The following is a 54092-nucleotide window of genomic DNA, read 5'->3' as shown; positions in this document are numbered from 1 at the left end:
ATCCGCCAGCACCCCGAAAGAGACGCGCATTCTACAGCATCCACGAAGTCCGTCAAGCGCTGAGACGAACTTTGGCAAATTTTCTTTTCCCCACCTGAATGATATGAGTGCCTCCGGCCGCCATCCTGCATTTCGGATCCTCGATGCGCTCACCGTCGATCTTGATTCCGCCCTGCTTGATCAGCCGGAGCGCCTCGGACGTCGATGCGGTGAGCGCCAGGTCATGAATGAGGTTCGCTATGGGATAGCCGCCGTCCGGGACGGAGACGGCCCGTTCGACCAGATCGTCGGGCACCGCATTATCGCGATGACGGGCTTCGAAATTTTCGAGGGCCTTTCGCGCGGCCGATGCGCCGTGGAAACGCTCGACGATTTCCTGAGCCAGCTTGACTTTGATATCGCGCGGATTCGCGCCCTCGGAGCATTCCCGCCGCCAGCGCGCGACGTCGGCCATGGGCGCAAAACTGAGGAGTTCGTAATAGCGCCACATGAGGTCATCCGATATCGACATGAGCTTTCCGAACATGTCGTCCGGCTGATCTGCGATGCCGATGTAATTGCCGAGGGACTTCGACATCTTCTGAACTCCGTCAAGTCCTTCGAGGATCGGCATGGTCATGACCACCTGTGGCGTCTGGCCGTAGATTTCCTGCAGATGACGCCCGACCAGCAGATTGAACTTCTGGTCCGTCCCGCCGAGTTCGACGTCGGCCTTGAGGGCGACGGAGTCGTAGCCCTGGATCAACGGGTACAGGAACTCGTGGATGGAGATCGGCTGTCCGCCGGCATAGCGCTTGGCGAAATCGTCCCGCTCGAGCATCCGGGCGACCGTGTGCTTCGCAGCCAGTTGGATGAGATCGGCGGAAGTCATCGCGTTCATCCAACTGGAATTGAACATGACCAGCGTTCGTTCCGGACACAATACCTTGAAGATCTGCTCTTCATAGGTCTTGGCATTTTCGATCACCTCATCCCGGGTCAGGGGCTTGCGCGTGACATTCTTTCCCGTCGGGTCGCCGATCATGCCGGTGAAGTCGCCGATGAGAAAGATCGTTTCATGTCCCAGCTCCTGAAACTGCTTGAGCTTGTTCAGCAGCACGGTATGCCCGAGATGCAGGTCCGGCGCGGTGGGGTCGAAGCCGGCCTTTATCCGCAGAGGTTTGCCGCTTTCGATGCGCTTTTGCAGATCTTCCTGACGCAGCACCTCATGGGTACCGCGCAGCAATTGGGTCATTACGTCATTCATGAAACGTCTTCGAAGGTCGCTCTGGTTGGTTCGGCGCCGCCGGCTTCAGCATGGAGCCATGGCCGGTGCAAGACTCGCGAAAAGCGGGCTAGGATAAGGGAAAATGCGGCCCTGCGGGAGGGAAACCCGAACCGCCGAGGGGATCCGGCCCGGCGAAAATCCAGACGTCGCCGGGAGCCGGGATGGGAGAAACGCCGTCAGACCGAAAACGACGAACCGCAGCCGCAGGTCGTCGTTGCGTTGGGATTCCGGATCACGAACTGGGAACCCGAAACGTTTTCGGTGTAGTCGATCTCGGCGCCCTGGAGGTATTGAAGGCTCATTGGATCGACCAGCACACTGACTCCGTTCTTTTCGACGACCGTATCGTCTTCGTTGACGACTTCGTCGAACGTGAAGCCGTACTGAAACCCCGAACATCCGCCGCCCGTCACATAAACGCGCAACTTGAGGTTTTGATCGCCCTCTTCGGCCAGAAGCTCGCTCACCCGATTGGCCGCGCTGTCGGTAAACTGGATGGTCTCTGCGCTCATATCGCACCGCACTCTATCAAAATCAAAACGATAGAGTATTCCTAGCGTGGCCGTCAAGAATTAAATCCGCCCGAATCCGGATTCGGTCCATTCGCACAGACGTAAGGAAGCGCCGGCTAACCCGCACCTAACTCGACGACTTCGAGCTTAACTAGCGTGAGCCCCGCCCCGATGAAGCCCAACTCTCTAGCGGCGCGTTTGGAAAGATCGAGAAGCCTGCCATGGCGGCGCGCCGATCGGTCGTTGACGCGAACCAGCACACTGCGCTGGTTTCTGAGATTCGTTACCCTCAGGAGGGTGCCGAAAGGAAAGGAATTGTGCACCGCCGTCAGTGCGTCGCGGTTGTAACGTTCACCGCTTGCGGTCCGCCGCCCGTGAAACCGGTCACTGTAGTAGGACGCCAATCCTACGCTGCGGTCTCTTTTTTCGTGCTTCTCATGAAGCGGTTTGGCTTGAACGAAATGGCAGCTGGCCGCCAGCACGAGCGATAAAACGCCCTGCGTTATCTTGCCGTTCACTTGCACCAGTCAACCTCCTGCAAGAGCTTCGTTGGGATATTGCGGCCTCATGATAAACAAGACTCACAGTTCAGAGCAACTTGCAACGCAATCCCTTATGACATCGCAGCGAACGGGATGCGCCGTGCGTGACCCGGCGGGCAACGGGCATAGGACGAAGGATATGGCATAATTCCTGACGCACGCAGCAAATATCACCATTCATGGGGAACCCACAGCATCCGACGTTCGACGACCGCACGCTCTGCGCGCTCGGCGTCAACGTGATCAACACCGAGGCTGCCGCGATCAGCGCCCTGGCCGACCGCATCGACTCGAACTTCGCCGCCGGTTGCCGGCTGATTCTCGCTTGCCGTGGCCGCGTGGTCGTCACAGGCATGGGCAAGTCCGGCCATATCGGTGGGAAAATAGCGTCGACGCTCGCCAGCACCGGCACTCCGGCGTTCTTCGTCAATCCCGGAGAGGCCTGCCACGGCGATCTGGGCATGATCACCCGCAACGATGTCGTGCTGGCGCTGTCCAATTCCGGCGAAACGGCAGAGCTTCTGACCATATTGCCGCTGATAAAACGGCTGGGGATTCCGCTGATCGCCTTGACGGGCAACAGCCTTTCCACGCTCGCCCGCCAGTCCAGCATCCACCTCGACACCGGCGTCCGAGAGGAAGCCTGTCCGCTGGGGCTGGCGCCGACCTCGAGCACCACGGCCACGCTGGCCATGGGCGACGCCTTGGCCGTGGCGCTGCTCGAGGCGCGTGGCTTCACGCGGGAGGATTTCGCGTTTTCCCATCCCGGCGGCAGCCTCGGCAGACGCCTCTTGACCTTCGTCCGCGACATCATGCATACGGGCGGCGACACGCCTTTCGTCGGCCTCGAGGCCCGCGTGCGGGATGCGCTGCTGGAAATGACGGCGAAGAAGCTCGGCATGACGGCGGTCGTCGACGGCGCCGGCACGGTTCAAGGCGTATTCACGGACGGCGATCTGCGCCGCCTGCTGGAAAGGGCGCAGGATATCCATGCGACCCCGATCGCCGCCGTGATGACCCGGCCTTGCGTGACCGTCGAAAGCAGCCTGCTCGCCGCCGAAGCCGTCCGGATCATGGAACAGAAACGGATCAACGCCCTGCCGGTCGTGGAAAACGGGCGACTGGTCGGGGCGATCAACATGCACGATCTCCTGCGGGCGGGGGTGTTGTGAGCGATTCGCGCGAACGCCGATGCCCTGCCCGGCACCGCCCATGAAACGCCCATTCGAAGCAAGCCAGGACGTCCTGGCCCGCGCGGCGGCCATCCGCCTTGCGATTTTCGACGTCGACGGCGTGCTGACCGACGGCACCTTGTTCTTCGATCTCCAGGGGAGCGAATACAAGGCCTTCCACACTCGGGACGGCCTCGGCATCAAGCTGCTGCGGGAAAGCGGTGTCGAGGTCGCGGTGATTTCCGGCCGCAAATCCGAGATCGTACGGCGCCGCATGGAGAGCCTAGGTGTCAGGTACTGTTTTCAGGGCTTCGACGACAAGCTCGAAGCCTTCGGCCGGCTCCGGGCGGAACTGGGACTGTCCGATACTCAGGTCGCGCACGTGGGTGACGACTTGCCGGATGTCCCCCTCTTCAGGCGCGCGGGCCTTGCCGTGGCAACGGCGGACGCCCATCCGCTGGCCGCCGAACAGGCGCATTGGTTGACCGCCCGGACCGGTGGCGCCGGCGCCGCCCGTGAAGTCTGCGACCTGATCATGCATGCCCAAGGCACGCTCGACGGGGCGATGGCGAGGTTCCTCTGATTACCCTGACGCGCCAGCAGATCGTCGCGGTCGCCATGCTCGCCCTGGCGGCACTGGGCAGCACATGGTATGCGCAGCGGATCAAGCCCAAGGAAGATGGCGGTGCGAATGCCGAACACGGCACCGTCGACTACTTCTCCCTCAACATCCGGCGGACCTCCCTGGACGAGGGCGGCAAGGCGAAGAATTTGCTGGTGGCGCCGGTACTCACGCACTACATCGACGATGACCGCACCGACTTGACGGCGCCGGTGTACACGATGTTTTCGAAAGAGGACAATCCTCCCTGGGTCGTTTCTTCCGAACATGGCACCATCCGTCCGGATGGGACCATCGCCCTGGAAGGCGCGGTGCTCATCCAGCGGGACACGGACCGGAATGGCCGGGCGATCCGGGTGGTGACGAGCAACGCCGTGGTCGATCCCAGCCGGGACTACGCCGAGACCGCCGACCATGTCGAAGTCTTCAGCGATCCGGACTTCCTCTCCGGCAACGGCGCCCAGGTTCATTTCGGCGATCAACTCAAAATCACCATCCTCTCCAATGTTCGCAGAAAACATGAAATGCCCTAGAACGAGAACGCTGGCCGTCCTCTCGTGCCTCTGGCCGGGCTTGACGTTCGGGCTTTCCAGCGACGCCAAGCAACCGATCTACATCGAGGCCGACACCGCCACTTACGACGAGGCCACCGGGCAAACCGTGTACATCGGCCACGTGCGCTCGACCCAGGGCAGCCTGGTCGTGGACTCGGACAAGATGATCGTCTACCAGAAGGGCGGAAAAACCGAAAAGGTCGTCGCCTGGGCGAACCCGGTCCGGCTGAAGCAGACGCCGGACGGCGGAAAAGAGGACATCCACGGCACCGGCCAACGCGCCGAATATTTTCCTGAAACCGGCATTCTCATCCTTTACGACAAGGCCGTGGTCTGGCAGGGCGGCGACTCCACCGAGAGCGACCGGATCGAATACGACAGCCGCAAAAATTTCGTGAAGGCGGGCGATCCACAGTCGAACAAGTCGCGCGTGCGCGTCAAGCTGGCGCCGAAGGCCGAAGGCGGGAGCCCGAAGTAAGCCGATGACCACACTGAGCGCGGAAAACCTCGGCAAGCGCTATTACCGGCGCACCGTCGTCGATGGCGTCAATCTGTCGATCGATACCGGAGAAATCGTCGGTCTGCTCGGCCCGAACGGCGCCGGCAAGACGACCAGCTTCTACATGATCGTCGGACTGATACGGCCGGACCACGGAACCATTTCGATCGACCGGCGTCCCATCACCCACATGCCGATGCATGCGAGAGCGAAGCTGGGCCTGGGATACCTTCCCCAGGAGCCGTCGATTTTTCGCAAGCTGACGGTCGCCGACAACCTGCGGGCGGTACTGGAATTCCGCCCGGATCTGACGCGCGGGCAGCAGGAATTGATCATCGAAGAATTGCTGGAGGAATTCAGTATTTCCCACCTGAGGGACCAGCGCGCCGCAGGCCTCTCCGGCGGCGAACGGCGGCGGGTGGAGATCGCCCGCGCCCTCGCGTGCGAACCCCGCTTCATGCTTCTCGACGAGCCTTTTGCCGGTGTCGACCCGATCAGCATCATAGACATCCGCAACATCATCGAACACCTGAAAAGCCGCGGCATCGGAATCCTGATCACGGAACACAACGTTCGCGAAACCTTGGGGATCTGCGACCGCGCCTACATCCTGGCCGCGGGAAGGGTCATCGCCGAAGGAAATGCGACTGAAATCGTGAACAATCGCGAGGTCCGGCAGGTCTATTTAGGAGACAATTTTTCTCTTTGAGCGAAACGGCTTTATCGTTGCGGCTGCATTGCGTTAATATGCAAGCAATTATCGCACCACGTTGGAAGACAGCACGTTAGACCGATCATGAAGCAATCACTGCAACTTCGGCTGGGGCAGCAACTGGCCATGACCCCCCAGCTGCAACAGGCCATCAAGCTGTTGCAGATGTCCACGCTCGAATTGCAGCAGGAAATCCAGCAGGCGCTGGATTCCAACATGATGCTGGAAGTCACCGACGAGGAAGAGCACGTCCGCGACGCGGCGGCCGACGAGACTCCTGTCACCCAGACCGAACCCAGCTACGGCGAACTCCCGGACCTCGACACCCAGACCACCATCCCCGACGAGCTGCCAGTCGACTCGTCCTGGGAGGACGTCTTCGACGGCGTGCACAGCTACGCGCCGAGCAACGCGGCAGAGCCGGAAAACGAGGATTTCCTGGGGCAGCGCGGCAAGGGACAGAGCCTCCAGGAATACCTGCGCTGGCAGATGGAGCTCACGCCCTTCACCGAGCGGGATCACGCCATCGCAACCGCCATCATCGATGCGGTGGACGACGACGGCTACCTGGACGCCAATGCGGAAGAAATCGCCCAGGGGCTGAGTTCGCAACTCGAAAATCTCGAACAGGACGAAGTCCAAGCGGTTCTGCACCGCATCCAGAACTTCGATCCGCCCGGCATCGCGGCGGAAAACCCGGCCGACTGCCTGCGCATCCAATTGCAGCAGATGCCCGAGAACACCCCCTACCGTACCCAGGCCCTCGAACTGGTCTGCCGTCACGTCGATCTGCTCGCGAAGAAGGACCTGGTCCGGCTCAAGAAAGCGCTGGAGCTGGACGACGACGAACTGGCCGAGGTGATCCGCCTGGTCCGGTCCCTGGACCCGAAACCCGGCCGCTCGGTGGAACCCGACGACTACCAGTACATCATCCCGGACGTCTTCGTCTATCGGCAGGGGGCCGAGTGGGCCGTCGCGCTCAATCCCGAAATCGCCCCCAAGCTGCGCGTCAATCCCTATTACAGCGGCCTGATCCGACGGGCGGACAGCAGTTCGGACAACGTCACCATGCGGAATCACCTGCAGGAAGCGCGCTGGTTCATCAAGAGCCTGCAGAGCCGCAACGAAACCCTGCTCAAAGTGGCGCGCGCCATCGTGGACCGCCAACGCGAGTTCCTGGATGTCGGCGAGACCGCAATGAAACCCCTGGTGCTGCGCGACATCGCCGAGGAAGTCTCCATGCACGAGTCCACGATCTCGCGGGTCACCACCCAGAAGTACATGCACACGCCCAACGGCATCTACGAATTCAAGTATTTCTTTTCGAGCCACGTTTCCACGGATTCCGGCGGAGAATGCTCGGCCACCGCGATCAAGGCGTTCCTCAGGGAAATCGTGAGCAAGGAAGAGGCGACCCGGCCCTTGAGCGACCATGCCATCGCCGGCATGCTGAAAGACAAGGGCATCAACGTCGCGCGGCGGACCATCGCCAAATACCGCGAAGCGATGGGCATTCCGCCGTCCAACGAAAGAAAGCAGTTGTTCTAAGCGCTACGCAGTTCCGACACAGGGAGAATCTCATGCAGCTCAGCATCAGCGGACACCACATCGACGTCACCGACGCCCTGAAAAACTACACCACCGGGAAGTTCCAGAAACTGGAACGCCATTTCGACCAACTGTTCGATGTCCACGTCATCCTGTCGGTGGAAAAACTGCTGCAGAAGGCCGAAGCCACGGTGCAGGTGACGGGTGCGAACCTGTTTGCCGAGGACGCCCAGGAAGACCTCTACGCCGCCATCGACGGCCTCGTCGACAAGCTGGACCGCCAAATCCTCAAGCACAAGGAAAAACTCAACGACCACGGCCGCCCGTAACCGGACCGTCACCGCCCGGTGATACCGTTTGCGGAGAATCAGCACAATAAGGCGCCGGAAAGTCTCCAGATGCGGCTCATCATCGTCAGCGGTTTCTCTGGCTCGGGCAAGAGTATCGCCCTGGACACGCTCGAGGATTGTGGCTACTACTGCATCGACAACCTGCCCGCTCCCCTGATCGAGCCGTTCCTCCAGCAGGCCATCGCCTCCCGGTCGAGCGCGTTCGATAAGATCGCCATCGGCATCGACGCCCGCAACCAGAGCGCGAATCTCACCGGCTTTCCGGACATCCTGGACAGGGCCCGCCGGCTGGGGGTCGACTGCCGGCTCCTGTTTCTCCAGGCCGAGCCGGAAACCCTGCTCAAGCGTTTCAGCGAAACCCGCCGCAAGCATCCGCTCACCGACGCATCGGTGCCACTGGCCGAGGCCATCGATCTGGAGAGGCGCCTGCTGGAACCGGTGCTGAGCCGGGCCGACCTGAACATCGACACCACCTATACCACCATCCACCAACTGCGCGAACTGGTCCGCCAACGCGTCGGCACCCCCAGCGGCGGCCTGATGTCGCTCTGCCTCCAGTCCTTCGGCTTCAAGCACGGCGTGCCGATGGACACCGATTTCGTGTTCGACGCCCGCTGCCTGCCCAATCCGCACTGGACGGCCAGCCTGAGGCCGAAGACGGGCAAGGATCCGGAAGTCGTCGCATTTCTGGCGGAAAGCGCGGACGTCCACGACTACCTGAACCACCTCACGGCGTTCCTGGAACGCTGGATACCCTGCTTCCTGGCGGAAAACCGCAGTTATCTCAACGTGGCGATCGGCTGCACCGGCGGCCAGCACCGCTCCGTCTATCTCGTCGAAGCACTGGCCAAACGGCTGAACAGCGACCGCTACAACCTGCTGGTCCGGCATCGGGAACTCCCCGAGCCGGTCGATGAGGGCCACGGCACGCGGTGAGCGCGTCCTCGGATCTCAGGAACTCTCCCACAATATCCGCGCAAGTAGCCAGAAATCCGGCCATGTGAGACGATCCGGCTGCTCGCCGTCGGACTCCCATCGGGCGGCGTCTTCTTCGATGAATTTCAGAAATGGAAGGAAGGAGCCGAGATCCCATGAAGGTCTTTTGCGTACACCCCAGCCCTCTCATGTACACCAAGGTCTTCCTGCGCCTGGAACCGCTGGGCCTGGAGCTGGTGGCTGAATCCTTGAGGCGCGCCGGCCACGACATCCGGCTGATGGACCTGCAGGTGGAGTCCCACGCGGATTTCCTGCGCGAACTGGACGCCTGGCGCCCGGACGTCGTCTGTTTTTCCCTCAACTATCTCGCCAACGTTCCGGAAGTCGTCGACCTGGCCAAGACTGCCAAAACCCGGCTGCCGGAGTGCTTCACCTTCGTCGGCGGCCACAGCGCCTCCTTCGTCGCCAAAGACTTGCTGGAACACGGCGAAGGCCTGCTCGACTGCGTCCTGCGGGGTGAGGGCGAAACAGGCGCGCCCAGGCTGATGGAGGCCGTCGCCCGTGGCGGCAATATCGACGAGGTGCCGGGCGCGGTCAGCCTGAAGGGAGAAGGCCCGCCGCCCGCCTTCACCGAAAGTCTGGACGAGCATCTCCCGGCCCGCGACCTGCTGAAGCACCGCCGCAAATATTTCCTCGGCACCCTGGACCCTTGCGCCTCCATCGAGTTCAGCCGGGGCTGCCCCTGGGACTGCAGCTTCTGCAGCGCCTGGACCTTCTACGGGCGCAGCTACCGCGTGATGAGCACCGAGCGCATCATGGAAGATCTGCGGCGCATCGAGGAGCCCGGCATCTTCATCGTCGACGACGTCGCCTTCATCCAGGCCCAGCACGGCATGGAAATCGGCGAAGCGATCGCCCGCGAGGGCATCAGGAAGCAGTACTACCTGGAGACCCGGGGTGACGTCCTGCTGCGCAACAAGGAAGTATTCAAGCTTTGGAAGAGACTGGGCATGGAATACATGTTCCTGGGCGTCGAAGCGATCGATGCCGAAGGGCTGCAGAAATTCCGCAAGCGCGTCAGCCTCGGCAAGAACTTCGAGGCCCTGGAATTCGCCCGCTCCTTGGGGATCACGGTCGCCATCAATCTCATCGCCGACCCCGACTGGGACAAAAAGCGTTTCGAGGTTATCCGCCAGTGGTGCATGGAAATCTCGGAGATCGTCAACATCAGCGTCAACACGCCCTACCCCGGCACGGAAAGCTGGCACACCGAATCGCGCCAGCTCACCACCCGCGATTACCGACTGTTCGACATCCAGCACGCCGTCCTCCCCACCAGGCTTCCGCTGCGCGAGTTCTACGGCGAACTGGTGAAGACCCAGCAGGTGCTCTACAAGAAACACATGGGCTGGGCCGCGGCGCGCGATACCCTGAAAATCCTCGGCGGCCATTTGCTGCGCGGGCAGACCAACTTCCTCCGGAGCCTGTGGAAATTCAACAGCGTCTTCAACCCGGAATTGCAGTTGGCGGACCACCGCCAGCCGGTGAAATACCAGATGGCCCTCCCACCCGCCCCGTCGGACCGGAAAATCGAGGCAAAGACCCTCTACGTCCACCGCGGCCAGGGCCGCAGAAGCCGCGCCCTGGACGACGCCACGGAAAAATTCGTGGACGAGGGACGGATGGGGGCGACGGCGGCCGGTTGACAAGGCCCATTGCGGGATACGCCGATCAGCCCACTGCTCGACCGCAAGCTCCGTCAGTATCAACTCGCCCAAGGGCGCCGCATGCCCGAGCGCATCCTCATCCACGACTGGCGAGATAGGGATCATTGGCGGAAACGTTGTTGCCGGAAGGCTCGATGACGACGGCATGACGCACGGGGAGGCAACACCGTTTTCGACGTTGGGAGGCCCCAGGCGCATCGGCCTAAGTGTAATCGGTTCGAAGTTACCGAGCGATCATGCCGCGCCCTTGAGGAGCGTTCGGTGTAGGATGAATCCCGGCCCGGTCCTGGCGACCGGCTTCGGCATTTCCTCGTCGACGGCCCTTGGAGAATCCATGAAAGCCCTGATCGCGGTTTGCACAGCTTTGATGCTTCCCGGCTGCGGGGTCGTGCTGCCGGCGAAGCACAATACCGGTGATCTCGATAAGCTCAAATCCGGCATGACGGAACAACAAGTCGACCAGGTGCTCGATTCCCATTATGTCACTCTGCACGAAGGAGAAACGGCGGAAGGCGGGAACTGCGTATTCCGGCCCAACGTGACCGCCGATTCCGTTTGATCGTGACCGCCCATGCCGGGTGAACGTGACCGGCGATTCCGTTTGATCGTGACCGATTTTGGCCTTCCGGCCGGAATCGGTGGTCACGATGCCGGAAATCGCGGTCACGTTCCCGGAATCACCTCAGCCGCGCTGGAATTTCTCAACCCCAACAGGCATAGAGCCGCCCTTTTACTTTCGAAGGGGGCGACATGCCGGCAAAGAGGAGTTCCATGCGACACATCACCGAGATTCTGCGCCTCAAGCACGAGGCGAAGCTCAGCCACGAGAAGATCGCCCGGGCGCTGGGCGTCTCCAAGGGCGTGGTCAGCAAGTACGTGAGCCTCGCCCAGGCGAAGGGCGTTGCTTGGCCGCTGCCCGGGGCGATGGACGAGGCGGCCCTGGAGCGGTTGCTGTTCCCCGCCCCCACGGCCCCGGCGCGCTTCGTGGAGCCGGACCTGCCGCGCCTTCACCACGAGCTCAAGCGCAAGGGGGTGACCCTGCAGCTGCTGTGGGCCGAGTACGTGGCGACCCACGGCGAGGCCGCTTACCGTTACAGCCAGTTCTGCCACCGTTACCGGCTCTGGCAGGGCCAGCAGCGGCGCAGCATGCGCCAGGTTCACCACGCCGGCGAGAAGCTCTTTCTCGACTACTGCGGCCCCACCGTTCCGGTGATCGACCCCGCCACCGGCGAGCTGCGCCAGGCGCAGGTGTTCGTCGCCGTGCTCGGCGCCTCCAGCTACACCTACGCCGAGGCCACCTGGACCCAGGCGCTGCCGGACTGGATCGCCTCCCATCAGCGCGCCCTGCGCTACTTCGGCGGCACCCCCGCGCTGTGGGTGCCGGACAACCTGCGCGCGGCGGTGAGCCAGCCCTGCCGCTACGCCCCCGAGCCCAACGCCACCTACGCCGAGCTGGCCCGCCACTACGGCGCCGCCATCCTGCCGGCGCGCCCTTACCAGCCGAAGGACAAGGCCAAGGTGGAGGTGGCCGTGCAAGTCGTGGAACGGTGGATTCTGGCCCGGCTGCGCCATCGCACCTTCCACTCCCTGGCGGCCCTCAACCAGGCCATACACGAGCTGCTGGAGTCACTCAACGGCCGCCCCTTCCAGCGCCAGCCCGACAGCCGCCGCGACCTGTTCGAGTCCCTCGACCGGCCGGCCCTCAAACCCCTGCCGCTGGTGCCTTACGAGTACGCCGAGTGGAAACAGGTCAAGCCCGGCATCGACTACCACGTCGAGTTCGGCGGTCGCCTCTACAGCGTGCCCCATGCGCTGGTCGGCCAGGTGCTGGAGCTGCGCGCCACCGCCACCAGCATCGAGGTGCTGCACCGGGGACACCGCGTCGCCGCGCACCCGCGCCAGGGCGCCGGCCGCTTCTCCACCCTCCCCGAGCACATGCCCAAGTCCCACCGCGAGCACCGCCAGTGGTCACCGGGGCGCTTCATGAACTGGGCCAAAGACATCGGCGTAGCGACGCTGCACGTGGTCGAACACCAGCTCAACAACCGGCCCCATCCCGAGCACGGCTACCGCGCCTGCCTGGGCCTGCTCAATCTCGCTCGGCGCTACAGCCGAGCGCGGCTGGAGGCGGCCTGTGCGCGGGCCTTGGCCATCCAATCACCGTCCTATCGCTCCGTCAGCTCCATCCTCGACAAGGGGCTCGACCGCCAGCCGCATGAGGCCCATGACGAGACCGCCGCGGCGCTGCCGGCCCACGGCAACGTGCGCGGTCCCGACTACTACAACTGAAACCCGTTACAACAGGAGACAAAACCATGCTCACCCAGCAAACCCTGGACAAGCTCCACACCCTGCGCCTCACCGGCATGCGCGAGGCCTTCGAACAACAGCTCGAACAGCCCGCCACCCACGATCTCTCCTTCGACGAGCGCTTCGCGCTGCTCGTCGACCGGGAGCTGCTCTACCGCGACAACCGCCGCCTCAGCCGTTTGCTCAAGGACGCCAAGCTGCGCCTTGCCGCCTGCATCGAGGATATCGACTATCGCCACCCCCGCGGCCTGCATCGTCCCCCAATGGCCGCGCTCGCCGAAGGCTCTTGGCTGCGCGCCCATCACAATCTCTGCCTCACCGGCCCCACCGGCACCGGCAAGACCTATCTCGCCTGCGCCCTCGGCAATCAGGCCTGCCGCCAGGGACTAGCCGTCCGTTACCTGCGCCTGCCTCGGCTGCTCGAACAGCTCGCCGTCGCCCGCGGCGACGGCTCCTATTCCCGGCTCATGAACCAGCTCGCCCGCACCGACCTGCTCATCCTCGACGACTGGGGCATCCAGCCGCTCACCGCCTCTCAGCGCAACGACCTCATGGAGTTGATCGAAGACCGCCACGGCCTGCGCTCCACCCTCATCGCCAGCCAGCTGCCGGTCGAGCACTGGCACGACTACCTCGGCGAGCCCACCCTCGCCGATGCCATCCTCGACCGCCTCCTGCACAACGCCCACCGGCTACCCCTGACCGGCGAGTCGATGCGCAAAACCACCGCCGGCTTGACCCAACGTGACCGGTCCAAGTAAAAAACCAACCTCCAGCGCGGCATGAGATCCCCGGCGGTCACGATCACCGGAATCAACGGTCACGTTCGCCGGAATGCGCAGGAACACCGTGGTTCGCTTATACGACCTTTACGGCAGAAATACAGCCATTTGGAACCTGCTGCTGGGCATTCCGACCTTCACCGTCACCTGGTGGCTCGTACCGGACACCCAGGCTTACGAACTGGTCTTCGTCGATCATAAACTGAAACGATGGGCTCTCGACGAGCCTGAGTGAGGAGCGGACTTTGAGGAGGTTTCCATGCCGAACGAACCGACTTTGAAGGAGCACACGAAGAAGGTTTTCAAAGAGACGGTCGACATCTACCGCAAGGATCTGATCGCTCTCTTGAACAACCCTCTGCCCATCGCCATCGCCGTGGCGGTGATCGTCTTGTTCCTGCTCGCGATCGGATCGTGAGAACCACCCCGCCGATCGGGGGGATGCGTCCGGATTCGGTGAGGAGTTCTCCCTGCCGTTCCGGCTGGACTTTGTGACCGGCGACAGGCTTCACCCTTCACCGCGACGCCCCGTACGCCGAGTTACTTGCATGTTGCTAGCCGCACGGCTATAGTAATTTTCATCATGCAACGAACCAGCTTCAAGAACATGGAATGCCCGGCTGCGCGTGCCCTGGAATGTGTCGGCGAATGGTGGAGCATGCTGATCCTGCGCGATGCTTTCCAGGGGCTTACCCGATTCGACGAATTCCAGGCCAGCCTCGGGATCGCCCCCAACATCCTGGCGCGGCGGTTGAAACATCTGACCATGAACGGTTTGCTGGAACGCCGCATGTACAACCCGCGTCCGCCCCGATACGAATACCTTCTGACGGCCAAAGGCCGCGATTTCTTCCCTGTACTGGCGGCGATGCTCGCCTGGGGCAACAAGCACCTGACGCCCGAAGGGATATCGGTCCAACTGGCGGACCGCCGTTCCGGCGAACTCGTTGAACCGGCTTTGGTGGACGGCCGCACCCTGGCGCCGATCACCCCGGAAAACGTGATGCTGCAGCCGGGACCCGCGGCGAGCGCACAGGTTCGTCTTCGCGCCCGCGTATCGCGGGCCCGATTGGCGAACACCGCTCTGCCTGACCGGAACTCGGAAAAGCCGGCATGAGCATGCGCCGCGTCGTCGTCACGGGCATGGGGATGGTCTCCCCCCTGGGCTGCGGAGTCGAGCAGGTGTGGTCGCGCCTGATCGCCGGGCATTCCGGACTGCGCGCGCTGCCCGAAGAGCTGGTGGCCGATGTTCCGGCAAAGGTGGGCGGTGTCGTACCGATCAGGGTGGAAGACCCGGCAGCCGGTTTCGATGCCGATCAGGTGGCCTCGCCCAAGGACCAGCGCAAGATGGACCGATTCATCCTGTTCGCGCTGGCCGCGGCCGAGGAAGCGATTGCCCAGTCGGGCTGGAAGCCGACGGACGCGAGATCGCGCGAACGTACCGCCACGGTCATCGCCTCCGGCATCGGCGGCTTTCCGGCGATCACGCAGGCCGTCCGCACGACGGACCGCCGCGGCGTGCAGCGCCTTTCCCCGTTCACCATCCCATCCTTTCTCGTCAACATGGCGGCCGGACATGTCTCCATCCGCTACGGCTATCAAGGCCCCATCGGCGCTCCGGTGACGGCCTGCGCGGCGGGTGTCCAGGCCATCGGCGACGCTGCCCGGCTGATCCGCGAAGGCGAAGCCGATGTGGCTGTCTGCGGCGGTACGGAGGCCTGCATCGATCGGGTGAGCCTGGGCGGGTTTGCAGCCGCGCGGGCCTTGTCGTCGCGCTTCAATGACGAACCGGAACGCGCCTCCCGCCCTTTCGACGGCGCACGCGACGGCTTCGTGATGGGAGAAGGCGCGGGGCTGCTGGTCATCGAAGCGCTGGAGCACGCCCAGGCACGGGGCGCCCTGCCCCTCGCCGAACTGGTCGGATACGGCACCAGCGCGGACGCCTATCACCTCACCTCCGGCCCGGAGGATGGCGCCGGCGCCCGGCGAGCCATGCAGGCCGCCTTGCGGCAGGCCGGCCTCATACCGGCGGACATCCGGCACCTGAACGCCCATGCCACCTCCACCCCCGTGGGGGACCGCTGCGAGTTGGAGGCCATCAAATCGCTGTTCGGCCGGAACCCAAGCGTCGCGGTCAGCTCGACCAAATCGGCGACCGGCCACCTGCTGGGTGCAGCGGGCGGCGTCGAGGCCATCTTTACCGTACTGGCGCTGCGCGACCAAATCGTGCCGGCGACGCTCAACCTGGAACATCCCGACCCTGCCGGCGAAGGCGTGGATATCGTGAGCGGTGCGGCCAGGCCCTTGGCTCTCGAGCATGCGATGTCCAACGGCTTCGGTTTCGGCGGCGTGAACGCCAGCATCGTTCTGCGGCGCTGGCAGGTGTGACATGTCCGGTCCCTGGCAACAAGAGCCGGCGACGGAGTTGACGCAGACGTTGGCATACTGCCGAACGGGTCGAACCAGGAGGCTCCAAGGATCGATTGGCCGCGATCATATCTCGGCCTCGAATGATTTCCTTTTGCTCAGCACACCCTTTCGTCACTTCAGAGGTCCCAATTCTTATCGTTACCGGAGGTTGTATGTCAGTCATGCTTAAAGGCAGCTGCCTTTGCGGCGCGGTGAAATATGAAGTCAGTGGTGATCCTCAACGCTTCTATCATTGCCATTGTTCCCGATGCCGAAAGTCTTCCGGAACAGGGCATGCGACCAATCTATTCATAGCGAATGCGGATTTGCTTTTTACGGACGGCAAATCCTTGCTGAAGCAATTCAAAGTTCCCGAAGCCAAGCGGTTCACCCGGCAGTTTTGTAGTCACTGCGGAAGTCAGGTAGCCCGATACGTTCCGGAAATTGACGGCGTTGTCATACCAGCCGGCTCACTGGACGACGAAATCCCGATCAAACCGCAGGCGCGGATCTTCTGGGACTCGAGAGCCGATTGGTCTTGCGACGGGGATACGTTACCGCGTCATGCCGAATATCCGGACTGATGGAATTTTTCTGGGTATTGGTGCGACGAACCGCAATGGCTTCGATGATTCGGCCCAACCAAGGTTGCCACAATGACTGACCTGCTTCCGCCCTGGCCTCTGTTTTCCGCTTTCTTGTTCGCAAGCCTCGCGCTCGCGGTTACCCCGGGTCCCGGGGTGCTCTATGTCGTGACTCGCAGCCTGGTCCAAGGCCGCGACTGTGGGCTGGTTTCGGTTGCCGGCGTCGCGTTCGGGAACCTCGGCAATGCACTCGCCGCTTCAATCGGTCTTGCCGCCCTGTTCGCGGTGTCTTCCCTTGCCTTCTCGGTGGTCAAGTCTGCGGGCGCGCTCTACCTCATCTACCTCGGCATCCGAATGTTCCGTTCCTCTTCGGTAGAAAGCCCCGCTGTGAAGCCTGAAGTTGCGCCGTTGGGTCACGTCTTCCGGGAAGGTTTCGTCGTCGCACTGCTCAATCCCAAGACCACGGTATTCTTCGCGGCTTTTCTGCCACAGTTTCTGGACCCAAGTGCGCCGCCCATGCTTCAAAGTATGGTGCTGGGTTCCCTCTTCGTCGCAATTGCCGCGGTTACGGACAGCGCCTATGCGTTGGCCGCGGGGATGGTCGCGCCCACACTCCGCGGCAACACTGCTCGTCGCGTGGGTCTACGTGTCGGTGGCGGCCTGTTCGTCAGCCTCGGAATTTTTACGGCGCTCTCGGGGGCTCGCGGAACCCGATAGACTGGGGCCCCGCCGGCATAGCTGGGGACCGGCGCGCTGCGCGTCTCTGCGGCATCTGAATCCGATCATTAACCCCCAGTGCCCGATGAGCGAACGTTCAGCGGAAAAGGGGGGCGACCTAAACGTCTCGGAGTCAACGACTCCTCCGCGGACGTGGGAAGGCGAGCTTCCCGGCGTTTCCGGGCTATGATGTCGGCAGTCCGTCAATCGCAGCACGCACACCTCATGACTCGCTTCGTCGCCGCGCTGGATCAAGGCACGACCAGCACACGTTGTATCCTCTTCGACCGCTGGGCACGCATCTGCGGCCGGGCCGAGATGGAGCACCGACAGTTCTATCCGCAACCCGGCTGGGTCGAGCACGATGCCGCGGAAATCTGGCGCAACGCGCAGGCGGTCCTGGCCGGGGCGCTCGCCGATGCGGGCGCGGCGGTCGAGGAAGTCGCCGCGCTCGGGATCACCAATCAGCGCGAAACGGTCGTGCTGTGGGAGCGCCAGACGGGCCGCCCGATCGCGCCGGCGATCGTTTGGCAAGATACGCGCACCGACGGCATCTGCCGCGAGTTGGCGCGGGACGGCGGGATCGACCGGTTGCGCGACCGGACCGGCCTGCCGCTGGCGACTTATTTCTCGGGACCGAAGCTGAAATGGCTGCTGGACCGGGTCCCGGATGCCCGCGCACGGGCCAGCCGCGGTGAATTGCTGTGCGGCACGATCGATACCTGGCTGATCTGGAACCTGACCGGCGGACCGGCGGGCGGCCGCCATGTCACCGACCCCAGCAATGCCTCCCGGACCCTGTTGATGAATCTGGCGACGCTGGACTGGGACGCGGAGCTGCTCGAACTATTGGACATACCGCGGAATCTGCTGGCCACGATCCGCCCGTCGAGCGAACGCTACGGCGAAACCCGCGGCGGGATCGAAGGCCTGCCGGTGGCGGGAAACCTCGGAGACCAGCAGGCGGCATTGTTCGGGCATGCTTGTTTCGAACCGGGAGAAGCGAAGAATACCTACGGAACGGGTTGCTTCCTGCTGCTGAACACCGGCCCAAAGCCGGTGCCGTCGCGGCATGGGCTGCTCACCACGGTCGCCTGGCGGCTCGGGGAAGCGGCACCGGTGTATGCGCTGGAAGGGTCCGTAGCGGTCGCCGGAGCGCTCGTCCAGTGGCTGCGCGACAAGCTTGGCCTGATCGATAAAGCCGCGGACATCGAAGCCCTGGCCCGCCAGGTGGAGGACCACGGCGGCATTTACATCGTGCCGGCCTTCTCGGGGCTGTTTGCGCCGTACTGGCGGGCCGACGCCCGCGGCGCCATCGTCGGTTTGACCGCCTACGCGGGGAAGGCCCATTTCGCGCGAGCGGCCCTGGAGGCGACGGCCTATCAGACCCGCGACGTGCTGGAAGCCATGGCTGCCGATGCGGGCATCAGGTTCGCGGGCCTCAAGGTCGACGGCGGCATGGCCGTCAATGAAACCCTGATGCAGTTCCAGGCCGACATCCTCGGCATTCCCGTCCTGCGGCCGCGGCAGGGCCATCAGGAGGTCACCGCCCTCGGCGCCGCCTTCGCGGCAGGGCTGGCCGTGGGGTTCTGGAGCGATTGCGACGATCTGCGATCGCTGCGCCAGGATGAAACCATTTTTCGGCCCCGGATGAATCCTGCCGCATGCGAAGCGCTTTACAAGGGCTGGAAGAAGGCGGTACAGAGGACCTTGGATTGGGTGGACGAATCGCCATTCCAACAATAGACGGTCCGGGGTGCGACGAGACAAGCGCGGGAACCGGACACCGCGAAGTACTAAACTTGCCCGGGTATCCGTTTGCTTGTTTGAAAGCCGGAACTGAACCCGTCTCTAGCCCGGATATTTCAAGAAAGTGGGCGAATCTCGCTTAACCAATTGATATAATTGGAGTTGCGCCAATAACGCTTCGTACGAAGCCTAAACGAGACCGCCCAATGAGTGATTCTATCCCGACCCAGCTCCGTTTTCCCACCGTCGCCGGCTTCACCGTCCGTGCCGACTTCGAAGGCGGCGCGGTGTCCAGCGACTTCGGCGCCCTCCTCCTGCAGGGCGTGGATCGGCAGACCGGATTGATCGCCCGTCTGGCCTCGGCCATTCAGGATCGCCGGCACCCTTCCTACATCGCCCACAGCTTGGCCGACCTCCTGCGTCAGCGCATCTTCCAGACCGCCTGCGGCTATGCCGACGGCAACGACGCCAACAGCCTGCGCCACGATCCCGTGTTCAAGCTGGCGGCCGAGCGGGCGCCGTTGGATGCCGACAACGCCCTGGCTTCCGGCCCCACCTTCTCGCGCTTGGAGAACGGAGTCTCCCGCAAGGACATCTACCGCCTGGCCCGCGCCTTCGTCGATGCCTTCATCGCCAGCTACACCACCCCGCCCGCGGTCATCGTCTTGGACATGGACCACTCCGAAGACCGCACCCACGGGCAGCAGGAACTGGCCTTCTACAATCACCACTACGGCAGCCACTGCTATCTGCCGCTGTTCTTGTTCGAGGGCCTCTCCGGCAAGTTCATCACCGCCGTGCTGCGGCCCGGCAAACGCCCCACCGGGCGCGAGAACGCCGCCATCCTCCAGCGGGTCGTGCGCCGCCTGCGCCAGGCCTGGCCGGATACCCACCTCGTCCTGCGCGGGGATGGCCATTTCGCCAACCCGGAGTTGATGGCCCTGTGCGAAGCCGATGCACGGATGGATTTCCTCTTCGGCCTGGCCGGCAACCAGGTGCTGACGCCCAAGGCCGAGCCGCTGCTTGCCAAGACGCGCGCCTTGCATGCGCAACGCTGTGATTTCGCTCGCCGCGCCGAACAGCCCGAGCCGGCGGCGACCCGTTTGTATGACGAGGTGGCCTACCAGGCCGGTTCCTGGCCCAAGGCCTATCGGGTGGTGCTCAAGGCCGAGGTCATGGGCCTGGGGGACAACCCGCGCTTCGTCGTGACCTCGCTCGCCGACCCGACGCCGGAGGCGCTGTACCGGGATCTGTACTGCGCACGCGGCCAGGACGAGAACTTCATCAAGGCGGTGAAGAACGATCTGGCCAGTGATCGCACCGCCGACCATGCCTTCCTCGCCAACCACCTGCGCCTGTTCTATGCCTGTGCCGCCTACAGCCTGATCCACAGCCTGCGGGAGCACACCCTGTGCCACACCGAACTGGCCAAGGCGCAGCCCATGACCCTCATCCTGAAGCTGTTCAAGCTGGCGGTGCGGGTGGTGCAGTACAAGGACCGGATCAAGTTGCACTTGCCGAGCGCCTGTCCGGTGAAGGCGCTGTTGCACCGGGTCACCGAGATACTCTATCTCGTCCGACCACCGGCCATGGCCTGAAGCGCGCCGTCACCCTCAACCGAGGAGGATCCGGCAGGACTCGGAGGGTTGATTGCGTCCAGTGTCTGGATTCCGGCCACCACCCCCGCGAAAAGAGGCAGGTCGAGGGGCTGCCCATGCCTCATGGGGGGCGTAGGTCAGTTCGGTGGACTGAAAAAATAGGCAGCTGGCCAAGCTATCGGGCGCAGGGGGCATTTTTATGAAACATCCGGGCTAGGAGAATCCCATGTTGAACCTTGCCCTGGCCATGCTGTTCTTCGTCTGCATCCACTTCGTCAGTTCCGGCACCCGCCTGCGCGACCGGCTCGTCGCCTACCGGGGCGAAAAAGCCTTCCGCGCCGCATTTTCGGTGCTGTCGTTGCTTGCGCTCGTGTGGGTCGTTTTCGCGTACCGCCAAGCGCCCTATGTCGAAACCTGGGGCCAACTCGCCGGATTCAAGCCGGCCGCCGCAATCCTGATGCTGGTGTCCTTCATCTTCGTGGTCGCCGGGCTCACCACCGCGAATCCCACGGCGGTCTCCGGCGAAAGCGCGCTGAACGATGCCGATGCCGCCAAGGGCATTCTCCGGATCACCCGCCATCCGTTCCTGTGGGGACTCTCTCTGTGGGCGCTGGTCCATGTGATCGCCAACGGCGACGTGGCCGCCCTGTTGCTGTTCGGTTCGCTGCTGGTGCTGTGCCTGTTCGGCACGCGATCGATCGATGCCAAGCGCCGGCGAGCCTATGGCGACCGCTGGGAGCGCTTTGCCGCGGCCACTTCCAATATCCCTTTCATGGCCATCAAGGAAGGCCGCAATCGACTCGATATCGGCGAGATCGGATGGCAGCGGCTGGCCATAGCGGTAGCCTTGTATCTCGCCATGCTCCACTTCCACGCGAAGATTTTCGGCGTTTCACCGTTATTCTGAGCCGGCGGGCAAACACGAGGCGGGCCGGCTTGGCCCTTGCCTGTGGGGTTCGGGTCCACGTAATCTTGATACGCCGGGCGGTACCCGCCGGCCGGCTCGAACCTATACCACAGCACGAGGTGTCATCATGGATACCTGCTCTCTTACAGCGAAACAATGCACCCCTTGCCAGGGCGGCATTCCCCCGTTGACCGCGGAGGAAGCCGAAAAGCTCCTTGTCCATGTCCCCCAGTGGGAGCTCAAGGATGCCGCGACGAAGCTGAAAAGGACGTTCCGGTTCAAGAATTTCATGGAAGCGCTGGACTTCGCCCGGAAGGTCGGCGAATTATGCGAGGCGGAGGGCCATCACCCGGACATCGGGATCGGGTGGGGCTACTGCAGGGTGGAGTTCCAGACCCACAAGATCAACGGGCTCCACGAGAACGACTTCATCATGGCCGCCAAGGTCGACGAGCTGTCGGGGGAAACCTAGAGGGCCGCCCATCCGCGCGCTACCGGCCGAACCCGGCTCACCCGAAATCATGGGAGGTCCGCCATGCAAATCCTTGTCACCGGAGGAACGGGCTTCATCGGCAAAAGCTTGTGCCGTCATCTGTTGGAGCGCGGCCACCGATTGGCCGTTCTCAGCCGGCAGGCACCCGACGCTGTCCGGCGCTTGTGCGGCGAGGCGGTGACGCCGGTCGCCAGCATCGACTCGCTTTCCCCACAGGCCGGCTTCGACGCCGTAGTCAACCTGGCCGGCGAACCCATCGCCGACAAACGCTGGACCGAAGCGCGCAAACGCCTGTTGTGGGAAAGCCGGGTCGGGCTGACCTCGGAACTGGTCGATTACATCGCGCGGGCCGAGACGAAGCCCCAAGTCCTGGTCAACGGTTCGGCGGTCGGCTATTACGGCAACCGGGGCGATACCCTGCTCGATGAGGAATCCGAGGGCGGTGACGACTTCAGCCACCGCCTGTGTGCGGCCTGGGAGGAGGCGGCATCCCAGGCCGCCGGACATGGAGTTCGGGTCTGCGTGCTGCGGACTGGGCTCGTCATCGGCCGCCATGGCGGCTTTCTCCAGCGGATGCTGCCCCTGTTCGGGCTGGGACTCGGCGGCCGCATCGGGGACGGCCGCCAATGGATGAGCTGGATCCACATCGACGATCATGTCGCCGTCACCGAATACCTGATTGGGAATACACGCCTGGAGGGCGCGTTCAACGCCACCGCGCCCAATCCGGTCACCAACCGCGAGTTCACCGAATGCCTGGCGCGCACCCTCAACCGGCCGGCGCCGCTGCCGGTGCCGGCGTTCACGCTCCGGCTGGCCTTGGGCGAAATGGCGGAGTTGCTGCTCGGCGGACAGCGGGTGATTCCGAAGCGCCTGCAGCAGGAGCCGTTCCGCTTCCGCTACGAGCACCTCGAAGACGCGCTGCGCCACGCCCTCGGGCGTTAGGCCCCCCCCCATGCCGGCAGACCACTTCGACCTGGTGACCCGGTGGTACCTCGACGCTCCGGCGGAAAAAGTCTGGGAACCTGTCTGGTAAAAGTTTAAGCACATTTAGCAAGAGTCAGCTTGAGCATGGCGATGCGAATCATGTTTTCGGCAGTGGCGGTGAGGATTTCGACATCCTTGGCGAGTCGGCGGAACGACCCGAGCCAAGCGAAGGTGCGCTCGACCACCCAGCGCTTGGGCAGGACTGCGAAGCCATCTTTGATCTTCTCGGAAATATGCAGCGTCAACCCCAAGGTCTCGTCGACAAACCGAACGGCGGTGCCGCGATACCCGGCGTCGCCGGAAAAGGCCTGTAGACCGGGATGCTTTTCCGCGGCTCGACGCAGCACCTCGCAAGCCCCCACCGTATCGTGAAGGTTGGCGGCATGAACCTGGACGTGCAACAGATTGCCCAAGACATCGACCACGATATGGCGTTTGCGGCCTTTCACTTTTTTGCCGCCGTCGATGCCACGCTCTTCGCTGTCGTACTGGGTTTTGACGCTTTGCGAATCAATGATGCCGTAGCGGGGACAGGGCGCTCTGCCGTTTTTTTTCGCCGTTGCCGATTCAAGTCGTCCAGCGCGCGTTCCCAAACGCCGTTTTTGTTCCAGCGGCTGAAATGGTCGTACACCGTTTTCCACGGAGGAAAGTCGTTGGGCAACTGCCGCCACTGGGCACCCGTTTTCACCAAGTACAGAATGGCATCGACGATGCGTTTTCGCGAATGCTTACACCCGCTGCCTCGCCGATCATTGGGCTGAAAGTAGCGCTCTATCCGCGCCCATTCGTGCTCTTTCAAATCACTCGGATAACTCAATGGCTTCGCTCGTCAGGTCCAGGGACCATTGACTTTACTACGTTTTGTTTTTCAAGACAGGTTCTCAGCGGTGGAGCGTTAGCGGAGTCCGCTGGAGTGCTTCGTTAGGCGAGTTGATACCTCTGCCACTTCCAGCAAATAGCGAAGTGCTTTATTCACTGCTTCGTCATTTGGAAAAGCCTGTGCAATATCAGGCTCTAGAAGTACGACATTGGATTCTTCCCTGATTCGGTTCGCATATTTGCCACGTACAATCTCACCAAAATCCGACCTTTTATATTCAGGTCGAAGTTCATCTGTTGTTTCCGATTTAGCCTTCTTCATAAATTTGCCTCTCAGCATTTGTTGCCGGCCGTGCCGATATGATGCGAATCGCATTTCCCCTTTCGGAATGGGATACCGCAAGCAAGCGTCCTCGAGAAGAAATACCGAAGGTTAATACCGCTCCTCGCCTTCTGAGTGATCGGGATCATGAGCGGTAGCGGAAAACGAATCGCGTAATGCACTGGATGCCTCTTCAAATGTGACGCCATGTTTGCGTTTGTTTGCTGCTGCTTTCTTTGGATCCCACTCAAAGTGCATGTCGAACAGCTCTTGTTGCAATCATTCGGAGGGGGAACCGCTACCGCGTTCCGCCTACACGGGTTCACCGCCGGATCCTCGTATAGCACGTTGAGTAGCGTTGAGTAGCGTTGAGGGTCATAGCAAGCGTTGAGCAAGCGTTGAGGGTCAGGTCTTTTCTTTTGCCATCCGCTGCTTTTTCAAGATGCGGCTCACCCGGGAGTAGTGTAAACCGAAATGGTCTCCGATCTCCTTCAGGCTGTACCCACCGCTGGCATAGGCACAGAGAATCGCCTCGTCTCGTTCATGCGCTGCGGCAATCTGTGGTTGTCCATCAAACAATAGGCATGCGCTGCCCAATTGAAATCCCGGACGACCTCCGACAGCACGCCCAGAAATAAACCTCTGTCCGCCTCACTCAGGAAAATAGCCTCCCGCCCGTCGCCACGGGAGGTTACGTGGTATAGGCCACCGGCAAACTCAATGCGTAGAGGTCTGGACATGGCGAAAGGCTGCCGTGGGTATTGTCAAAAGACAAGACTTGACCCCGGTTTCCCGGTTTCCTGACCCCGGTTTCCCCTTGACCCCGGTTTCCCAGGCGGTCACGATCACCGGAATCAACGGTCACGTTCGCCGGAATGCGCAGCGCGGAGACAGGCGGCGAAGCCGGCTGTTGGAGCGTCCCTCTCGAAGCGCATGTTAGGCAATAATTGCTCGTTTCTCACCGAGCAACTCTGCAACAAATGCCGATCTAGATGCAGCGCTATTTTCTTTTCCATGAATTGCGCACCATTGCCTTAATTCATCTACCAAGATAATAACCTTGACTGGGTTCATCCCAGTTTCACGCAGGTCCTCTAACGCTTTATTTGCCATGCTTTCCCATTCTGGGTATGTCGCCTCGAATCTTTCAGGGTCTATGGCTTCGGATTTAATTTTGATCCATTCTTCTTCGGTGTACCAACACACTCCCAGCTTTGGTGGTTGACGCAACGCCTTCTTCATCCGAAGACGATCTAGGAGTCTGTCGGACTATGGATTTACTCGGGTCGGGATTCTTGGAATCGAGAATTTTTCGGGGGCATTGGCGGGGTAGTCACCAGCGTTTCGCGTCGATAACTAGACCAAGATGTGCCCCGCCTCCCCCATGGCGGCGCTATTGGTGTGTAACGCTTGGTTTTTACGTGAAGCCTGTCACGCTGCCGCCAACACGTGCATCCGCCTCAGATTGAACGCCATCGCCACCAGCTTCCATTCTCCGGCCACTGCCTCCAAGCCGCGCAGAGAGAACTGGCGGAATCCCAAGACCTGTTTGATGATGCCGAACACCGGCTCCACCGTGGATTTGCGCTTGGCGTAGCGGGCCTTCCCTGCCTTCGTTTTGAGTTTCCAGGCCATCTTCTCCACGGGATCGGTGGTTTCCGGTTCCGGGGCATCCGGAGCCAGGCGTTCCGCCAGCGGCACGTGATGGCTGTCCCGTCCCATCGCGATCAGCGGTTCGATCTGCTGTTCGCAGCAGGCGTGCACGTTGCCGGCGCTGAAGTAGCCCGTGTCGGCCAGCAGGGCTTCGGGCTTCCCCCAGGCTTCCGGCAGCTTCTCGATCTCGGCCAGCATCGGTTCGACCTGCTGCTTGTCGTTGGTCTGCTGACTGACGGTGGTGGCGACGATCAACATCGTCTCCACATCCACCGCAGCCTGGCTGTTATAGCCCTGGAGGAAACCCGCGTGGCTCGGCATGATGCGGGATTCCTCGTCGGTCAGATTGATCTGGTCGCTGGCCTTCGGCCCGGTTTCCGGCGGCTTCGGCTCCTGCCCACGTGGCTTCTTGCCCGCCTGCCGCTGGCCTTCGCGACGGGCTACCTTGGCTTCATAGTCCTGCTGCGCCCGGGCATCGCGCTCCGCGACCCGCTCCACGATCTTGGCCTTCGCCTCCGCCAGGGCCTTCAGCCGATCCTGCCGCCGCGCCAACTCCTCTGGCAGGTCGATGCCGTCCGGCTCCTCCGCCCCGTCGGCCTCCGCCGCCTTCTGCAACAAGGCCTGCACCTCCTCCCGCAACTGCGCTTCCAACTTCTCGATGTGGCCATGAGACAAGGCCTTGTGCTTGGAGGCGTTGGCCTTAATCTTGGTCCCGTCCAGGGAAATCTGCCCGAGCCTCACCAGCTTCATCGCCTGCGCCAGGCTCAAGACCTGAACGAACAGGTCCTCCAGCTCCCCCAGAAAGGTCTTGCGAAAGTGGGCCAGGGTGTCATGATCGGGATGGGTTTCCGCCGACAGAAAGCGGAAGGCCACCGAATCGTAGGTGGCCCGCTCAATCTTGCGGCTGGAGAACACCCCGGTGGCATAACCATAAACCAGCAGGGCCAGTAGTACCGACGGATGGTGCGCCGCCGACCCGCGCCCCGAGTAGCGGCTCGTCAGTCGACTTAAATCCAGCTGATCGATGACCTCGACGAGGAACCGTGCCAGGTGGTTGGCTGGCAGCCATTCGTCAACCGAGGGCGGTAGCAGATACTGCTGGTGGCGATTGACGGGGATGAAGCGGCTCATCGGGTCTCACCTTGTCGCGATCTATCCGGAATAGGCCGCTATGTTAACGGAAACAGCGGACTTCCGCCCCTCCAATCCGGTTCGAACCAGAACCGGAAAGTCCGACAGACTCCTAGAAGACTCAGTTTTGGCGCTTTCTTCATCACATTGCTTACTGTAGTGGCCTCATGGATTGCCTAACGTCAAAGCTCACCGGCGGCAATGGAGCGCAGCGGAATTGCCGTCCGGTGCAGCGCCGTGTTGGGCGTTTCCTTGGGTTGATTCATTTGCCATTAGCATGTGGTTGGAGCCATCGGAAGCTCGGAATGGTTGCCCTCATAGGGGCGCCCGTTCTCAACCAAAAACTTGAAGGCGGCGAGTGATTGAGCTCCCATTCTCCGCATTCTGGCAATCATAATCGGTTCAAGCAGCCTGCCAAGCAGACCGCACTTCAGTTCAATCTCGGCTTCGGACATTAGCAATGCCTGATGCTCGCCTTCCGGATGCACCGACCAATGGTTGCTTGCTCGCCTAACGAGTGGTATTCCAAACCCCTCATATTTGAATGACCGCCCTTCGTCCCATTCAATCCAGCGCTCCTTGATTGTCAGATTACCTGCCAATTCGCAGGTGCGCTCCGCACCAACGCCGCGGGCTACGTCCCCATCACAGGTAGAACAGAGAACGGCTTCTGACCACAGCTGTATGTCCTCCAGCGCGGCGAGCCTTTCCCACACGGCCTCGGCAGCCACGTTAATGCATACCGAACTTGTTAGCTTAATCATGAAGCCTCCATTCACGATCAGGGATGTTTGACGCCCAACGTGAATTCGACTGCATCCCCAGAGCCGTGTAACGTGACAGCTTGCCATCCAACATGATTCCATCCCCTGTGCAAAACGAAAGTAACCGCACGCCCAAGCCACCCCGTCTGCTTGACCAGCTTCGCGAGGCTTTGCGTGTGCGGCATTACAGCTTACGGACCGAGCAGGCTTATGTTCACTGGGTGAAACGATACATCCTTTTCCACGGCAAACGCCATCCCCGCGAGATGGGCGCCCAGGAGGTCGAGGCTTTTCTTTCCTGGCTTGCCGTGGAGGGGAAGGTTTCCGCCTCCACCCAGGGCCAGGCCCTGGCGGCGTTGTTGTTCCTGTATAAGCAGGTGCTGGGTGGGGAGTTGCCGTGGCTCGATGAGGTGGTGCGGGCGAAGCGGCCGCAGCGTTTGCCCACTGTGCTCACGCCCCAAGAGGTGGCCCGGGTGCTGGGAAATCTGGAGGGCGTGCACGAGCTGAAGGGGAGTTTGTTATACGGCACCGGAATGCGACTCATGGAATGCCTGCGCCTGCGGGTGAAGGATGTGGATCTCGCCCGGCGGGAAATCATCATTCGTGTAGGCAAGGGCAACAAGGACCGGCGCACGATGCTGCCGATTTCCCTGGTGCCGGCCCTGGAAGCCCATTTGGAGACGGTGCGCGCGATTTGGCGAAAGGACCGGGCGGCCGCTCTGCCCGGCGTGCATCTGCCGGATGCGCTGGAGCGCAAGGAGCCCGAGGAGGGTAAAACCTTCGCCTGGTTCTGGCTGTTTCCGGGGCGCGAGCTTTCCACCGATCCGCGCACGGGTGTACGCCGGCGTCACCATGCCCACGAACAGGGCATTCAGCGGGCCATCAAACGGGCGGTGTTGGCGGCGGGGATCACCAAGCCGGCCAGCACGCATACCCTGCGCCATTCGTTTGCCACGCGTCTGTTGGAATCCGGGCAGGACATTCGCACGGTGCAGGCGCTCTTGGGACACGCCGACGTGAAAACGACGATGATCTACACGCATGTGCTCCAGCGGGGACCGAGGGGGGGGGGTAAGCCCGCTGGATCGGTTGCCCGTGGCTGACTTCCGTTCAGGTGCGTAAACTGCGCCACGTGATGATGTCACTTCGGATACCCTATACCACCGGTGCGACCCGATGAATTTTCTCAATCCGTAACAAAACATTTCGCGCCGCCCTTCACTCCCCCTTTCACATGCCTGACGTACTCCACCTGATTTGGCAACCCGATGTCACCGACGATTTTGTGCAGCCCGGCCATTTTTTCCTGTGGATGGAGACCGTCCAGCCCGCCAAGCCCAGGAAGCCCGGCCGTCACCCACGCCAGCGCTACGCCAAGTCGCTTCTGATCTGGCTCAACGAGATACTGGACCGGTCCTTCGCGCCCGGCTTTTGCGCTGCGCAATCCTTGTATCTCCCGAGCGCCGAGGGAGGACCGCTCCCCTCGCCGGAGCTGTTGTCCGAAACGGAGCTGCCCGAACAGAGCGAGTGGGCGGCCTGGAAAGTCGATTGCTTCCGCCTCCCGTCGGCTCCGATCCAGACCATCAACGAACTGCATTACCGCCTGCTCGTCCAGGGCGGGGACGTCCGGCCGGGCCAGGATTTTCTGTTCTGGTATTTTTTTACCCAGTCGCTCAGGTCGTTGTTGCTGAAGGACCAATACGTCCCGGCCATGCGTTGCCGCCGGAGCAAGGACGGATCGGCCTACGCATTTCATCCCGGCTGGGAATTTCTTTCCGACGCCTACGATCGCCTGTTGGTTGAAGCGGCCGAGTGCATGCCGCCCGCCGCCGCGCCGGGGTATGAAGCGGCTTCTATCCTGCGTCATTGCGCCGAAGTGATGCTGCACCAAGCCATCGGGAGAGCGCAGTTGACCCAGGCCGCGCTGAAAAAGCTCCAGTTCAGCTTCCTGCCCGAGGCCTGCGTCGCTCCCAGGAGAGCGCCCTGGCTGGCGGCCACGGACCCGACAGTGGCCGAGCAATGGACGAAATGGCGTCGACGGGTCGCCGGCAGCGGCGGTACGCGTTCGTTTCAGCTCGCGCTGCAGGTCCACGAACCCGCCGCCGAAGCGCCGGAGCACTGGCCGCTGGAATTCCTGGCCTGGTCGCGGCGCGATCCTTCCCTGCGGATTCCCCTGGCCGAGTATTGGTCGCTGCCGGATCGGGAACGCGAACCGCTGGGCCGCGAGTTCGGGCCAACTTTCGAGACCGATCTGCTCACCGATCTGGGCCAGATGGCCCGTATCTATCCCGCCCTTTGGGATGCCCTGGATACCGCGCGACCCACTGGCATGGTCCTGTCGCTGGAAGAGGCCTTCGCCTTCCTGACCGAAACCTCCTGGATACTGGAAGACGCCGGTTTCCGGGTGATCGTGCCCGCCTGGTGGACCCCGCAGGGACGCCGCCGCGCCAAGCTGCGGATGCGATCTTCGCCTGCCGGCAAGAAGGCCAGCGCCGCCGCCAAGCGCGCGGACCTGAGCCTGGACGAACTGCTGGAATTCCGCTACGAGCTGACCCTGGGCGGCGAAACGGTGGCCCCTGAAGAATGGGCCCGGCTGGTCGAAGCCAAGACCCCGCTGGTGCAGTTTCGCGGCCAGTGGGTCGTGCTCGACAAGGATCGCATGGCGGAGATGCTGGCGTTCTGGAAAAAGGAGGGCGAGGCCGGTGAGAACCTGGATGTGCAGGCGATGCTGCACCGCACCGCGGACGAGGACGATGTCTTCGAAATCGACCCCACTGACGCCCTCGCCGCCATGCTCGACAAGCTGCGCGATCACAGCCGGCTGAAGCCGATCGACGACCCTCCGGGTCTGCGGGCCCAGTTGCGGGACTACCAGAAGCGCGGCGTGGCTTGGCTGGCCTTCCTGGAATCGCTCAAGCTGAGCGGCTGTCTGGCCGACGACATGGGCCTGGGCAAGACCATCCAGGTCATCGCCCGTCTGCTCCATGAAAGATCGCAGGCAGGCCGCCCCGCCCCCACCCTGTTGGTTGCACCGACCTCGGTCCTGGGAAACTGGCGCAAGGAAATCGAACGCTTCGCCCCCCAACTGCAAACCCTGGTCCATCACGGCGCCGAACGCTGCAAGAATCCCCAAGCCTTTGCCGCTGCCGCCCTCGACCAGGATGTAGTCATCGTCTCCTACGCCCTGGCGCTGCGGGATTCGGCGCTGCTGTCCGCGGTGCGCTGGCATCGCCTGGTGCTGGACGAGGCTCAGAACATCAAGAATCCCGAAGCCAAGCAGACCAAGGCCATCCTCAAGCTGGACGCCGGTTCGCGGCTGGCGCTCACCGGCACCCCTGTGGAAAACCGGCTGCTCGATCTGTGGTCGATCTTCAATTTCCTCAATCCCGGCTATCTGGGCAGGCAGGCGGCTTTTCGCAAACACTACGAAACGCCGATCCAGCGCGACCACGACCCGGCCAGGTCGGCGCAGCTCCGGCGCCTGGTCGAGCCGTTCATCCTGCGCCGCGTGAAGACCGATCCCGCCATCATCAAGGACCTGCCCGACAAGGTGGAGAACAAGCAATACTGCAACCTCAGCCGGGAGCAAGCCTCGCTGTACGAGGCGGTGGTGCGCGACGTGGAGAAGCAGTTGGAAGCCAGCGAAGGCATTCAGCGCCAGGGCCTGATGCTGTCCACGCTCATGAGGCTCAAGCAGATTTGCAACCATCCGGCGCAGTTTCTGCAGGACGACAGCCCGTTCGACCCCCAGCGCTCGCACAAGCTGGAGCGCTTGACCGACATGCTGGGCGACGTCCTGGCGGAAGGGGAAAGCGCACTGGTCTTCACACAGTTCACCGAGATCGGCGAGCGGCTGGAACGGCATTTGAAAACGCACCTGGACTGTCAGACCTACTATCTGCACGGCGGCACCTCGCGCCAGAGGCGGGAGCAGATGATCGCCCGCTTCCAGGACCCGCAGACGCCGCCGGCGGTGTTCGTGCTCTCGCTCAAGGCCGGCGGCGTCGGCATCACCCTCACCCGCGCCAATCACGTCTTCCATTTCGACCGCTGGTGGAACCCCGCGGTGGAGGATCAGGCCAGCGACCGCGCCTTCCGCATCGGCCAGACCCGCAACGTATTCGTGCACAAATTCCTCACCCTGGGCACCCTGGAAGAGCGCATCGACCAGATGATCGAAGACAAGAAGCGCATGGCCGGAGCCATCGTCGGCAGTGACGAATCCTGGCTGGCCCAGCTCGACAACGACGCGTTCAAGAAGCTCATCGCCTTGAACCGGACCACTATCCTGGACGACTGAAGGATCGGGAGGACACGCCATGCGAGCCATTCGCACCTGGTGGGGACAGCGCTTCATCGCCGCCCTCGAACGCTTCACCGATGCCGCCCGCCTCGCCCGCGGCCGCAGCTATGCCGGCAGCGACCGCATCAAGTCATGGCAACTGAAGAAGGGCGAGGTCTCGGCCAGGATTCGCGGCAACGCGAACCCCTCTTACGGCATATACCAGGAACCCACTTACGACACGGCGCTGTCGCTCAGCCCCATCCGCGACAGCGACTGGGCGCTGCTCGTCCGCCACCTGGGCTCCCGCGCCGCTTTCGTCTCGCGATTGCTGTTGAACGAGATGCCGGAAAACATCGAGAAGCCGTTCGAGCTGCTCGACCTGCACCTGCTGCCCCATAGCGCGAAGGACTTCAAGACCCGCTGCTCCTGCCCGGATTACCAGAATCCCTGCAAGCACATCGCCGGCCTCTGTTATCTGCTTTCGGCGCAGCTCGACCAGGACCCTTTCCTGTTGTTCGAATTGCGCGGCCTGCCGCGCGCAAGCCTGTTCGAGCAACTGCGCCACACGCCTTTGGGCAAGGTGCTGGCGCAGGCTCGAGACGCCGAACGGGAGGAAGGGCTGCGGGTCGTGGATGCCTATTTCACCCGCCCGCAGCCTGCCCCTCCGCCGGGAACCTGCGCCCCCGGAGCGTTCTGGGATGCCCCGAAACGCCTGCCCGAACTGCCGGAAACTCCGGCTACGACCACCGTGCCCGCCCTGTTGATCCGGAAAGGCGGCGATTTTCCGGAATTCTGGAATCTCTCGCTGCCGTTTCCCGCGGCCATGGAAATGATCTACGACGCGGTCCGGAAGCGGGAAAAGGAGTGGTGACGTCTTGCGCCCTCGAAGCGCGGGAAAGAAACCTCCCCAGGAACCAGCGACTGAAAGCCGCCCGGCAGCTCTGCGCCGCCCCGCCCTGAGCCCCGCCGAGGCGGATCAGTTGCCCCCGGGAGCGGCGTGTATCCGGGTCCATCCACGAGGCACGGGATTGCGCAGGAAAAACCCTGCGTCCGCCCTGAGGGCCTCGCGCGGATGCTCGCAGAAGACGCCGCCTACGTCGCACAGAGGAACGACCCGGTCCTCTCCGCCCACCAGGCCGCGCGCCACGACGACCCCCGCCGACACGCTGCCCCTGGCGATGATGTCGTGCGGCCGAAACCCGAGGATCATGCTTCCGTCCTTCAGCATCACCTGAGTCGAAAAGCCTTGGTCGATCAAGCGGATCAATGTATCGATATGGTTCATGCCTTTGCGTTTTTGAAATCCTGTGTTTGCCTTATGACTTTCGTCGCCCCCTGGAGCTCCCGATTTTACGGGGCTTCGGGGCGGCGTTTTTCGAAGGGTTTTCCTTATGGGCTCATACGCCCCTTTGCAGGCTCGACTGCCTGCAACCCAGGTATCCGCATGATGCCCGGCGGGCAAGACCATTCAGCGCGTGGCCTCGACGAGGGAAGTGGCGACCCCTGGAAAATTCTTGAGCACTTTCTGGTCGGCGGTCACCAGAGGAACCGCGAGCCGCCTGGCCAGGGCCACAAATTCACAGTCGTAGGCTGAGCATTCGCTATCCTCAACGAGGCGCAGCACTTCGAAGGAATCGACGGTGTATTCCCGATCCGCCAGGAGCGTCTCCGCCTCCGTTTGTATCGCGTAAGCCTGGTCGAAGTTCAGCAGCCGCCTGCGCAGGTAGAGGGTGAGCACGTTGCGCAGTTCGCTGCGCCAGAGCAGGGGGGCAACCCAGTCCGGCTCGTGCTCCAGAAGCCGTTCCGCCAGCGGAGTGAACTCCGTCGGCAGATACAGGTAGGCCAGGACGTTGGTGTCCACCACGATCATGGACGGCCCTGATCGATGGCCTCCGCAATCTCGTCAGCCTTGAATTGACCAGGCTGCAACCCTTCGCGTATTCGCCGGGCACGGGCGAGGTGTTCGCCCGGACTGATACGGAGCGGCATCAGGGCCTGCTCCAAGCAGGCGATCACCTCGCTGTTCAGGCTGCGGTGATGCGCCTGGGCCGCCTCTTTGAGGCGATCGTAGATTTCATCGGGGATATTCTTGAGGGTCAGGCTGGCGGCCATGGCGGTCTCCGTCGAAAGACACCAGTATGACACCAATAGGGTGGCCTTTGCGTCTGAAGGCGCCACATCGTCCGCATTCGATCCCTGCGGAAGGCTCGCCGGCGCCGACATTGCGCTCCGCCCGGTCAGTTCACTGTTTCCGGGATCGCTCACCACAGCGAGCCCGTCGCGGCCCAAAAAGCGTTGCCTCATATAACCCAGCGCCATAGTATGGTTAATTCCACTTCCCACCAGTGTCGACACAACGGTGAAAAAAATCATGGAGACGCCGGACCGAATTTCCGCCGAAACCCTCGGACATTACGAGCGCAACGCCGAGGCGTTCTTCGAGGGCACGCGCGATCACGACGTCAGCCAGAACATCGCCGCCCTGCTCTCCCATATCCGGAACGAGCCGCCGTTCACCGTGCTGGATTTCGGCTGCGGGCCAGGGCGCGACCTCAAGGCTTTCACCGAACTGGGACACCGCGCCATCGGCCTGGACGGCGCCTTCCGTTTCGTCGAAATGGCGAAGGATTACAGCGGCTGTGAAGTCTGGCACCAGGATTTCCTCAGCCTCGATCTCCCGGACGGGCATTTCGACGGAATTTTCGCCAACGCGACCCTCTTCCACGTGCCGAGCCGTGAGCTGCCGAGAGTTCTCCGCGAGCTGCGCGCCGCGCTCAAACCCGAAGGGGTGCTGTTCGCCTCGAATCCGAGGGGCCGGAACGAGGAAGGCTGGAACCGGGGACGCTACGGCGCCTACTACGATCTCGATACCTGGCGCGGGTTCCTGGCATCGGCCGGGTTCCTGGAGCTGGAACACTATTACCGGCCCGCCGGCCTGCCGCGCGACCGGCAGCCCTGGCTGGCCAGCGTGTGGCGCCGCACCTGAGGTTGATCCGATGCAAAAAGACGGCTTTCTGGTTTCCGCTTACGGCGTCCGCATGCCCGGCATCATCTACGGCACGGCCTGGAAAAAGGACCGTACCGCGGCCCTGGTGGAACAGGCCGTCTCGCTCGGATTCCGCGGCATCGACACCGCCTGCCAGCCCAGACATTACGACGAAGCCGGTGTCGGCGCCGGCCTCGCGGCGAGTACGAATGCCGGCCTGAAACGGGCCGACCTCTACCTCCAGAGCAAATTCACCCCGGTCGACGGCCAGGACCCCGAGCGGATACCCTACGATCCAACGGCGAGCCTGGCCGAGCAAGTCGCCCAGTCCTTCGAAACCTCGCTGAAGAATCTCCGCACGCCTTATCTGGACTGTCTGATCCTGCATTCGCCGTTGTCGGACGAGCGCGATACCCTGGAAGCATGGCGGGCGATGGAGACGGTCTTCGACGGCGGCGGCGCCAGGCAACTGGGGATCAGCAACTGCTACCGGCCCGAACTGCTGGAATGCCTGTACCGCCTGAGCCGGGTCAAACCGGCCGTGGTGCAGAACCGCTTCTATGCAAAGACCCGGTACGACCGCGAGATCCGGGAATTCTGCCGGCACAACCGGATCGTCTATCAGAGCTTCTGGACCCTGACCGCCAACCCGTCGATCCTGGCCCATGCCACGCTGTGGGCTCTGGCGTCGACTCACGGCCGCACGCCCGCGCAGGTCTTCTTCCGCTATCTCACCCAGATCGGCGTCGTCCCCTTGACCGGAACGGCATCGGAAGCCCACATGCGGGAAGACCTGGCGATCTTCGAATTCGAGCTGACGCAGGATCAGTGCGCCGCGGTCTCCGGCCTGCTGAAGACTTGACGCCCCCCGGCAGCTCTCAGGCACTCGATGAAGATCACCGGCGGATGGTCGAGGAAATCCGCCCAGAAGTCTTCGCCGAACTCCGCCTTGCCCTCCGGGGACAGCCTGGGGGCATGCCAGCGGATTTCCCGGAATCCGGCGGCACGGAACGCGGCCTCATGGGCCGGCACGTCGAGATAGTAGTTCTCGATCTCGAGCGGGCCGTCTTCCAGGAAAAAAGTCCAGGTCACCGGCATACCCTGGCGGATTTCTCCCGCCACTCGGGTGTCGAAGCCGTACCGACGGTAGGAGGGAAGCGCCGAAAAGTCCATGGCCGGATTCGAATTGACCGTCACGAAGCGTCCCCCCGGCCGGAGGCAGGCCGATATCCCGGCGCACATGGCTTCCAGCTCGTGCCGGTCCGCCGCGTAGTTCAAGAGGTAAGCCGCCACCGCCAGGTCGAATTCGGAAGGCAGGGACAGGTTCTTGCCGTCTCCCACGCGGTAGTCGATGCCCAAGGGCTGCTCCGCCTCCTGCTCACGGGCGAGTTCGACCATGCGCTCGGACAGGTCGATGCCCAGCACTCGGGCCGCGCCTTGGGCCCTGAGCCTCCGGGTGTAGAAACCCTCCCCGCAGGCGACGTCCACGACCGCCTGGCCGGAAAGGTTTCCGACCAAGTCCAGCAGAGTGAAGGCTTCGATGCAATTCCGCCAAGGCTGCAACTTGGCCCGCTTGTATCGTTCGGCGATGGGGTCGTAGTCGGTACGCACGATGAGGTTTCCTCCACAACGAATGATGGCGTTCAGCCGAAGGCCGGCAAGGCTCAATCGTGCCCGGCCGGTGGCCGAACGCGGCGGTCGCCCAAGGCGGCCCGGACTCTGCGTGCCGCCGCCTCCGCCGCCTGCACGGCATTCTTTTCCTGGTCCTCGGCGAGCTTACCTTCCGCTTTCAGGGCACGGCCGTCAACGAAGACGTACTCCACGTTCGCCGGCTGCCCGTTGAGGACGATCTGGCTGGGCCAATCCCAGCGCGGGGCGATATTCGCGCTTCCCGGATCGAGGATGATGAGGTCCGCCCGCTTGCCCGGCGTCAGCGAGCCGGTGATCGTGTCGAGCCCGAGCGCTTCCGCGCCTCCCAGCGTCGCCATGCGCAAGACGTCCGCAATGCCTGGATACGCCGAGGCGCTCTCGAGGCGGGCACGCTGCAGCCCGACGGCGGCCTTCATGTCGGCGAACATGTCCGGACCGTCCCCGGTTCCGCCGTCCAGGCCCAGCCCGATCCTGAGCCCCGCCCCATGCATTTCGGGCAGACGCATGATGCCGGAGGCGAGCCGCATGTTGCTCAGAGGATTGTGCGCGACCGCGACCCGGTGCCGCGCCAGCAGTTCCACATCCCCATCCGTCAGGTGAATCGCGTGGTCGGCCAACAGTGGCCCATCCAAGGCGCCGGACAGCTCCAGCGCCTGAATCTGCCCCTGCTGCGGGTCTTTCGGGCTTTCGCCGAGATGCACGTTGAGCGGCACATGGAGCTCCTCCGCACAACGCACCGCCTCCTTCAATTGATCCAGATTCACCAGGGTGGGGTGTGTTGCGACCTGAAAACCCGCCGCCGGCCGGTGGCTGAGCACATCCGTTCGAAGACGCTCCGCCTCCCCGCACCCCTCGCCCCACGGCGGGGTGAGCCAGTAAGCGAATACGAATCGCAGACCGGAATCGCGCAAGGCTCTCAGGTTGCCGTCGACGAAACCGGGATTGAAAGCGTGGGACCAGTCCAGGACCGTCGTGACGCCCGTCCCGATGAGTCCGAGGGCGCCGAGCCGCACCGCCGCGTAGGCGTCCGCTTCCGAAATCCGTATCCGGCCCATGGGATACACGCAAGTCTCCAGCCAGCCGTAGAGATCGCGATCGCTGGCGCAGCCGCGAATGAGGGATTGCCAGAGGTGGTCGTGCGTATCGACGAAACCCGGCATGACGATCTTGCCGGCCGCATCGAGCGTGGGCAGGCGCCCGCCGTCCAGCCTACGCCCCACCGCGGCGATCCTGCCGCCTTCCAGCAGCACGTCCCCGTCCTCGACGATCCCGAGAGGCCCCTCGCCCAGGGCCGGATCCATGGTGATCAGGAGGGAAGCATTCCGGATAAGGAGATGGGACGCATCAAGCTCCGTTTCGGTCACGGTCGGGGGCGGCCCAAAAGCACACCCGAAACCGAACAGGGCCGTGATCAGACAGGGCAAGATCGACCGCAACGAACCGCTCATGAGCCGTCCCCCACACTGTCGATGAAATGCGGCGGTCATTCCAACGGGCTCAGTCGAAAGTGAGATTCCTGTGCCGTCGAAGACCCGCATATTCCCGGCCCCAGGCGCGGGCTGACCGTGTGACGGCAACCCCCTGGCCGCGATATCCGGAATATCCCGCCTGGAGCCCGGATCGGCCAACTCCGGATTTGAGACAGGGCACCACGCCAACGTGGCAGGGATCAGATAGCCGGCGGATGGCGCTTCCATACGCCATCGACCGGCCAGATACATCGACAGAATCAGTAAGTTTCCTTCACTATGATGCGACCGCCCCAGCCGCCGGCATCCAGCGTTACGCCATTTGACGTACCGGCTGGGGCGCTCCTCGCCCATACGCTGACGGTATGACTTCCCGCGGGAAGCCCTTCGAAGACCGCAAAAATAGAAAGGAACTCTCTCGTGTTTGTGGTCGTGATGGCACCCAGGTTTCCTTGTGTTGGCGGGTTGCCGTCTATTCTCACCTGAAATTGGACCCCATTGGTACCGCTAAAGTTACCCCCTAAAACGAGCGCATTCAGAGTGACTTCGATACGGCTGCCCACGTCCGCTTTGTTGAATGTCAAAAAGTCGTCGATCTTCTGGAACGTAGATGTCGCATCGAGGGAGTGGGTATTGAGCGCGCCGGAAGTAAAATATCGAGAACGGTATGGCCCAGTTCCGATCTGAACCTGGCATGCCCCACCCACGGGAACTATGCCGGGGCCAGTGACTACGAGATAGAGAGGTCCTGGAGGCGTCGTGAACGGAAGGGTGGTATGCAGGAGAATCGTCTTCGCTGGTGCTGTCCCTCCTTTCACCTTTTGGGTGGTCGGCTTTTCATAAGAAATAGAGGAATCTCCCGCCAACAGGCTGTGAGTAAATACCTGGTGGGTGCACGCCTGGTCATCATATAGGTTAAATGTCAGGCTATCGGTCGATTTCGTGGTGGCTTTGAATGCAGGACGATCGAGCAGATAGTCAGCGGCAACATCGGCATTGACCGCAGATACAAAGGAAAGGAACAATGCCATTGCTGCGAGCAATTCAAGAAGGGGCTTTGTAAGTTTCATTTCGCTCTCCTAATGGTCGTTTTCTGTCTTGGCCAGCATTTAGGAAAAAAAGCGGGGGAGCCTGGAAATCGTTATGAAATAACCTTGACTGACGCTCCGACGCATTGGCCCTTAATTGTGGTCGCAATGCAAGCGGCGTCCCATGAATGCGATGCAATCGACCTCAAGCAGTTTGAGCTTACCTTCGACGCCACATTCAGAACGTTAGGCCCAGTTACGAAATAAAGCAAGGGAAGGAATAATAGGCGGGCACTCGGCGAACTTCCGGGCCACCGGTCTCGATAGCTGAGGATCAGGGGGAGACTTCGTGGTGGGATTCTGTGGCAAGGCAGCCGCTCGACCCGAAATTCAAGCACGCCGCGTTCCCCTCACTGGAACGTGAAATCTCGACACCATGCCTGGCCCCCTCCCTCTCAATCGAAGTAGACTTTCGAGTTGACCTAATCCGCCCCTTCACCAAGCCTGACGTCTTTCCATGAGCGAATACCAATACTACGAATTCGCGGCTGTCGACCGGCCGCTGACGCCCCAACAACAGACCGAACTGCGTTCCCACTCGTCACGCGCCGCCATTACCGCGACCGGCTTCATCAACGAATACCACTGGGGCGATCTCAAGGGGGATCCGCTGGCATGGGTAGAGCGGTATTTCGACGCCCATGTCTACTCCGCCAACTGGGGCAGCTGCCGCCTGCTGCTGCGCCTGCCGCGCGGGACATTCGACGAGGCCACCCTGAATGGGTTCACCCCACCATCACCGGACGGCCTTGACAGCGCCTTCGGCGTCCATCGCACCGCAAGTCATTGGATTCTCGACTGGTGCTTTCATGACGACTCCGGGGAGTTGGAGCGATTCTGGACCGAAGCCGACGGACCAGGCTGGATGACCCGGCTGCTGCCCCTGCGCGATGAGTTGCTCCGGGGCGACTTGCGGCCCTTGTACCTTGGCTGGCTCGCACGGGTCTGCAACGATGAAGTGGATGACACGGACGTCGAACCGCCGGTACCGCCTGGCCTGCAGTCCCTCACGCCCGCCCAGGCGGCGCTGGTGGAATTCCTGCTGATCGACCCCGACTGGCTCTCGGCTGCGGCTGTGGCGAGCCCGAATACGGAGGACTCCGCAGACTCGGACGGCCAGGCCGATGCCTGGCTGTCGCTGCAGTCACCGGAAGACATGCGGAAAACTCTCCGCCTCCTGCTCGCCGGAGCCGGCCAGCAGGCCGAACGGGAGCTGAAAGGGCGCTTCCTCGCATGGCAACGGTCGCAACAGCGGCCTGGGCAGGCATACGCGGAGCGCCGTACTCTCGCCCGGATCGCGGAAGGCTATGACGAGGCCCGAACGGCTCGGCTGGATCGCGAACGGCGGGCAGCGGACGCCCTGGCGGCCCGGCAACGTGAAGAGCGGGAAAAGTATCTCCGCCGACTGTCCGAGCAGGCCGATGAAATATGGGCATCCGTCGACGAGACGCTGCAACGGGGTTCCGGAGCCGCTTACGATCAGGCGCTCCACGCGGTGAGGGAACTTGCCGACGCGCTGGCTTTGGCGGGGCGACCTGCCGATTTCGACCTGGGCCTGGCCCGCTTGCAGGCCAGCCATGGCAAACGCGCCGCTTGGGTTGCCCGACTCGACAAGGCCGGGATCGGCCGAGGGGAAGCATGATAAAAGCCGCTTCCGCCTTCGCGGGCACGTGGCGCATCACGGAAATGGAACAGTGGGATGCCGACTATTTCGACATGGAAGTGCCGGCTCACATCACGATCCGTAAGGACCTGACCGGCAGTTTCCAGTTCGGCCTGGTACAGGGCGATCTCGACGGACGGATCGAAACGATCGATGGCAGACCGCGCTTCGATTTTTCCTGGTCGGGTTTCGACGAGAACGATCCGGTGAGCGGACGCGGCTGGCTTCGTACCTGCGGCGAGCAGGCCGAGGGACGCATCTTCATACATCGTGGCGACGACTCGGAACTGAAAGCCGAGCGCCAGACGTGAGCCCATGAGCCTCAGCCCGCCCCGCCTCGCGCCGCTGGGCGACAGCGCCCTGCTGATCGTTTTCGGCGACCGGATCGATCCGGCGCTGAACCGGCGTGCAGTCGCCCTGTCGAAGGCGCTGGCCGGCCTGCCCGGCGTCACCGACCGGGTCCCGGCTTACGCCAGCCTGACGCTGCATTACGATCCTGGCGTTTGGAGCCATGACAGACTGGTCGAAGCGGTGACGCCTTACCTCGCGGACGAAGACGGCACCGCCCTCGAAGACCGGCATCTCCTCATCCCGGTCTGCTACGGCGGTGAGCACGGGCCGGACCTGGACGAAGTGGCCCGCCATTGCGGGCTCACCCCGGACGAGGTGATCGCCCGTCACAGCGGCGGCGAATACCTCGTGTATTTTCTCGGCTTCACGCCGGGATTCGCCTATCTGGGCGGCCTCGATCCGGACTTGGCGACGCCCCGCCGCGGCACGCCGCGTTCCAGCGTACCGGCGGGAGCGGTAGGGATCGCAGGGGAGCAGACCGGCATCTATCCGCAGGCCAGTCCTGGCGGCTGGCGGCTCATCGGCCGCACACCCCTGCGCCTGTTCGATCCGCTGCGCGAGCCACCTTGCCTCTTGGCTCCGGGCGACCGGCTGCGCTTCGTGCCGATCGGACCGGACGAATTCGAGTCGCGCATGAGGGGGAAGGACCGGTGATCCGGGTCGAACATCCCGGCCTCCTGAGCACACTGCAGGACCTGGGCCGGCCCGGCTGCCAGCATCTGGGCGTGACGCCGGGCGGCGCCATGGACAGCTACTCCGCCGCCATCGCCAATGCACTGGTGGGCAATCCGCCGGCAGCCGCGGTGTTGGAAATGACGCTCCAGGGCCCCAGACTGAGCTTCGAGCGCGGCGCCTGGGTGTCCCTCACCGGCGCCGATCTCTCCGCGGAAGTGGACGGCAGGCCGCTCGCCTGCTGGCGGCCGGTGTGGCTGCCCGCCGGCTCGCGGCTCGGCTTCGGCAGGCCTCGCCTGGGCTGCCGCCCCTATCTGGCGGTGGCCGGCGGTTTCGAAGTCGGGCTTGTGCTGGGCAGCCGCGGCACCGACCTTCGGGCGGGGTTCGGAGGATTGGGGGGACGTCCGCTCGGCAAGGGCGATGTCATCGAGACGGGCGAAAGCGGCTTGGCCCTGCCGGACGACCCGTCACGCCCTTACGTACCAGCCTGGTCCGCGGCGTGGAACAGGGCGCTGCCGCTGGAATACCCGGCGCGGCTGCGCCTGATTCCGGGACCGGCCTGGCAGACCCTGCCCGACGAAGACCGGCGCGCGCTCGAGGCGGACGCCTTCCGGGTCGGCCAGGCGTCCGACCGGATGGGCTTGCGCCTGGAAGGGCCGCCGTTGCGCCTGGCCGCAGCCGAACGGCTCTCCGCCGGCGTCACCTTCGGCACGCTGCAACTGCCGCCGGGCGGCCAGCCCATCCTGCTGGGGGCGGACCGCCAGACCACCGGTGGCTATCCGGTGCTGGGCACGGTGGCGAGCGTCGACCATCCGCGGCTCGCACAGTTGAGACCGGGAGAGACCGTCCGCTTCGAACCCATTCCGGTGGAACGAGCGCAGACGCTGTACCGCATCCGCGCCCTCCAGCTCCGCCGGCTGCGCACCAGCCTGGGCCTGCGCTGGCCATTGAACAGCCCATCCTCATGAGAACTCGCATGGCACGAACCATCGACCTCAACGCCGATCTCGGCGAAAGCTTCGGCCCCTGGCGCATGGGCCAGGACGACATCCTGCTGGAACTGGTCACCTCGGCCAACATCGCCTGCGGCTTCCACGCCGGCGATCCGGACGTCATGGCGGAAACGGTACGTCTCGCAGTGAGCCGTGGCGTCGCCCTCGGCGCCCACCCATCGCTACCGGACCGCCAGGGCTTCGGGCGCCGCCCCATGGCATTGCGTCCGGACGAAATCCGCAACCTGGTGCTCTACCAGATCGGCGCGCTGGCCGGTTTCGCCAGGGCCGCCGGCGCGCGGCTGGTCCACGTCAAGCCGCACGGCGCGCTGTACGGCCAAGCGGCGTCCGATGCGGCCATGGCCGAAGCGGTTGCCGCCGCGGTCCGAGCCTTCGACGCGAACCTCATCCTGGTGGGACCCGCTGGCTCGCATCTCGTCCAGGCCGGAGAGGCGGCGGGCCTGGCGGTCGCGCGGGAAGGCTTCGCCGACCGCCGCTACGAACCGGACGGCACCCTGACACCGCGCAGCCGGCCCGACGCCCTGATCGGGAATCCGGCCGAAGCCGTCGCCCAAGTCCTGAGCATGGTGGAGCGCGGCGAGGTGACCGCCCGCGACGGGACGGTCATCGCGATACCCGTGGACACCCTCTGCCTGCACGGCGACGGTCCGGACGCCGCGGCCTTCGCCCGGCGCCTGCGCATGGAACTGGCGGGACGGGGCATCGGCTTGGCGGCCTTGGGCGGATGGCTCCCCGACGCAGCCGCCCGGCAGCCGGTGTAAGGCTCCCCCCAAGGCTTTCGTCGTGATGACACGGTCAGGGACAACTTTGACGCTGACGCGCATCGAGCCGAACCATCCGTTGCTCGATTCATTGGCCGGAATCCCAGACATTCTGCATCGTCCGCCGGCAAGACGAAACCGAAGCCGAGTACCCGTCAAAGGCGTGTTGCGATACCTGGGAAGTAGTGATTCCGGAAAAAGTGCGGGTGAGAGCGGAAAACTCCGTTTCGACCGGAGATAATTAGGCGGCAGATGCTTCCCGAGACGTCAAGTGCTCGTGAGCCAGCCGTGCGGTCTCTCTGAGCATCTTCACGTCCCACGTGTCCCTTCCGCGATAAGTCTGCATCAGCCGTATAGCCTTCCGGTCGAGCCTCGCCAGCTCCTCAGCCTCTGCGGATGTCAGGCGTCCGGCGTTCTTGCCCAGTATTTCCCGCGCCCCGAGCATTTCATGGCTGTCCCCTTCGTCTGGGGACCAGTATTCAAGATAGACCGAATACTCGTGCAAATAGTCGGCTAATTTCTCTGCTGATAGTGCACTCATGGATGCTGTCCCCGTTCTGGCGGTGACGCTCTTCGAATGTCACCTTGTTTGGGTCGAAAGGGTAGGATGTCACTATGCGCCCGTCTTCGCTAAAAATCACTACCCACCGGTCCATCACGGCGCTGATCTTTCCGCTCACCAAGCCATCCTTATTGGCTGGCATAGCGATTACCAGCTTCCTTGCGGCGGCAATTGCTCCAAACGTCTTGGACGCGTAATCACCAGCATCTTCGGCGTGACCCCGTGTAACGCGCTTGACGACATGCCGATCGAATCCACCTGGATTTATCCACAGGTCCCTAAGCAAGTCAGCCCCTTTCGCTTTGGAGGCCTCTGCCCGCCCTAGCAGTCCTTTGAGTATTCCTTGGCTTAAATCGTCCATGGCCGGCATGATATCCCCTACCCGCCTGAGCCGGTACAGCGGATCGGCGTTGCCGTTGATCACCTTCTCCCAGTCGTCGCCGGCCAGGATGCGCTGGAGCTTGTCGTATGAGCCGGCTACAAAGAAGCGGGTCGAACGCTTGGCCGATCCACGCGTTCCGGCGGCACAGTTGTCCGGACGGAATGACCGCTACCAGATCAAACTGCGATCGGCGGGCTACCGCCTGGTGTATGAAGTTCGGGATTCCGAACTGCTCGTACTGGTCGTGGCCGTGGGCAAACGCGAGCGCGACGCCGTCTACCAGACCGCAGTCAAGCGGTGAACGAATCCGGGTACCCTTAAACCCCGGCCTTCCACTCCAGCCATTCGCTCACGACGATCAAGGTCCACAGCGCGCGGGCATGGTCGGCGCTGCGGCGGTCGTGCTCGCGCAGCAGGTCCAGGGCGGCGGTGCGGTCGATGCCGATTTCTTCCAGACGCGGATTGGAAATCCGGGCTTCGGCCCAATCATGCAAGGGACCCCGCAGCCAGGCGCTCAGCGGCACGGACAGTCCTCGCTTCTTGCGGTAGACGATGTCCTTCGGCAGATAGCGCAGCGCCATGCGCTTGAGGAACACCTTGGTTTCCAGGCCTTGCACGCGGTCGCGCTCGGGCAGGGTGGCGGCGAATTCGATCACGTCCTTGTCCAGGAACGGCGCCCGCAGCTCCAGCGCGGAGCGCATGCTGGCGCGGTCGGCCTTGGTCAGCAGGCCCTCGGCCAGGGAGGTTTCCAGGTCGTGCTGCTGCAGCCGGTCGAGCATGGTTTCGCGGGGGCCGGCGACACGCGCCGCTTCGGGCGGCGTCACGCTCAGCCGCCGCAGCAGCGCGGGCGAAATGCTGGACGTCCACAGAACGTGGCGCGCCAGGAAATCCAGTTCGTCGCCCTGGACGAAGCGCTTGAGCAGGAACGACACCGTCACTTTCTTGTCGCTCACCGGCCAGGCTTCCACCGCCTTGCGGATCAACGCCCGCAGTCCTCCCGGCAGGCGGCTGTAGCGCTCGGCCATGCGGGCGCCGAAATAGGTGGGATAGCCGCCGAACAATTCGTCCGCGCCCTCCCCCACCAGCGCCACCCGCACCTCGTCGGAGGCGCGCCGGGCCAGCAGGGCAGTGGGCACCCAGGCCGGATCGGCCAGCGGCTCGCCGGACTGGCGGACCAGATCGGCGATGGTCTCGGGGAAATCTTCGGGCCGTACCCAGATCGGGGTGTAGTCGACCCCCAAGGATTCGGCCACGCGCTCGGCGAAGACGCCTTCGTCGTAGGAACTTTCGCCGAAGCGCAGGCCGAAGGCCTTGAGTTTGCGGTCCGGATGGACGCTGCGCATCACCGCCGTGACCAGGGAGGAATCGACCCCGCCGCTCAAGAAGGCGCCGAAATCGACCTCGACTTCGCTCTGGCGGCGCACCGCCTCGCGGAACACCGCGTCGAACTCGTCCAGGGGATTCTTGCGCGCCGGGCCGCGGGTGAAATTCAGGCGCCAGTAGCGGGTGCTCTCGACGCCCTTGACGTCGATGGCGATCCGCTCGCCCGGCAGCACTTTCCGCATGCCGGCGAAGGGGCTGGCCGGGGCCTCGAAATAGCCGGCCTTGAGGAATGCCTGTACAGCCGCCTTGTCGGCCGGATACGGCTCGCTGCTCCCAGCCACCAGCGCGGCCGCCTGGGAGGCGAAGCCGACCCGGCCGTCGCGGCAAGCGTAGAACAGCGGACGCTCGCCGGCCCGGTCGCGGGCGAGCAGCAACCGGCCATTGCGGGGGTCCCAGACGGCGAGGGCAAAGGCGCCGACCAGCCGCTCGACGAAGGCATCGCCCAGCTCGAGGTAGAGTCCAGGGATCACGGCCACGTCGGTCGCGTGCTCGACCACCCTCCCGCGCTCCGCCAGCCAGCCGCGGAGTTCGGCGTGGTTGTCGATCTCGCCGTTGCAGACCATCATCACGCCGGTCTCGGCATCCACCATCGGCTGTTTGCCGTCGTGGCAGCCGCGGATCGCCAGGCGGGCCATGCCGAACACCGCCGCGCCGTCGCCGGCCACGCCGGAGTCGTCGGGACCGCGGTGGGCCAGCGCCTTGACCATGGTTTCCACGCTGCGCCGCATCGCGCTCCTGTCGGCCGCGCCTTCCAACTGCACCAGTCCGCTGATCCCGCACATGTCAAAGTCCTTCCTTCTGGTGAGGAGCCAGCAGGACCCCCCAATAGCCGAACCCCAGTTCGATCTGGCTGGCACCGTATTTTTCGGCAATCGTATCGAGCTGCTCCACGTCGTCCCCCCGCGCCATCAGGAACACCGGGTGGTCGCGGCCGGCCAGCCAGGCATCCCGCTGCGCCAGCGGCACCACCCGCTCCGGCCAGGGCTTGCCGCTCTTGAGGCTGAACAGCACATAGTTGCTGGTGAACTCCCGCCCTTCGTCGCTGATGACGGTGATCAACCGCTTGAGATAAAACGGCAGACCGTTGGGCAGGCAATCCAGGCAGGCGATTTCCACCTCGGCGGGCAGATCCGGCATGTGCGCCGCCAGCCGGCGCCCCGAGCGGCTGTCGGCATAGTCCGCGAGCAGATCGAAATTCAGCGTGATCAGCAGCGCCGGAAAGCTGAGAAAGGCGGCGAATGCCACCCTGAAATCGCGCCGCCGCCAGGCGAACGCGGCCAGCGCGGTCACCACGCCCAGCGAGACGACCATCGCCAACAAACCCGGCTGGAGAAATTCCGCCGTCTTGCGCTTCAGCCCCAGCACCCGCTCCAGCCACAGGGCATCGGATGCGGCGGTGGCGCAGACGACGGCCACCGGCGCGGCGAGAGCGAACAGCGCGACGGTGCCGCGATGCACGATGGCTGCGGCCCGCCCCGCCCCGTTCGCCAGCGCGAGGGCGAAAACGCGGGCGGCGAGCACCCCGAGGGCGACGACGGCGGTCAGGATGTAGCCGGGCAGCTTGGATTGCGACATGGAGAAGAATGCAACCACCACGACGGCCCAGACGATGAACAGCCGGTCCGGCCGCGACCAGCGCCGCCGGGCCCGCCAGGCCGCCACGATCGACTCCGGCAGCAGCAGGCTCCAGGCGAAGAAGCAGCTCGCGATGATGACGGCGTAGAAATAGAACGGCTGGGTACGGCGGAATTCGGTGGTGGTGAAGCGGGACACCGACTCCTTCATGATCCCGTAATAGGGGAAATCCGGGCATTGCAGCGACACGCCGACGAACCAGGGCAGCACCACCGCCAGGAAGATCAGCCAGTTCGGCCAGGCGAAGCAGCGCCGCAGGGCGCCCTCGCGCCCGTCGAGCTTGTTGAACGCCGCGACGACGAGGCTGGGCACGATGAAGCCGACCGGCCCCTTCACCAGGGTTGCGAAGCCCGCCGCCAGGGCGCCGACCCGGTACCAGCGTTCCCGCTGCCTGCCCTCGTATTCTTCCGCCAGATAGCAGGCGAAGACGGCGGAGCACACGAAGAACGCCAGCGTCATGTCGAAGATGACGATCCGGGCGAAGGCCCAGTACAAGGGCGTCGCCGCCACCACCAGCACCGCGAGACTGGCCGTGCGCGTGTCGTAGACCCGGCGGCAGAACAGGAACAGCGCGGCCAGCAGCGACAGCGCGAACAGCGCCGAAGACAGCCGCGCCACCGCCTCGGACTCCCCGAACAGCGCGAACGACAGGGCCACCGTCTTGAAATAGAAGGCCGGCTTGTCCAGGTAGGTCAGGCCGTCATAGGTCGGCACCAGCCAGGCGCCGCTCTCGCGCATCTCCCGCGCGACCTGGGCGTTGCGCCCCTCGTCCGGGCTCAGCAGCGGCGCGTCGCCCAGGTGCGTGAACAGCAGGAATGCGGCGAAAAGAAAGGCGAACGCCGGCAGCCAGCGCTCCAAGCTCCGTGCCGGGACGCCGGCGGTCGTGACAGGGATGGACATACGTGGGAATGGTTGCTCAATCGCGGATGGGAAATGGAAAGCCCGCCGGACCGTTCCCGGAAGACGGACCGGCCGGGGACATCGGAGCGCCGAGGACGCGCTCCGGCGGAAGCGGCGGGAACGGCCTTTAGGATTTGGGCTCGGAGGTCGCGGCCTTTTTCTTCTCCGGGCAAGGCCATTTGTCCGCGCCGAACTGGAACAGCACTTCGACGGCCGCTTCCTTGTCGTGCCCCGGATGCGCCTTGAGCCAGGCGAGGAACAGGCGGGCGACTTCCTCGCGGGACGGCGCCGGCTTGGGCAGACAGACGAAGTGCTCGACATCGGGCCCCTGGCGCTCGGCCAGGTAATAGTCGTACGCGCCCTGCATGTAACCGTAGCAGAACTGGAGAGCGGCGACGTGGGCCGGATCGGCGGGCTGCGTCGCGCATAGATCCGCCAGATCCTTCGCATCGTGGATGACGAAATCGTCCGCCGTCACCGCGCCGGCCGGCGTTCCGCAAATATCCGCCGCCAATATCGCCCCTGCCGCAATCGCCTTGATGTTCATGTTGTTCCGCCCCCTCGAACCATAAGGATGAGACCCGCCCCGGACCCTCCGGGACGCATATTTTCGCCGTGACATTCTAGCCGCAACGGCCGCAGAAAAAAGCTTCGGCAACGCAAGGGAAATCCTTCCGATGTTCTACAAAACGATATGATAACCTCAGATCATCCCCGAACCGGGGGAATGCCACGCCTTCAGGAGAAAACATGAACATTCGAGGAGCCCTGCTCGGCGCCGTCCTGGCGATGACCGCCGCCTGCGCCGACCTGGACATCAAGGTGCACACCGACTACGACCCGGTGGCGGATTTTTCGAAATACAAGACCTATGCCTGGATCAAGACGCCGCAAACCGGCAATCCCCTGATGGAGGAAAGGATAGTCCAGATGGTGGACGCCCAGCTCTCCGCCAAAGGCTGGCGCAAGGTGGCGGCGGGCCCCAGCGACGTGGCGCTGGGAGCCCAGGTGACGGCCCAGGAACAGGAACGGGTGGATACGTTCTACAGCGGCTGGGGCGGCTACGGCCACATGGGTATGGCGCAGTCCGAAGTCATCAAATACACCGTCGGCACGATCATCGTGGACATGTTCGATAGCCGGACCAAACAGCCGATCTGGCGCGGCACCGCGACGGACACCGTCTCCGACGATCCGCAGAAGAACACCGCGCTGATGCAGGAGGCGATGGACAAACTGTTCAAAGGGTTCCCGCCGAGACCGGCGGGATATTGACGGCCGCCCGCTGTCAACCCGAACGAAGAGGTCGTCCGTTCCGGCGGAACCCGAGGAGCCGGTTCCGCCCTACGTTTACTTGACTCCCATGGAGCGGATGCCGACAGGCGATCCGCCATCTTTCTGCACGATACATGGACCCCGTTTTCTCCCGCCTGCTCGACACCGCCAATACCGTCATCCTCGGCAAGGAACAGCCCATCCGCCTGTGCATCTGCTGCCTGCTGGCGCGCGGCCATCTGCTGATCGAGGACGTGCCGGGGGTCGGCAAGACCACGCTGGCCCGCACCCTAGCGGCGCTGCTGGGGCTGAAATACCAGCGCATCCAGTTCACCAGCGATCTGCTGCCGGCCGACGTGCTGGGCTCTTCGATCTACGACGCCGCCACCCACAGCTTCCGCTTCCATCCCGGCCCGGTGTTCAACCCCATGGTGCTGGCGGACGAGATCAACCGCTCCACGCCCAGGGCGCAGAGCGCGCTGCTGGAGGCCATGGAGGAACGGCAGGTGACGGTGGAGGGCGAGACCCGTCCGCTCCCCGAGCCGTTCTTCGTGATTGCCACCCAGAACCCGAATTCCCAGATCGGGACGTTCCCTTTGCCGGAATCCCAGCTCGACCGCTTCCTGATGCGGATCGAGCTGGGCTATCCCGACCCCCGTGCCGAACGCGAGCTGCTGATGGGGGAAGAACGCTATGCCTTGCTGCCGCAACTGCCGGTCTGCCTGCCGGCGGAAGAACTGCTGGCGCAGCAGAGCCGCGTCCGCGACGTTCATGCCTCGCCCGCTCTGCTGGACTACTTGCAGGCGCTGCTCCATTTCAGCCGGGAATCGCCGCTCTACCAGAGCGGGCTGTCGCCCAGGGCGGGGCTGGCCCTGCTGCACGCCGCCAAAGCCTGGGCGCTGATGGACGGACGCACGGCGGTGCTGCCCGAGGACATCCAGGCCGTCCTGGCGCCCGTAGCCGGCCACCGGCTGAAACTCGCGTCGGGCGGAGGCGGTGTGGCCGAGGCCGTCGCGCCGCTGCTGCGGGACGTCGCCATTCCCTGAGGATGAGCGCGCGATGATTTCCGTGGCGACGGAGTGGAAGGAGCGCTTCGACCTCCGCCGCTTCTTCAGGGGAGAGAAGGCGGTGGACGGGCCGATCCGCCTCACCCACCGCCGCGTGTTCATCCTGCCCAACCGGCGCGGATTCGGACTGGCCGTGCTGCTGGCCATCCAGTTCCTGGCCGCCATCAATTACAGCAATAACCTGGCCTTCATCCTGACCTTCCTGCTTGCCGGCATCGCCATGCAGTCCACGCTGTACGCGTTCCGCAACCTGGCGGGGCTGAGCGTGCGCCGCGGCAAGGCGCCGCCGGTGTTCGCCGGGGAGCCGGCGCGCTTCGAACTGCATCTGGACAATCCTTCCCGCATCCACCGGCTCGGCCTCAGCGCCCGGCTTGCCGGCTCTGCAACGACGATCCGCTTCGAGGTCGCACCGGAATCCACGGCCGCACTGACGCTACACGCCGAAACCGAAAAGCGCGGCTGGCTGCCGCTGCCCACGGTGACCTTCGACACCTGCTTCCCGCTGGGATTGTTCCGCGCCTGGTCTCCGATCAACCTGCGCCAACGGGCACTGGTCTATCCCCGCCCTGCCCCCGCGGGGATCGAACCGCCTGCGATTCCCGAACTGGGCAACGGTGCACGACCAAGCCACAGCGAAGAGGAGGATTTTTACGGCTTCTCCGGCTACCGGCCGGGCGATCCGCTGAAGCGCATCCACTGGAAAGGGGTGGCGAAGGGCCAGGGTGTACACGTCAAACAGTACGCCGGCGGCGAGACGGCGGAGCTGGCGCTGGACTGGCAATACACGCCCGGCGCCGATATCGAGGCCCGGCTGTCCCGCCTGTGCCGCTGGGTGCTGGACGCCGAGGCGGCGGGCACGCCCTACAGCCTGCGACTGCCCGGCGCCGTGATCGAGAAAGGCCGGGGTGAAGCCCATCGGGCCCGCTGCCTGGAAGTGCTGGCGTTGTTCGGACTGTAGAATGCCTATTACACCTGCATTCGAGGCCTCGCCCATGAAACCATCCGACGCTTTACACAACCACAGGGAGACCATCCTCCGCGTCGTGGAAGCGCACCGCGCCGTCAATCCTCGCGTGTTCGGATCGGTCGTCCACGGCAACGATACCGAGAACAGCGACCTCGATCTTCTGGTCGATCCCACCCCGGATACCACCTTGTTCGATATCGGGGCTATCCGGCACGAACTGTTGCAGTTGCTGGGCGTGCCGGTAGACGTGCTGACGCCGAAGGCGATACCCGAAAAATTTCGCGCAACCGTGCTTGCGGAGGCTAGGCCGGTTTGAGTGGAATACCCTCCATAACTACCTTCCGGACCTCCATACGCATACTAAGCGTTAAGGAAGAAAAGTCATTCGTCACCTCGGCAGGGAGTGCCGAGGTCCAGGTTACATGGACGTATCGGCCTTGCCATCCCTGGCTTCTGGATTCCGGCAATCCATGCCGGAATGACGAGCGATGCGACATTCATTTCTTTACGCTTAGTATCCGAACAGCCCTGCAAACGCTGTAACAGACCGTTCCGGCGCATGCCTCCTCCGCCCCTGCCCCCCGAACTCCTCCTGCGCACCCTGCCGCTGCTGTGCGCGGCCCTGGCGCTGGTGGTGACGCCGCATGCGGCCGACCTGCCGCTCGACATCCCCGGTTTCGTCTGGCTGGCCTGCGGCTGGCGCCTGGCGGCGCTTTACCGCAAGGCGCCCCTGCCTTCGCGAATCAGCCTGTTCCTGCTGACCCTGGCCGGGGCGGGGCTGGTTTATCTGCACTTCCACAAGTTCTACGGACGGGAGGGCGGCACCGCCCTGTTCCTGGTCGGGTTGGGCCTCAAGCTGCTGGAGATGCGCAGCCTGCGCGACCTGTACCTGGTGGTCTACCTGGCGCTGTTCGTCGCCGTCACCGAATACCTGTTCTCCCAGAGCATCCCCATCGCCGCCTATACCTTAGGGGTTGTCACGCTGCTGATGAGCTGCCTGATCGGCTTGAACGGCGGGGAGAGCCTCAGCCTCGCCGGCCGGCTGCGCCTCGGTGCGAAGATGGTGATGCAGGCGATCCCGGTCATGGTGGTGCTGTTCCTGTTCCTGCCTCGCATCGCCGGCCCTTTGTGGAAGCTGCCGGAGGATGAACCGGCCGGCCGGACCGGCTTGAGCGACTCCATGGAGCCCGGCGCGATCAGCCGGCTCGGGCTGTCGCGGGAAACCGCCTTCCGCGTCGACTTCGAGGGCGCCCTGCCGCCGCCGCAGGAGCGCTACTGGCGCGGCCCGGTGTTCTGGCAGTACGACGGCCGCCGCTGGACCGCCGGCTACGACGAACCGCTCCCGGCCCGGCGGCCGCCGCAAACGGCCGGAGCAAGCTACCGCTATGCCCTCACCCTGGAGCCGCAACGGCGGCGCTGGGTGTTTCCGCTGGAGACGGCGGAAACCTTCCCGGCCGAACTGACGTGCGCCGAGGACGGTTTCCTCCTGGCCGCGGAACCGATCCGCGAGCGCCGGCGCTACGTCCTGTCTTCGCGTCCGGCGGCGATTTTCGACGCATTGAGCGAGGGCGAACGGCGGCGCGCCTTGCAGATTCCCGGCATGCCCGACGAACGGGTACGGGAGCTGGTCAACGGCTGGCTGCTGGAGAACCCTTCCGCCGAAGCCCTGGCACAAAGGGCGCTGCGCCATTTCCGCGAGGAACCGTTCATCTATTCCCTGCGTCCGCCGGCCATCGAGGGCGATCCGGTCGCCGGCTTCCTGTTCGACACCCGGCGCGGCTTCTGCGAACACTACGCCGGCGCCTTCGTCTACTTGATGCGGGTCGCCGGCGTCCCGGCGCGGGTGATCACCGGCTACCAGGGCGGACACTGGAACCCGGTGGGCCATTTCCTGGAAGTCGCCCAGGCCGACGCCCATGCCTGGGCGGAAATCTGGCTCGACGGCAACGGCTGGACACGCTTCGATCCCACCGCCGCGGTCGCGCCGGAGCGTATCGAACGCGAGCTGGAATTCGCGGCCGGCGCCGACGGTGCGGTGGTGTTCGCCAGCCCGGTGGCGCAGGCATTGGGGGACCGGCTGTCCAGCCTGCGCGGCCTGATGCGCGAGGCCGGCCTGATGTGGGACGCGGTCGACCACGCCTGGGTGCAGTGGGTGCTGGCCTATGGGCCGGAGAACCAGGGCCGGTTTCTGGAGCGCTTAGGGGTCGTCGACTGGAACCGCCTGGTTTATTGGCTGACCGGCCTGCTCGGGCTCCTCGCCCTGATCTCCTTCGCCCTGCTGTGGCCACGCGACCGGACCGTCGCCGATCCGGCGCTG

57 protein-coding genes and 3 pseudogenes (1 of these 60 running past the window's edge) are annotated in these 54092 nt (G+C 63.7%); 39 read left to right on the top strand and 21 right to left on the bottom strand.

Annotated elements, in window-relative coordinates; all coding sequences use genetic code 11:
• Positions 1-52: 52 nt before the first annotated feature.
• The 3 genes from tyrS to ABZN20_RS17840 all read right to left on the bottom strand — a co-directional run bounded on the left by tyrS (position 53) and on the right by ABZN20_RS17840 (position 2303).
• A complete protein-coding gene (tyrS, locus tag ABZN20_RS17850; protein WP_218805768.1) occupies positions 53-1246 on the bottom strand; it encodes a tyrosine--tRNA ligase in 1194 nt (397 codons plus the stop codon).
• A 197-nt stretch (positions 1247-1443) separates the two neighbouring features.
• Complete coding sequence (erpA, locus tag ABZN20_RS17845; protein WP_367026132.1) at positions 1444-1779, bottom strand: iron-sulfur cluster insertion protein ErpA; 336 nt, start codon at positions 1777-1779, stop codon at positions 1444-1446.
• A gap of 116 nt (positions 1780-1895) precedes the next feature.
• On the bottom strand, positions 1896-2303 hold the full coding sequence (locus tag ABZN20_RS17840; protein ID WP_218805767.1) for a septal ring lytic transglycosylase RlpA family protein: 408 nt from the start codon (positions 2301-2303) through the stop codon (positions 1896-1898).
• A 197-nt stretch (positions 2304-2500) separates the two neighbouring features.
• Here ABZN20_RS17840 and ABZN20_RS17835 point away from each other — a divergent pair, with 197 nt between their 5' ends.
• From ABZN20_RS17835 to ABZN20_RS17725, 23 genes are all read left to right on the top strand, one after another.
• Positions 2501-3493: a KpsF/GutQ family sugar-phosphate isomerase gene (locus tag ABZN20_RS17835; protein ID WP_218805766.1), complete on the top strand. Its 993-nt coding sequence runs from the start codon at positions 2501-2503 to the stop codon at positions 3491-3493.
• A 40-nt stretch (positions 3494-3533) separates the two neighbouring features.
• Positions 3534-4076, top strand: a complete 543-nt coding sequence (locus ABZN20_RS17830) for a KdsC family phosphatase (protein ID WP_218805765.1) — start codon at positions 3534-3536, stop codon at positions 4074-4076.
• A 35-nt stretch (positions 4077-4111) separates the two neighbouring features.
• Positions 4112-4648, top strand: a complete 537-nt coding sequence (lptC, locus tag ABZN20_RS17825; RefSeq protein WP_218805764.1) for an LPS export ABC transporter periplasmic protein LptC — start codon at positions 4112-4114, stop codon at positions 4646-4648.
• Positions 4635-5147, top strand: a complete 513-nt coding sequence (gene lptA, locus ABZN20_RS17820; RefSeq protein WP_255556278.1) for a lipopolysaccharide transport periplasmic protein LptA — start codon at positions 4635-4637, stop codon at positions 5145-5147. Before lptC ends, lptA begins: the two co-directional genes overlap by 14 nt.
• Positions 5148-5151: 4 nt before the next feature.
• Complete coding sequence (gene lptB, locus ABZN20_RS17815) at positions 5152-5877, top strand: LPS export ABC transporter ATP-binding protein (RefSeq protein WP_218805762.1); 726 nt, start codon at positions 5152-5154, stop codon at positions 5875-5877.
• An 87-nt stretch (positions 5878-5964) separates the two neighbouring features.
• Positions 5965-7428 (top strand): RNA polymerase factor sigma-54, encoded by a 1464-nt coding sequence (locus tag ABZN20_RS17810; RefSeq protein ID WP_218805761.1) that lies wholly within the window; start codon positions 5965-5967, stop codon positions 7426-7428.
• A gap of 32 nt (positions 7429-7460) precedes the next feature.
• Positions 7461-7757, top strand: a complete 297-nt coding sequence (gene hpf / locus ABZN20_RS17805; protein ID WP_367026131.1) for a ribosome hibernation-promoting factor, HPF/YfiA family — start codon at positions 7461-7463, stop codon at positions 7755-7757.
• Positions 7758-7826: 69 nt separating this feature from the next.
• Complete coding sequence (rapZ, locus tag ABZN20_RS17800) at positions 7827-8714, top strand: RNase adapter RapZ (protein WP_218805759.1); 888 nt, start codon at positions 7827-7829, stop codon at positions 8712-8714.
• A 155-nt stretch (positions 8715-8869) separates the two neighbouring features.
• Entirely contained in the window at positions 8870-10420 is a 1551-nt protein-coding gene (gene hpnR, locus ABZN20_RS17795; RefSeq protein WP_367026130.1) for a hopanoid C-3 methylase HpnR, read from the top strand.
• A 355-nt stretch (positions 10421-10775) separates the two neighbouring features.
• The gene (locus tag ABZN20_RS17790; protein WP_367026128.1) at positions 10776-11000 is read left to right on the top strand and encodes a hypothetical protein; all 225 of its coding nucleotides are present in this window, start codon (positions 10776-10778) and stop codon (positions 10998-11000) included.
• Between the two features lie 191 nt (positions 11001-11191).
• On the top strand, positions 11192-12730 hold the full coding sequence (gene istA, locus ABZN20_RS17785) for an IS21 family transposase (RefSeq protein WP_367025277.1): 1539 nt from the start codon (positions 11192-11194) through the stop codon (positions 12728-12730).
• A gap of 26 nt (positions 12731-12756) precedes the next feature.
• The gene (istB, locus tag ABZN20_RS17780; RefSeq protein WP_367025276.1) at positions 12757-13512 is read left to right on the top strand and encodes an IS21-like element helper ATPase IstB; all 756 of its coding nucleotides are present in this window, start codon (positions 12757-12759) and stop codon (positions 13510-13512) included.
• A gap of 88 nt (positions 13513-13600) precedes the next feature.
• A complete protein-coding gene (locus ABZN20_RS17775) occupies positions 13601-13768 on the top strand; it encodes a hypothetical protein (RefSeq protein WP_367026127.1) in 168 nt (55 codons plus the stop codon).
• Between the two features lie 24 nt (positions 13769-13792).
• Positions 13793-13951, top strand: coding sequence for a hypothetical protein (locus ABZN20_RS17770; protein WP_218805756.1), 159 nt, complete (start codon positions 13793-13795; stop codon positions 13949-13951).
• 165 nt (positions 13952-14116) lie between these two features.
• Positions 14117-14650, top strand: coding sequence for a winged helix-turn-helix transcriptional regulator (locus tag ABZN20_RS17765; RefSeq protein WP_218805755.1), 534 nt, complete (start codon positions 14117-14119; stop codon positions 14648-14650).
• Positions 14647-15921 carry a beta-ketoacyl-ACP synthase II gene (gene fabF, locus ABZN20_RS17760; RefSeq protein ID WP_255556277.1) on the top strand — a complete coding sequence of 425 codons (1275 nt, stop codon included), beginning with the start codon at positions 14647-14649 and terminating at the stop codon, positions 15919-15921. Before ABZN20_RS17765 ends, fabF begins: the two co-directional genes overlap by 4 nt.
• Positions 15922-16115: 194 nt before the next feature.
• On the top strand, positions 16116-16526 hold the full coding sequence (locus ABZN20_RS17755) for a GFA family protein (protein ID WP_367026126.1): 411 nt from the start codon (positions 16116-16118) through the stop codon (positions 16524-16526).
• Positions 16527-16598: 72 nt separating this feature from the next.
• A complete protein-coding gene (locus ABZN20_RS17750; protein WP_367026125.1) occupies positions 16599-17243 on the top strand; it encodes a LysE family translocator in 645 nt (214 codons plus the stop codon).
• 225 nt (positions 17244-17468) lie between these two features.
• Positions 17469-18989, top strand: coding sequence for a glycerol kinase GlpK (glpK, locus tag ABZN20_RS17745; RefSeq protein ID WP_367026124.1), 1521 nt, complete (start codon positions 17469-17471; stop codon positions 18987-18989).
• Between the two features lie 209 nt (positions 18990-19198).
• Positions 19199-20590: an IS1380 family transposase gene (locus ABZN20_RS17740; protein ID WP_367025178.1), complete on the top strand. Its 1392-nt coding sequence runs from the start codon at positions 19199-19201 to the stop codon at positions 20588-20590.
• Between the two features lie 226 nt (positions 20591-20816).
• The gene (locus ABZN20_RS17735; protein ID WP_218805751.1) at positions 20817-21497 is read left to right on the top strand and encodes an NnrU family protein; all 681 of its coding nucleotides are present in this window, start codon (positions 20817-20819) and stop codon (positions 21495-21497) included.
• A 127-nt stretch (positions 21498-21624) separates the two neighbouring features.
• A complete protein-coding gene (locus tag ABZN20_RS17730) occupies positions 21625-21969 on the top strand; it encodes a 4a-hydroxytetrahydrobiopterin dehydratase (RefSeq protein WP_218805750.1) in 345 nt (114 codons plus the stop codon).
• A 63-nt stretch (positions 21970-22032) separates the two neighbouring features.
• Positions 22033-22935: a TIGR01777 family oxidoreductase gene (locus ABZN20_RS17725; protein ID WP_367026123.1), complete on the top strand. Its 903-nt coding sequence runs from the start codon at positions 22033-22035 to the stop codon at positions 22933-22935.
• Positions 22936-23030: 95 nt separating this feature from the next.
• Here ABZN20_RS17725 and ABZN20_RS17720 read toward each other — a convergent pair whose 3' ends face one another.
• The 7 genes and pseudogenes from ABZN20_RS17720 to ABZN20_RS17690 form a co-directional block, all read right to left on the bottom strand.
• On the bottom strand, positions 23031-23618 hold the full coding sequence (locus tag ABZN20_RS17720; RefSeq protein ID WP_367025145.1) for an IS5 family transposase: 588 nt from the start codon (positions 23616-23618) through the stop codon (positions 23031-23033).
• Positions 23618-23776, bottom strand: a pseudogene (locus ABZN20_RS17715) (transposase); the annotation flags it as partial. The gene ABZN20_RS17720 and the pseudogene ABZN20_RS17715, both read right to left, overlap by 1 nt.
• A 96-nt stretch (positions 23777-23872) precedes the next feature.
• Entirely contained in the window at positions 23873-24118 is a 246-nt protein-coding gene (locus ABZN20_RS17710; protein WP_218805748.1) for a hypothetical protein, read from the bottom strand.
• A pseudogene (locus ABZN20_RS17705) lies at positions 24105-24376 on the bottom strand (BrnT family toxin). Before ABZN20_RS17705 ends, ABZN20_RS17710 begins: the two are co-directional and overlap by 14 nt.
• 678 nt (positions 24377-25054) lie before the next feature.
• Positions 25055-25360, bottom strand: coding sequence for a hypothetical protein (locus ABZN20_RS17700; protein ID WP_367026122.1), 306 nt, complete (start codon positions 25358-25360; stop codon positions 25055-25057).
• A gap of 189 nt (positions 25361-25549) precedes the next feature.
• Positions 25550-26902, bottom strand: coding sequence for an IS1182 family transposase (locus tag ABZN20_RS17695; RefSeq protein ID WP_218806980.1), 1353 nt, complete (start codon positions 26900-26902; stop codon positions 25550-25552).
• Positions 26903-27174: 272 nt separating this feature from the next.
• Complete coding sequence (locus ABZN20_RS17690) at positions 27175-27666, bottom strand: SRPBCC family protein (RefSeq protein ID WP_367026121.1); 492 nt, start codon at positions 27664-27666, stop codon at positions 27175-27177.
• A 92-nt stretch (positions 27667-27758) separates the two neighbouring features.
• On the opposite strand from ABZN20_RS17690, the pseudogene ABZN20_RS17685 reads away from it, so the two are divergent.
• From ABZN20_RS17685 to ABZN20_RS17675, 3 genes and pseudogenes are all read left to right on the top strand, one after another.
• A pseudogene (locus ABZN20_RS17685) lies at positions 27759-28788 on the top strand (integron integrase).
• A 112-nt stretch (positions 28789-28900) separates the two neighbouring features.
• Positions 28901-31966, top strand: coding sequence for a DEAD/DEAH box helicase (locus ABZN20_RS17680; RefSeq protein ID WP_367026120.1), 3066 nt, complete (start codon positions 28901-28903; stop codon positions 31964-31966).
• A 19-nt stretch (positions 31967-31985) separates the two neighbouring features.
• Positions 31986-32822, top strand: a complete 837-nt coding sequence (locus tag ABZN20_RS17675; protein ID WP_367026119.1) for an SWIM zinc finger family protein — start codon at positions 31986-31988, stop codon at positions 32820-32822.
• 105 nt (positions 32823-32927) lie between these two features.
• On the opposite strand, the gene ABZN20_RS17670 is transcribed toward ABZN20_RS17675, so the two are convergent.
• The 3 genes from ABZN20_RS17670 to ABZN20_RS17660 form a co-directional block, all read right to left on the bottom strand.
• Positions 32928-33236 (bottom strand): hypothetical protein, encoded by a 309-nt coding sequence (locus ABZN20_RS17670; RefSeq protein ID WP_367026118.1) that lies wholly within the window; start codon positions 33234-33236, stop codon positions 32928-32930.
• 183 nt (positions 33237-33419) lie between these two features.
• Positions 33420-33821 (bottom strand): type II toxin-antitoxin system VapC family toxin, encoded by a 402-nt coding sequence (locus ABZN20_RS17665; RefSeq protein WP_218805737.1) that lies wholly within the window; start codon positions 33819-33821, stop codon positions 33420-33422.
• Positions 33818-34324 carry a FitA-like ribbon-helix-helix domain-containing protein gene (locus ABZN20_RS17660; RefSeq protein WP_367026117.1) on the bottom strand — a complete coding sequence of 169 codons (507 nt, stop codon included), beginning with the start codon at positions 34322-34324 and terminating at the stop codon, positions 33818-33820. The genes ABZN20_RS17665 and ABZN20_RS17660 overlap by 4 nt, the downstream gene beginning before the upstream one ends.
• Between ABZN20_RS17660 and ABZN20_RS17655 the strand changes: the two genes are divergently transcribed.
• Both ABZN20_RS17655 and ABZN20_RS17650 read left to right on the top strand, forming a co-directional pair.
• Complete coding sequence (locus tag ABZN20_RS17655; RefSeq protein WP_367026116.1) at positions 34311-34937, top strand: class I SAM-dependent methyltransferase; 627 nt, start codon at positions 34311-34313, stop codon at positions 34935-34937. The genes ABZN20_RS17660 and ABZN20_RS17655 overlap by 14 nt on opposite strands.
• A 10-nt stretch (positions 34938-34947) precedes the next feature.
• Complete coding sequence (locus ABZN20_RS17650) at positions 34948-35799, top strand: aldo/keto reductase family protein (protein WP_367026115.1); 852 nt, start codon at positions 34948-34950, stop codon at positions 35797-35799.
• On the opposite strand, the gene ABZN20_RS17645 is transcribed toward ABZN20_RS17650, so the two are convergent.
• The 3 genes from ABZN20_RS17645 to ABZN20_RS17635 form a co-directional block, all read right to left on the bottom strand.
• A complete protein-coding gene (locus tag ABZN20_RS17645; RefSeq protein WP_218805733.1) occupies positions 35763-36548 on the bottom strand; it encodes a class I SAM-dependent methyltransferase in 786 nt (261 codons plus the stop codon). The genes ABZN20_RS17650 and ABZN20_RS17645 overlap by 37 nt on opposite strands.
• Before the next feature lie 53 nt (positions 36549-36601).
• The gene (locus ABZN20_RS17640; RefSeq protein ID WP_367026114.1) at positions 36602-37888 is read right to left on the bottom strand and encodes an amidohydrolase family protein; all 1287 of its coding nucleotides are present in this window, start codon (positions 37886-37888) and stop codon (positions 36602-36604) included.
• A 428-nt stretch (positions 37889-38316) separates the two neighbouring features.
• A complete protein-coding gene (locus ABZN20_RS17635; protein WP_367026113.1) occupies positions 38317-39126 on the bottom strand; it encodes a hypothetical protein in 810 nt (269 codons plus the stop codon).
• Between the two features lie 475 nt (positions 39127-39601).
• Between ABZN20_RS17635 and ABZN20_RS17630 the strand changes: the two genes are divergently transcribed.
• Genes ABZN20_RS17630 through ABZN20_RS17610 form a run of 5 tightly spaced genes read left to right on the top strand, consistent with a single transcriptional unit; the run spans position 39602 to position 43604 of the window.
• Positions 39602-40786, top strand: a complete 1185-nt coding sequence (locus tag ABZN20_RS17630; RefSeq protein WP_367026112.1) for a hypothetical protein — start codon at positions 39602-39604, stop codon at positions 40784-40786.
• Positions 40783-41118: a hypothetical protein gene (locus ABZN20_RS17625; protein WP_367026111.1), complete on the top strand. Its 336-nt coding sequence runs from the start codon at positions 40783-40785 to the stop codon at positions 41116-41118. Before ABZN20_RS17630 ends, ABZN20_RS17625 begins: the two co-directional genes overlap by 4 nt.
• Positions 41119-41122: 4 nt before the next feature.
• The gene (pxpB, locus tag ABZN20_RS17620; RefSeq protein ID WP_367026110.1) at positions 41123-41812 is read left to right on the top strand and encodes a 5-oxoprolinase subunit PxpB; all 690 of its coding nucleotides are present in this window, start codon (positions 41123-41125) and stop codon (positions 41810-41812) included.
• A complete protein-coding gene (locus ABZN20_RS17615) occupies positions 41809-42798 on the top strand; it encodes a biotin-dependent carboxyltransferase family protein (protein ID WP_367026109.1) in 990 nt (329 codons plus the stop codon). The genes pxpB and ABZN20_RS17615 overlap by 4 nt, the downstream gene beginning before the upstream one ends.
• A gap of 8 nt (positions 42799-42806) precedes the next feature.
• Positions 42807-43604 carry a 5-oxoprolinase subunit PxpA gene (locus ABZN20_RS17610; RefSeq protein WP_218805726.1) on the top strand — a complete coding sequence of 266 codons (798 nt, stop codon included), beginning with the start codon at positions 42807-42809 and terminating at the stop codon, positions 43602-43604.
• A 241-nt stretch (positions 43605-43845) separates the two neighbouring features.
• Here ABZN20_RS17610 and ABZN20_RS20120 read toward each other — a convergent pair whose 3' ends face one another.
• Positions 43846-44145 (bottom strand): hypothetical protein, encoded by a 300-nt coding sequence (locus ABZN20_RS20120; RefSeq protein WP_370630343.1) that lies wholly within the window; start codon positions 44143-44145, stop codon positions 43846-43848.
• On the bottom strand, positions 44084-44590 hold the full coding sequence (locus ABZN20_RS17605) for a hypothetical protein (RefSeq protein WP_218805725.1): 507 nt from the start codon (positions 44588-44590) through the stop codon (positions 44084-44086). Before ABZN20_RS17605 ends, ABZN20_RS20120 begins: the two co-directional genes overlap by 62 nt.
• Between ABZN20_RS17605 and ABZN20_RS20115 the strand changes: the two genes are divergently transcribed.
• Complete coding sequence (locus ABZN20_RS20115) at positions 44526-44849, top strand: type II toxin-antitoxin system RelE family toxin (RefSeq protein ID WP_370630342.1); 324 nt, start codon at positions 44526-44528, stop codon at positions 44847-44849. The genes ABZN20_RS17605 and ABZN20_RS20115 overlap by 65 nt on opposite strands.
• Before the next feature lie 16 nt (positions 44850-44865).
• Here the strand turns inward: ABZN20_RS20115 and asnB are convergent, their stop codons facing one another.
• From asnB to ABZN20_RS17585, 3 genes are all read right to left on the bottom strand, one after another.
• Positions 44866-46713, bottom strand: coding sequence for an asparagine synthase (glutamine-hydrolyzing) (gene asnB, locus ABZN20_RS17595; protein WP_367026107.1), 1848 nt, complete (start codon positions 46711-46713; stop codon positions 44866-44868).
• A gap of 1 nt (position 46714) precedes the next feature.
• Positions 46715-48466, bottom strand: coding sequence for an ArnT family glycosyltransferase (locus ABZN20_RS17590; RefSeq protein WP_367026106.1), 1752 nt, complete (start codon positions 48464-48466; stop codon positions 46715-46717).
• A gap of 127 nt (positions 48467-48593) precedes the next feature.
• On the bottom strand, positions 48594-49013 hold the full coding sequence (locus tag ABZN20_RS17585; RefSeq protein ID WP_218805722.1) for a Rap1a/Tai family immunity protein: 420 nt from the start codon (positions 49011-49013) through the stop codon (positions 48594-48596).
• Between the two features lie 203 nt (positions 49014-49216).
• Between ABZN20_RS17585 and ABZN20_RS17580 the strand changes: the two genes are divergently transcribed.
• From ABZN20_RS17580 to ABZN20_RS17560, 5 genes are all read left to right on the top strand, one after another.
• Positions 49217-49741 carry a DUF4136 domain-containing protein gene (locus tag ABZN20_RS17580; RefSeq protein WP_218805721.1) on the top strand — a complete coding sequence of 175 codons (525 nt, stop codon included), beginning with the start codon at positions 49217-49219 and terminating at the stop codon, positions 49739-49741.
• 134 nt (positions 49742-49875) lie between these two features.
• Complete coding sequence (locus tag ABZN20_RS17575) at positions 49876-50787, top strand: AAA family ATPase (protein WP_218805720.1); 912 nt, start codon at positions 49876-49878, stop codon at positions 50785-50787.
• Positions 50788-50800: 13 nt separating this feature from the next.
• Positions 50801-51766: a DUF58 domain-containing protein gene (locus tag ABZN20_RS17570; protein ID WP_367026105.1), complete on the top strand. Its 966-nt coding sequence runs from the start codon at positions 50801-50803 to the stop codon at positions 51764-51766.
• A gap of 34 nt (positions 51767-51800) precedes the next feature.
• Entirely contained in the window at positions 51801-52091 is a 291-nt protein-coding gene (locus ABZN20_RS17565; RefSeq protein WP_367026104.1) for a nucleotidyltransferase family protein, read from the top strand.
• Positions 52092-52334: 243 nt separating this feature from the next.
• Positions 52335-54092: the 5' portion of a transglutaminase TgpA family protein gene (locus ABZN20_RS17560; protein WP_367026103.1), read on the top strand. Its footprint extends 357 nt past the window's final position; the window shows 1758 of its 2115 coding nt (coding positions 1-1758); its start codon is at positions 52335-52337; its stop codon lies off the right edge, out of view.

Source organism: Methylococcus sp. ANG, from assembly GCF_040730495.1.
GTDB lineage: Bacteria > Pseudomonadota > Gammaproteobacteria > Methylococcales > Methylococcaceae > Methylococcus.
The sequence above is the reverse complement of the archived record's forward strand: the minus strand, read 5'-3'. Positions and strand labels throughout refer to the sequence as shown.

What these genes read in the sequence shown, in the direction of transcription:
- ABZN20_RS17635 (WP_367026113.1), bottom strand. Translation starts at nt 39,126, where the DNA reads ATGAAACTTACAAAGCCCCTTCTTGAATTGCTCGCAGCAATGGCATTG.
- ABZN20_RS17660 (WP_367026117.1), bottom strand. Translation starts at nt 34,324, where the DNA reads ATGATTTTTTTCACCGTTGTGTCGACACTGGTGGGAAGTGGAATTAAC.
- fabF (WP_255556277.1), top strand. Translation starts at nt 14,647, where the DNA reads ATGAGCATGCGCCGCGTCGTCGTCACGGGCATGGGGATGGTCTCCCCC.
- asnB (WP_367026107.1), bottom strand. Translation starts at nt 46,713, where the DNA reads ATGTGCGGGATCAGCGGACTGGTGCAGTTGGAAGGCGCGGCCGACAGG.
- ABZN20_RS17675 (WP_367026119.1), top strand. Translation starts at nt 31,986, where the DNA reads ATGCGAGCCATTCGCACCTGGTGGGGACAGCGCTTCATCGCCGCCCTC.
- ABZN20_RS17670 (WP_367026118.1), bottom strand. Translation starts at nt 33,236, where the DNA reads ATGAACCATATCGATACATTGATCCGCTTGATCGACCAAGGCTTTTCG.
- ABZN20_RS17585 (WP_218805722.1), bottom strand. Translation starts at nt 49,013, where the DNA reads ATGAACATCAAGGCGATTGCGGCAGGGGCGATATTGGCGGCGGATATT.
- ABZN20_RS17700 (WP_367026122.1), bottom strand. Translation starts at nt 25,360, where the DNA reads ATGAAGAAGGCGTTGCGTCAACCACCAAAGCTGGGAGTGTGTTGGTAC.
- istA (WP_367025277.1), top strand. Translation starts at nt 11,192, where the DNA reads ATGCCGGCAAAGAGGAGTTCCATGCGACACATCACCGAGATTCTGCGC.
- ABZN20_RS17725 (WP_367026123.1), top strand. Translation starts at nt 22,033, where the DNA reads ATGCAAATCCTTGTCACCGGAGGAACGGGCTTCATCGGCAAAAGCTTG.
- ABZN20_RS17590 (WP_367026106.1), bottom strand. Translation starts at nt 48,466, where the DNA reads ATGTCCATCCCTGTCACGACCGCCGGCGTCCCGGCACGGAGCTTGGAG.
- ABZN20_RS17755 (WP_367026126.1), top strand. Translation starts at nt 16,116, where the DNA reads ATGTCAGTCATGCTTAAAGGCAGCTGCCTTTGCGGCGCGGTGAAATAT.
- tyrS (WP_218805768.1), bottom strand. Translation starts at nt 1,246, where the DNA reads ATGAATGACGTAATGACCCAATTGCTGCGCGGTACCCATGAGGTGCTG.
- lptB (WP_218805762.1), top strand. Translation starts at nt 5,152, where the DNA reads ATGACCACACTGAGCGCGGAAAACCTCGGCAAGCGCTATTACCGGCGC.
- ABZN20_RS17765 (WP_218805755.1), top strand. Translation starts at nt 14,117, where the DNA reads ATGCAACGAACCAGCTTCAAGAACATGGAATGCCCGGCTGCGCGTGCC.
- ABZN20_RS17580 (WP_218805721.1), top strand. Translation starts at nt 49,217, where the DNA reads ATGAACATTCGAGGAGCCCTGCTCGGCGCCGTCCTGGCGATGACCGCC.
- ABZN20_RS17710 (WP_218805748.1), bottom strand. Translation starts at nt 24,118, where the DNA reads ATGAAGAAGGCTAAATCGGAAACAACAGATGAACTTCGACCTGAATAT.
- ABZN20_RS17740 (WP_367025178.1), top strand. Translation starts at nt 19,199, where the DNA reads ATGAGTGATTCTATCCCGACCCAGCTCCGTTTTCCCACCGTCGCCGGC.
- ABZN20_RS17570 (WP_367026105.1), top strand. Translation starts at nt 50,801, where the DNA reads ATGATTTCCGTGGCGACGGAGTGGAAGGAGCGCTTCGACCTCCGCCGC.
- ABZN20_RS17810 (WP_218805761.1), top strand. Translation starts at nt 5,965, where the DNA reads ATGAAGCAATCACTGCAACTTCGGCTGGGGCAGCAACTGGCCATGACC.
- ABZN20_RS17640 (WP_367026114.1), bottom strand. Translation starts at nt 37,888, where the DNA reads ATGGATCCGGCCCTGGGCGAGGGGCCTCTCGGGATCGTCGAGGACGGG.
- ABZN20_RS17650 (WP_367026115.1), top strand. Translation starts at nt 34,948, where the DNA reads ATGCAAAAAGACGGCTTTCTGGTTTCCGCTTACGGCGTCCGCATGCCC.
- hpf (WP_367026131.1), top strand. Translation starts at nt 7,461, where the DNA reads ATGCAGCTCAGCATCAGCGGACACCACATCGACGTCACCGACGCCCTG.
- ABZN20_RS17575 (WP_218805720.1), top strand. Translation starts at nt 49,876, where the DNA reads ATGGACCCCGTTTTCTCCCGCCTGCTCGACACCGCCAATACCGTCATC.
- ABZN20_RS17730 (WP_218805750.1), top strand. Translation starts at nt 21,625, where the DNA reads ATGGATACCTGCTCTCTTACAGCGAAACAATGCACCCCTTGCCAGGGC.
- lptC (WP_218805764.1), top strand. Translation starts at nt 4,112, where the DNA reads ATGCTCGCCCTGGCGGCACTGGGCAGCACATGGTATGCGCAGCGGATC.
- ABZN20_RS17750 (WP_367026125.1), top strand. Translation starts at nt 16,599, where the DNA reads ATGACTGACCTGCTTCCGCCCTGGCCTCTGTTTTCCGCTTTCTTGTTC.
- ABZN20_RS17680 (WP_367026120.1), top strand. Translation starts at nt 28,901, where the DNA reads ATGCCTGACGTACTCCACCTGATTTGGCAACCCGATGTCACCGACGAT.
- glpK (WP_367026124.1), top strand. Translation starts at nt 17,469, where the DNA reads ATGACTCGCTTCGTCGCCGCGCTGGATCAAGGCACGACCAGCACACGT.
- ABZN20_RS17770 (WP_218805756.1), top strand. Translation starts at nt 13,793, where the DNA reads ATGCCGAACGAACCGACTTTGAAGGAGCACACGAAGAAGGTTTTCAAA.
- ABZN20_RS17790 (WP_367026128.1), top strand. Translation starts at nt 10,776, where the DNA reads ATGAAAGCCCTGATCGCGGTTTGCACAGCTTTGATGCTTCCCGGCTGC.
- rapZ (WP_218805759.1), top strand. Translation starts at nt 7,827, where the DNA reads ATGCGGCTCATCATCGTCAGCGGTTTCTCTGGCTCGGGCAAGAGTATC.
- ABZN20_RS17690 (WP_367026121.1), bottom strand. Translation starts at nt 27,666, where the DNA reads ATGATTAAGCTAACAAGTTCGGTATGCATTAACGTGGCTGCCGAGGCC.
- ABZN20_RS17610 (WP_218805726.1), top strand. Translation starts at nt 42,807, where the DNA reads ATGGCACGAACCATCGACCTCAACGCCGATCTCGGCGAAAGCTTCGGC.
- ABZN20_RS17625 (WP_367026111.1), top strand. Translation starts at nt 40,783, where the DNA reads ATGATAAAAGCCGCTTCCGCCTTCGCGGGCACGTGGCGCATCACGGAA.
- ABZN20_RS20115 (WP_370630342.1), top strand. Translation starts at nt 44,526, where the DNA reads ATGGCCGGCATGATATCCCCTACCCGCCTGAGCCGGTACAGCGGATCG.
- hpnR (WP_367026130.1), top strand. Translation starts at nt 8,870, where the DNA reads ATGAAGGTCTTTTGCGTACACCCCAGCCCTCTCATGTACACCAAGGTC.
- pxpB (WP_367026110.1), top strand. Translation starts at nt 41,123, where the DNA reads ATGAGCCTCAGCCCGCCCCGCCTCGCGCCGCTGGGCGACAGCGCCCTG.
- ABZN20_RS20120 (WP_370630343.1), bottom strand. Translation starts at nt 44,145, where the DNA reads ATGAGTGCACTATCAGCAGAGAAATTAGCCGACTATTTGCACGAGTAT.
- ABZN20_RS17695 (WP_218806980.1), bottom strand. Translation starts at nt 26,902, where the DNA reads ATGAGCCGCTTCATCCCCGTCAATCGCCACCAGCAGTATCTGCTACCG.
- ABZN20_RS17830 (WP_218805765.1), top strand. Translation starts at nt 3,534, where the DNA reads ATGAAACGCCCATTCGAAGCAAGCCAGGACGTCCTGGCCCGCGCGGCG.
- lptA (WP_255556278.1), top strand. Translation starts at nt 4,635, where the DNA reads ATGAAATGCCCTAGAACGAGAACGCTGGCCGTCCTCTCGTGCCTCTGG.
- ABZN20_RS17835 (WP_218805766.1), top strand. Translation starts at nt 2,501, where the DNA reads ATGGGGAACCCACAGCATCCGACGTTCGACGACCGCACGCTCTGCGCG.
- ABZN20_RS17665 (WP_218805737.1), bottom strand. Translation starts at nt 33,821, where the DNA reads ATGATCGTGGTGGACACCAACGTCCTGGCCTACCTGTATCTGCCGACG.
- ABZN20_RS17630 (WP_367026112.1), top strand. Translation starts at nt 39,602, where the DNA reads ATGAGCGAATACCAATACTACGAATTCGCGGCTGTCGACCGGCCGCTG.
- ABZN20_RS17735 (WP_218805751.1), top strand. Translation starts at nt 20,817, where the DNA reads ATGTTGAACCTTGCCCTGGCCATGCTGTTCTTCGTCTGCATCCACTTC.
- istB (WP_367025276.1), top strand. Translation starts at nt 12,757, where the DNA reads ATGCTCACCCAGCAAACCCTGGACAAGCTCCACACCCTGCGCCTCACC.
- erpA (WP_367026132.1), bottom strand. Translation starts at nt 1,779, where the DNA reads ATGAGCGCAGAGACCATCCAGTTTACCGACAGCGCGGCCAATCGGGTG.
- ABZN20_RS17565 (WP_367026104.1), top strand. Translation starts at nt 51,801, where the DNA reads ATGAAACCATCCGACGCTTTACACAACCACAGGGAGACCATCCTCCGC.